The 57671-nt window shown below is 64.0% G+C and carries 36 protein-coding genes (1 of these 36 running past the window's edge); 13 read left to right on the top strand and 23 right to left on the bottom strand.

Features of this window, described 5'->3' with window-relative positions; genetic code table 11:
* The 17 genes from ACQ4WR_RS23500 to ACQ4WR_RS23420 all read right to left on the bottom strand — a co-directional run.
* Window positions 1-3719, bottom strand: the 5' portion of a protein-coding gene (locus ACQ4WR_RS23500) for a glutamate synthase-related protein (protein WP_436490237.1). It extends 982 nt beyond the left edge of the window; 3719 of the gene's 4701 nt are visible here — the first part of the coding sequence; its start codon is at window positions 3717-3719; the stop codon falls past the left edge of the window.
* 177 nt (window positions 3720-3896) lie between these two features.
* The gene (locus ACQ4WR_RS23495; protein ID WP_436490235.1) at window positions 3897-4619 is read right to left on the bottom strand and encodes a transposase; all 723 of its coding nucleotides are present in this window, start codon (window positions 4617-4619) and stop codon (window positions 3897-3899) included.
* A gap of 133 nt (window positions 4620-4752) precedes the next feature.
* Window positions 4753-4899, bottom strand: a complete 147-nt coding sequence (locus tag ACQ4WR_RS23490; protein ID WP_436490233.1) for a hypothetical protein — start codon at window positions 4897-4899, stop codon at window positions 4753-4755.
* Window positions 4900-4917: 18 nt separating this feature from the next.
* Complete coding sequence (locus ACQ4WR_RS23485) at window positions 4918-5598, bottom strand: response regulator transcription factor (RefSeq protein WP_071326049.1); 681 nt, start codon at window positions 5596-5598, stop codon at window positions 4918-4920.
* Between the two features lie 137 nt (window positions 5599-5735).
* Window positions 5736-6863, bottom strand: coding sequence for a PAS domain-containing sensor histidine kinase (locus ACQ4WR_RS23480; RefSeq protein ID WP_436490231.1), 1128 nt, complete (start codon window positions 6861-6863; stop codon window positions 5736-5738).
* Between the two features lie 50 nt (window positions 6864-6913).
* Entirely contained in the window at window positions 6914-10018 is a 3105-nt protein-coding gene (locus ACQ4WR_RS23475; protein WP_102296017.1) for a DEAD/DEAH box helicase, read from the bottom strand.
* A gap of 208 nt (window positions 10019-10226) precedes the next feature.
* Window positions 10227-10715 (bottom strand): YbjN domain-containing protein, encoded by a 489-nt coding sequence (locus ACQ4WR_RS23470; RefSeq protein WP_436490229.1) that lies wholly within the window; start codon window positions 10713-10715, stop codon window positions 10227-10229.
* 28 nt (window positions 10716-10743) lie between these two features.
* Window positions 10744-11442, bottom strand: a complete 699-nt coding sequence (locus ACQ4WR_RS23465; RefSeq protein ID WP_436490227.1) for a hypothetical protein — start codon at window positions 11440-11442, stop codon at window positions 10744-10746.
* A gap of 6 nt (window positions 11443-11448) precedes the next feature.
* Window positions 11449-13191, bottom strand: coding sequence for a putative porin (locus ACQ4WR_RS23460; protein WP_436490225.1), 1743 nt, complete (start codon window positions 13189-13191; stop codon window positions 11449-11451).
* A 37-nt stretch (window positions 13192-13228) separates the two neighbouring features.
* Complete coding sequence (locus ACQ4WR_RS23455; protein WP_436490224.1) at window positions 13229-13945, bottom strand: energy transducer TonB; 717 nt, start codon at window positions 13943-13945, stop codon at window positions 13229-13231.
* 10 nt (window positions 13946-13955) lie between these two features.
* Window positions 13956-14366 (bottom strand): ExbD/TolR family protein, encoded by a 411-nt coding sequence (locus tag ACQ4WR_RS23450; protein ID WP_034753784.1) that lies wholly within the window; start codon window positions 14364-14366, stop codon window positions 13956-13958.
* Window positions 14367-14379: 13 nt separating this feature from the next.
* Complete coding sequence (locus tag ACQ4WR_RS23445) at window positions 14380-16161, bottom strand: DUF2341 domain-containing protein (RefSeq protein ID WP_436490222.1); 1782 nt, start codon at window positions 16159-16161, stop codon at window positions 14380-14382.
* Window positions 16162-16217: 56 nt separating this feature from the next.
* On the bottom strand, window positions 16218-17855 hold the full coding sequence (locus ACQ4WR_RS23440; RefSeq protein ID WP_436490220.1) for a ShlB/FhaC/HecB family hemolysin secretion/activation protein: 1638 nt from the start codon (window positions 17853-17855) through the stop codon (window positions 16218-16220).
* Window positions 17856-17997: 142 nt separating this feature from the next.
* Window positions 17998-31674 carry a filamentous hemagglutinin family protein gene (locus ACQ4WR_RS23435; RefSeq protein WP_436490218.1) on the bottom strand — a complete coding sequence of 4559 codons (13677 nt, stop codon included), beginning with the start codon at window positions 31672-31674 and terminating at the stop codon, window positions 17998-18000.
* Window positions 31675-31879: 205 nt separating this feature from the next.
* Window positions 31880-32827 carry a FecR family protein gene (locus tag ACQ4WR_RS23430; RefSeq protein WP_436490216.1) on the bottom strand — a complete coding sequence of 316 codons (948 nt, stop codon included), beginning with the start codon at window positions 32825-32827 and terminating at the stop codon, window positions 31880-31882.
* Window positions 32820-33377, bottom strand: coding sequence for an RNA polymerase sigma factor (locus ACQ4WR_RS23425; RefSeq protein ID WP_436490214.1), 558 nt, complete (start codon window positions 33375-33377; stop codon window positions 32820-32822). Before ACQ4WR_RS23425 ends, ACQ4WR_RS23430 begins: the two co-directional genes overlap by 8 nt.
* A 2-nt stretch (window positions 33378-33379) precedes the next feature.
* Window positions 33380-34105 (bottom strand): secretin and TonB N-terminal domain-containing protein, encoded by a 726-nt coding sequence (locus ACQ4WR_RS23420; RefSeq protein ID WP_436490213.1) that lies wholly within the window; start codon window positions 34103-34105, stop codon window positions 33380-33382.
* 192 nt (window positions 34106-34297) lie between these two features.
* On the opposite strand from ACQ4WR_RS23420, the gene ACQ4WR_RS23415 reads away from it, so the two are divergent.
* The 5 genes from ACQ4WR_RS23415 to ACQ4WR_RS23395 all read left to right on the top strand — a co-directional run bounded on the left by ACQ4WR_RS23415 (window position 34298) and on the right by ACQ4WR_RS23395 (window position 38609).
* The gene (locus ACQ4WR_RS23415) at window positions 34298-34666 is read left to right on the top strand and encodes a hypothetical protein (protein WP_436490211.1); all 369 of its coding nucleotides are present in this window, start codon (window positions 34298-34300) and stop codon (window positions 34664-34666) included.
* Between the two features lie 94 nt (window positions 34667-34760).
* Window positions 34761-37109, top strand: coding sequence for a Tex family protein (locus ACQ4WR_RS23410; RefSeq protein ID WP_436490209.1), 2349 nt, complete (start codon window positions 34761-34763; stop codon window positions 37107-37109).
* 5 nt (window positions 37110-37114) lie between these two features.
* Window positions 37115-37585: a GNAT family N-acetyltransferase gene (locus ACQ4WR_RS23405; RefSeq protein ID WP_436490207.1), complete on the top strand. Its 471-nt coding sequence runs from the start codon at window positions 37115-37117 to the stop codon at window positions 37583-37585.
* Between the two features lie 105 nt (window positions 37586-37690).
* Window positions 37691-38002: a Grx4 family monothiol glutaredoxin gene (gene grxD / locus ACQ4WR_RS23400; protein WP_010402157.1), complete on the top strand. Its 312-nt coding sequence runs from the start codon at window positions 37691-37693 to the stop codon at window positions 38000-38002.
* Entirely contained in the window at window positions 37995-38609 is a 615-nt protein-coding gene (locus tag ACQ4WR_RS23395; RefSeq protein ID WP_436490205.1) for a UbiX family flavin prenyltransferase, read from the top strand. The genes grxD and ACQ4WR_RS23395 overlap by 8 nt, the downstream gene beginning before the upstream one ends.
* 177 nt (window positions 38610-38786) lie before the next feature.
* Here the strand turns inward: ACQ4WR_RS23395 and ACQ4WR_RS23390 are convergent, their stop codons facing one another.
* Together ACQ4WR_RS23390 and ACQ4WR_RS23385 are read right to left on the bottom strand one after the other, a co-directional pair.
* A complete protein-coding gene (locus ACQ4WR_RS23390) occupies window positions 38787-38957 on the bottom strand; it encodes a hypothetical protein (RefSeq protein ID WP_180979398.1) in 171 nt (56 codons plus the stop codon).
* A 246-nt stretch (window positions 38958-39203) separates the two neighbouring features.
* On the bottom strand, window positions 39204-39611 hold the full coding sequence (locus tag ACQ4WR_RS23385; RefSeq protein WP_076569507.1) for a hypothetical protein: 408 nt from the start codon (window positions 39609-39611) through the stop codon (window positions 39204-39206).
* Window positions 39612-40326: 715 nt separating this feature from the next.
* Between ACQ4WR_RS23385 and ACQ4WR_RS23380 the strand changes: the two genes are divergently transcribed.
* The 6 genes from ACQ4WR_RS23380 to ACQ4WR_RS23355 all read left to right on the top strand — a co-directional run bounded on the left by ACQ4WR_RS23380 (window position 40327) and on the right by ACQ4WR_RS23355 (window position 47006).
* Window positions 40327-40731 (top strand): MerR family transcriptional regulator, encoded by a 405-nt coding sequence (locus ACQ4WR_RS23380; RefSeq protein ID WP_102294391.1) that lies wholly within the window; start codon window positions 40327-40329, stop codon window positions 40729-40731.
* Window positions 40732-40870: 139 nt separating this feature from the next.
* Window positions 40871-42055, top strand: coding sequence for an isovaleryl-CoA dehydrogenase (locus ACQ4WR_RS23375; RefSeq protein WP_077398251.1), 1185 nt, complete (start codon window positions 40871-40873; stop codon window positions 42053-42055).
* A gap of 58 nt (window positions 42056-42113) precedes the next feature.
* Window positions 42114-43910 (top strand): bifunctional isocitrate dehydrogenase kinase/phosphatase, encoded by a 1797-nt coding sequence (gene aceK, locus ACQ4WR_RS23370; protein ID WP_436490202.1) that lies wholly within the window; start codon window positions 42114-42116, stop codon window positions 43908-43910.
* Window positions 43903-45099 (top strand): acetyl-CoA C-acyltransferase, encoded by a 1197-nt coding sequence (locus tag ACQ4WR_RS23365; RefSeq protein WP_436490200.1) that lies wholly within the window; start codon window positions 43903-43905, stop codon window positions 45097-45099. Before aceK ends, ACQ4WR_RS23365 begins: the two co-directional genes overlap by 8 nt.
* Window positions 45100-45172: 73 nt before the next feature.
* Window positions 45173-45841: an SDR family oxidoreductase gene (locus ACQ4WR_RS23360; RefSeq protein WP_436490198.1), complete on the top strand. Its 669-nt coding sequence runs from the start codon at window positions 45173-45175 to the stop codon at window positions 45839-45841.
* A gap of 37 nt (window positions 45842-45878) precedes the next feature.
* Window positions 45879-47006, top strand: coding sequence for an acyl-CoA dehydrogenase family protein (locus tag ACQ4WR_RS23355; protein ID WP_102294387.1), 1128 nt, complete (start codon window positions 45879-45881; stop codon window positions 47004-47006).
* A 431-nt stretch (window positions 47007-47437) separates the two neighbouring features.
* On the opposite strand, the gene ACQ4WR_RS23350 is transcribed toward ACQ4WR_RS23355, so the two are convergent.
* From ACQ4WR_RS23350 to ACQ4WR_RS23335, 4 genes are all read right to left on the bottom strand, one after another.
* Window positions 47438-48331: a YihY/virulence factor BrkB family protein gene (locus ACQ4WR_RS23350; protein ID WP_102294386.1), complete on the bottom strand. Its 894-nt coding sequence runs from the start codon at window positions 48329-48331 to the stop codon at window positions 47438-47440.
* Window positions 48332-48433: 102 nt separating this feature from the next.
* Window positions 48434-49513, bottom strand: a complete 1080-nt coding sequence (locus tag ACQ4WR_RS23345) for a S66 peptidase family protein (protein WP_436490196.1) — start codon at window positions 49511-49513, stop codon at window positions 48434-48436.
* A gap of 87 nt (window positions 49514-49600) precedes the next feature.
* A complete protein-coding gene (locus ACQ4WR_RS23340; RefSeq protein ID WP_436490194.1) occupies window positions 49601-52354 on the bottom strand; it encodes a TonB-dependent receptor in 2754 nt (917 codons plus the stop codon).
* A gap of 218 nt (window positions 52355-52572) precedes the next feature.
* Window positions 52573-54378, bottom strand: coding sequence for an ABC transporter substrate-binding protein (locus ACQ4WR_RS23335; RefSeq protein WP_180979397.1), 1806 nt, complete (start codon window positions 54376-54378; stop codon window positions 52573-52575).
* A 214-nt stretch (window positions 54379-54592) separates the two neighbouring features.
* Between ACQ4WR_RS23335 and ACQ4WR_RS23330 the strand changes: the two genes are divergently transcribed.
* Together ACQ4WR_RS23330 and dacB are read left to right on the top strand one after the other, a co-directional pair.
* Complete coding sequence (locus ACQ4WR_RS23330; RefSeq protein ID WP_034753725.1) at window positions 54593-55831, top strand: nucleoside recognition domain-containing protein; 1239 nt, start codon at window positions 54593-54595, stop codon at window positions 55829-55831.
* Between the two features lie 8 nt (window positions 55832-55839).
* Window positions 55840-57342, top strand: coding sequence for a D-alanyl-D-alanine carboxypeptidase/D-alanyl-D-alanine endopeptidase (gene dacB, locus ACQ4WR_RS23325; RefSeq protein WP_436490192.1), 1503 nt, complete (start codon window positions 55840-55842; stop codon window positions 57340-57342).
* Window positions 57343-57671: the final 329 nt, after the last annotated feature.

The raw sequence follows: 57671 nt of genomic DNA, 5'->3' as shown, positions 1-57671 counted from the left end.
TTCCAGTGCGAAATGGCCTTGGATTTGTCCAGCAGGTCGACGCGACCGATCAGTTCATCATATGTGCGGATGCCCAGTTGCGCCATCAATTGACGGGCTTCCTCGGCAACGAAGAAGAAGTAATTGACGACATACTCGGGCTTGCCCGAGAACTTGGCGCGCAGCACCGGATCTTGCGTGGCCACGCCCACCGGGCACGTATTCAAGTGGCATTTGCGCATCATGATGCAGCCTTCGACCACCAGCGGCGCCGTGGCGAAACCGATCTCGTCGGCGCCCAGCAAGGCGGCGATGACCACGTCGCGGCCCGTCTTCATCTGGCCGTCGGCCTGCACGCGGATGCGGCTGCGCAAGCCGTTGAGCACCAGGGTTTGTTGCGTTTCGGCCAGACCCAGCTCCCACGGCGTGCCCGCATGTTTCACGGACGACAGTGGCGAGGCGCCCGTGCCGCCATCGTGGCCGGCAACGACCACGTGGTCGGCTTTCGCCTTGGTGACGCCGGCGGCGACCGTACCGATGCCCACTTCCGACACCAGTTTGACGGAAATCGAGGCGCGCGGATTGGCATTCTTCAAGTCATGGATCAGCTGCGCCAGATCTTCGATGGAATAAATGTCATGGTGCGGTGGCGGCGAAATCAGGCCCACGCCCGGCACGGAAAAGCGCAGGCTGGCGATGTATTCGGACACCTTATGGCCAGGCAACTGGCCGCCTTCGCCCGGTTTCGCGCCTTGCGCCATCTTGATCTGGATCTGGTCGGCCGAATTCAGGTAGGCGGCCGTGACGCCGAAACGTCCCGATGCCACCTGCTTGATGCGCGAACGCATGGAATCGCCTTCCTGCAGGGGAATATCGACGACGATCTGCTTGCTGCCGACCACCGACGCCATGGTATCGCCCTGGCGGATCGGAATGCCCTTCAATTCCTGCGTGTAGCGGTTCGGATCTTCGCCGCCTTCGCCCGTATTCGACTTGCCGCCGATACGGTTCATGGCGACGGCCAGGGTAGCGTGCGCTTCCGTGCTGATGGAACCGAGCGACATGGCACCCGTGGCAAAACGCTTGACGATTTCCTTGGCCGGTTCCACTTCCTCGAGCGCGATGGCCTTGGTCGGGTCGAGCTTGAACTCGAACAGGCCGCGCAGGGTCAGGTGGCGACGGCTCTGGTCGTTGATGATTTGCGCGTACTCCTTATAGCTGGAGAAATTGTTGCTGCGCGTGGAGTGCTGCAGCTTGGCAATCGCATCCGGCGTCCACATGTGGTCTTCGCCGCGCACGCGGAACGCGTACTCGCCGCCCGCGTCGAGCTTGTCGGACAGCACCGGATCGTTGCCAAAGGCCAGCGCATGCAGGCGCAGCGCTTCTTCCGCCACTTCAAACACGCCGATGCCTTCCACGTTCGACGCCGTGCCCTTGAAGTATTTGTCGACCAGCGACTTGTTCAAGCCGATGGCTTCGAAGATTTGCGCGCCGCAGTAAGACATATATGTCGAAATACCCATCTTCGACATGACCTTCATCAAGCCCTTGCCGACGGCCTTGGTGTAGTTGTAGATGGCTTTATCGCCCGACAGCTCGCCCGGCAAGCCGTGCGCCATGTCGACCAGGGTTTCCATGGCCAGGTAGGGATGGACGGCTTCCGCGCCATAGCCTGCCAGCAGGGCGAAGTGGTGGGTTTCGCGGGCCGAGCCCGTTTCCACGACGAGGCCGGTGGAGGCGCGCAAGCCCTTGCTCACCAGGTGCTGGTGCACGGTGGAGGTGGCCAGCAGCGCGGGGATCGCCACCTGGTCGGCGCAAATGGCGCGGTCCGAGACGATCAAAATGTTGTGGCCGGATTTCACGGCGTCGACGGCTTCCGCGCACAGCGAGGCCAGGCACGCTTCCACGCCTTCCTTGCCCCAGGCCAGCGGGTAGCAGATGTCCAGCTCATACGACTTGAACTTGCCACCCGTGTGTGCGCTGATGTTGCGCAGGCGCTCCATGTCATCAAAGCCCAGCACGGGCTGCGCCACTTCCAGGCGCATCGGCGGGTTGACATTGTTGGTATCGAGAAGGTTCGGTTTCGGGCCGATGAAGGACACCAGCGACATCACCATCGCTTCGCGGATCGGGTCGATCGGCGGGTTCGTCACTTGCGCGAACAGCTGCTTGAAGTAGTTATACAGCGGTTTGAGTTTGTTCGACATGACGGCCAGCGGCGAGTCATTGCCCATCGAACCCGTTGCTTCTTCGCCGGCCACGGCCATCGGCGCCATGAGGAATTTCAAGTCTTCCTGCGTGTAGCCGAACGCCTGCTGGCGGTCCAGCAGCGATGGCTGGGCTTTTTCGCCCTGGGCGCGGTCCAGCTTGACTTGTCCTTCGGCCAGCTTGATCTCGTCGAGCTTGATGCGCACCGAGTTGATCCACGCTTTATACGGCTTGGCGTTGGCGTAGGTGTTTTTCAGTTCCTGGTCGTCGATGATGCGGCCCGCTTCCAGGTCGATCAGGAACATTTTGCCAGGCTGCAAGCGCCATTTCTGGATGATCTTCGATTCGGGGATCGGCAGCACGCCCGATTCCGACGCCATCACCACCAGGTCGTCGTCCGTGACGATGTAGCGCGCCGGACGCAAGCCGTTGCGGTCCAGGGTGCCGCCGATGTGGCGCCCGTCCGTGAACGCCATGGCGGCGGGGCCGTCCCACGGTTCCATCATGGCCGCGTGGTATTCATAGAAGGCGCGGCGGTTGTCATCCATGGTCGTGTGGTTTTCCCACGCTTCCGGAATCATCATCATCATTGCCTGGGCGATCGGATAACCGGCCATCAGCAGCAGTTCCAGCGCATTGTCGAAGCACGCCGTGTCGGACTGGCCTTCATAGATCAGCGGGAAGAGTTTCTGCAGGTCCTCGCCCAGCACGGCCGACTTCATCACGCCTTCGCGCGCGCGCATCCAGTTGAAGTTGCCTTTGACGGTGTTGATCTCGCCGTTGTGCGCAATCAAGCGGTAGGGGTGGGCCAGCGGCCATTCGGGGAAGGTATTCGTCGAGAAACGCTGATGCACGAGAGCCAGGGCCGAGATGCAGCGCGCATCCTGCAAGTCCTTGTAGTACACACCCACCTGGTCGGCCAGCAGCAAGCCCTTGTACACAATGGTGCGTGCCGACATCGACGGCACGAAGAATTCCTTGCCGTGCAACAGCTTCAAGGCCTGGATGGCGTGGCCTGACGACTTGCGGATCACATACAGTTTGCGCTCAAGCGCATCGGTGACCATGATGTCCGGGCCGCGGCCGATGAAAATCTGGCGTATCACGGGTTCCTTGGCGCGCACGGTGGGCGACATCGGCATGTCCGTATCGATGGGCACGTTGCGCCAGCCCAGCACGACCTGGCCTTCGATGCGCACGGCGCGTTCGATTTCCTGTTCGCAAGCGATGCGCGACGCGTGCTCCTTCGGCAGGAAGACCATGCCCACGCCGTATTCGCCAGGTGGCGGCAATTCCACGCCCTGCTTGGCCATTTCCTCGCGGTAGTACTGGTCGGGAATCTGGATCAGGATACCGGCGCCATCACCCATCAGCGCATCGGCGCCCACGGCGCCCCGGTGATCGAGGTTTTTCAGTATCAGCAAACCCTGTTCGACGATCGAATGGGTCTTGTTGCCCTTGATATGGGCGACGAAACCGACGCCGCAGGCATCGTGTTCATTGGCTGGGTCGTACAGGCCTTGCGCTTTCATGGGCTTCTCCGCTGCATATGACTATCGAAAAACTAGAGTAGTGCAACGCAACAAAAAACTCAACCAGAACAATTAGGGTCGGAGTCGAATTAAATCTGATTCTGTCGCCCTGAAAATTTAATAGGGACACAGTCGAGGCGATTTCAATAAAACGTCAGAAAGGAGTCATTTTTTGTTTTAAATGCGAATGGGTTTCACGGCGTCCGCTTCGGCCACGATTTTTCGGGGACGGCCACGCTTGGCGGGCAGCACCTGCCGCTGCATTTTCAGCTCCAGCGCCTGCTTGAAAGCGTCGCTACCCAGCGGCCAGCCCTTCAGCACCGCCTGCTCCACCACCTTCACCTGGCTGCTGCCCAGGCCCTGCTCGAACAGGCGCAGATACGCGGCCTCGCGGTCGAACGGCGTGTTGCCCAGCGCCCAGTACAGCGCGTGGTCGGTAATGACGGGGTCGGGACGCATACCCGCATGGTGCGCATAGCTGGACCAGGCGTGGTCCAGCGCTTGGCCCGCCAGACCGGCCTGCACGGGCACGCATTCCAGGTAGCGGCAACAGGTGAGAAAGAAATTGTCGGGATCGATGACGGAAGTTTTGTAGCGTCCCTGCCACAGCGCTCCTTCGCGGCCATATTTCTGGTTGAAATACGGCACGTAGTAGCGGCCCAGCCACTGCATCAGCTGTCCCAGGCCCGTCGCATCGGCTGGTGTAGCCAGTAAATGTAGTTGATCAGGCAATAAAACATAGGCGTGGATGGCCACCTTGAACATTTTCGCGCCCGTTTTCAGCCAGGAGAGGAACTGCGCGTAATCAAGCGCGTCCTGGAACACGGGCTGGCGGTTGCTGCCGCGCTGGATCACGTAATGGGGCAGTGCTGGAATAATAAGGCGAGGTAAACGGGCCATGGCAGAGTCTGTAAATAAAGGCTAAGGCCTTGATTTTACACACTTGTGAGCGCAAGACGCGACTCTGACCCTGTTTTATTTGACATACTGAAAAAAGCGGTTGACTCTGTCCCTTAATTGCAAAACAGGATGCTCATGCGCCGTCGCAAACGGCAAGTGAATAGTTCCAGCGGCCACCATTGTCGAGACAGCTGTCGATTTTCCATTCCTGACGCAGCCAAAGGACAGCACAGGACAACCCAACGATCAGCAACAGCCCAAGCAGGAAACGCAGTTTCACGTGAACCGCCTCTGGCGGTCAAGACAGATTAAAACTGGCCGACAGGCTGTAGCCTTCGCCATACGCGCTGCGCAGCGGCAAGTCCTGGCCCAGGCCCGTCTTGGCTTTCTTGCGCAGGCGGTACACGAGCATGTCGACCCGGCGGCCCGCGTCGGGATCTTCGCCGCCCATGCCGGCCACGATGACGTCGCGCGGCACGGGGCGGGTATTGATGGTCAGCAGGTGCAGGAAATTGAATTCTTTTTCCGTCAGGGCGATGACAGAACCCATCAGTTCAAGTTGGCGAGCGCTTACTTTCAAGGTCCACTTGCCCGGCTCGGGCAAGGGGTCTTGCGGACCGACGCGGCGGTCGAGCGCCTCGATATGGGCGGCCAGTTCGGGAAACTTGATCGGCTTGGTGAGATAGTGGTCGGCACCCAGACGCAGGCCGAGGATGCGGCTGTCGAAGGCGACGCGGCCCGTGAGCACCAGCACGCCGATTTGCGGATACAGCTGGCGCATGCGGGGGATGACGTTGAAGCCATCCTCATCGGGCAAGCCCAGATCCAGTACCACCACGCCAACATTCCCATGGCTCAACGCGGTCCACATGCCACCAGCGGAGCTGGTGATATGCACTTCGTGTTCGAGCTCAACGAGGAACTCCGCCATGTCTTCGGCGTAGTCCAGATTGTCTTCGACGATCAGTATTTTCGTCATTGCTACGCCATTCTTCCGTTAGTGAGCTTCCGTGGGCAAACCATGCCATTCACTTCGACACCATGATGGACGGCCTAACAGGTTTACGTCAAGGAATTATCACGGTTGACTTCAGCGGAAGCAAGGCTTTTCCTTGTCTAGACAGGAACGGGCAGCCAAATCCGGAAAAGTGCCCCGCCCTCGGGCAGATTATGCCCCTGCAAAGTCCCGCCATGCACCTCGACGACGGCGCGCGCCATGTACAGTCCCAGCCCCGCACCGGGGTGCGTGGCATGGCTTCCACGGCTTCCTTTCTCAAACAGCCGCGCCAGCTCCTCTTCCCGCAGGCCTGGCCCCGCATCGCGCACGCATAGCGCCACGCCGCCTTCGGGCACCAGGCTGGCCGACAAGCCAATCACGCTGCCCGGCGGACTGAACTTGACGGCGTTGTCCAGCAAAATCTTCAGGCACAGGGCCATGCCCGGCACGTCGCAGCGCAGTTTGAGCGGCAAGTCTTCATCGAGTTCCAGCTGCACCGTGTGGCTGGCGGGCACGGTGGCCGCCGCCTGCTGCAGCAGGGCCAGCGGCGCGATGCCGTCCGCGGCCCGCTCGCGGCCGATGGCCGCCATGCGTTCAGGCGACAGATAATCGTCGATCATGCCCAGCAGGCGGTCCACGGCCGTCTGGATTTTCACATAGCGCTTGCGCGTGGCCTCGTCGGCATCCTTCGAGGTCGAAACGAGGCGCTGGATGGCACCATCAATGGTGGCCAGCGGCGTGCGGAATTCATGCGACAGCATCGAAGCGAAGCGTTTTTGCTCTTTTTCCCGCTCAGCTTCCTGTGCCTGAATGGCCGTGACATCGCGCACCGTGCCCACCAAGGTCACGCCACGGCTGCCATGCCCCGGCACGATGGTCGAGCTGATTTCCAGCGCCAGCACCTGCCCATCGGCATGCGGCAATGCCACTTCACGCAGCAGTGTCAAGCGGCTGGCATCGCCAGCGCGCCAGCGCTGCAGGCGGGCCGGAACGTCGGCTGCCAGCTGCGCCGCATGCGCGCGCAGGGCGGGCATGTCGTGGCCCGTCATGCGCTGCGCGGCAGGACTAAGGTACAGCAATTCGAGGGTGCTGGCATCGAGCAAAAAGGCCACATCGCGGCCGTGCTCGGCCAGCAGGCGGAACTGATGTTCGCCGGCGCGCGCACGCAGCAGGGCGCGGCGCAGCTGGACAAAGCGCAGCGCCATGAGGATGACGCCGGCAAGCAGCAAGAGGAGAAAAGGCAGCATGCTTTATACCTGGCAAGAAATAATCGCCAAGTATAGGGCCAGCCGCCCCGTTAATCCTCGAGCGGGGCGAAAATCTGCTGCAAGTCTTCCTGCGTCAGGGCCATCTTTTGCGATTCGCCTTCGGCCAGGATCGATTGCGCCAGTTCCGATTTCTTTTGCTGCAGCAGCTGGATTTTTTCTTCCAGGGTGCCCTTGGCGATCAGTTTATACACGAACACGGGCTTGTCCTGGCCGATGCGCCAGGCGCGGTCCGTGGCCTGGTTTTCCGCCGCTGGATTCCACCACGGATCGTAGTGGATCACCGTGTCGGCCGCCGTCAGGTTCAGGCCCACGCCGCCCGCTTTCAGGCTGATCAGGAAGATCGGCACGGCGCCCTGCTGGAAGGCCGCCACTTGCGCGCCCCGGTCTTTCGTTTCGCCCGTCAGCAGCGCATACGGGATATCGCGCGATTCCAGTTCTTCCTCGATCAATTCCAGCATGCTGGTAAATTGCGAGAAGACGAGGATCTTGCGTCCTTCGTCGAGCAAGTCTTCCACCATCTGCATCAGGTCGAGCAGCTTGGCCGAACCGGCCGACTGCTTCTTCGCCGGCAGGGATTTCACCAGGCGCGGGTCGCAGCACACCTGCCGCAGCTTCAGCAGCGCTTCGAGGATGACGATCTGGCTGCGCGCCACGCCCTTCTTGTCGATTTCCTCGCGCACTTTTTGATCCATCGCCAGGCGCACGGTTTCGTACAGGTCGCGCTGCGGCCCCGTCAGTTCCACCTTGCGCACCATCTCCGTCTTCGGCGGCAGTTCCTTGGCCACGTTATCTTTCGTGCGGCGCAGCAGGAACGGCTTGATGCGGCGGTTCAGCAGCATGCGGCGCAGCGGGTCGTCCTGGCGTTCGATCGGATGGCGGAACTGGGTGTTGAAGGTTTTCTCGTCGCCCAGCAAGCCCGGCAGCAGGAAGTGGAATTGCGACCACAGTTCGCCCAGGTGGTTTTCCAGCGGCGTGCCGGACAAACACAGGCGGTGGCGCGCGCGCAGCAGGCCCGCGCTTTGCGCCGCCTTGCTGCGCGTATTCTTGATGTAGTGCGATTCGTCGAGGATGACCAGGTGGAAATCATGCTCGCGCAGGGTTTCCTCGTCGCGCGGCAGCAAGGCGTAGGTGGTCAGCACCAGGTCGCATTGGTCGATCTGGTCGAATTGCTGCGCGCGGTCCTTGCCTTGCAGCAGCAGCACTTTCAGGCTGGGCGCGAACTTGGCCGCCTCGTCCTGCCAGTTGCCCATCAAACTCGTCGGCGCGATGACGAGCGCCGGATGCGTCAAACGGCCCGCTTCCTTTTCCACCAGGATATGCGCCAGGGTCTGCACCGTCTTGCCGAGACCCATGTCATCAGCCAGGATGCCCGCCAGGTCATGGTCGCGCAGGAATTGCATCCACGCCAGGCCATCGGCCTGGTAGTCGCGCAAGGTGGCTTGCAAACCGGCTGGCGCCGCCACTTTTTGCACGGCACCGAACTGGCTCAGCTTGCGGCCCATGGCGCGCAGCTGCTCGCCGCCCGACCAGCGCAATTCCAGCCCGCGCGCCAGGTCTTCCAGGCGCGCCGCGTCCAGGGTCGACATGCGCACCGCATGTTTGATCTTGTCGCTGAAGTAGAGTTCCCCCAGCGTGTTCAGGATCGGGCGCACGCGGCCCCAAGGCAGGGCCACGCGCGTGCCATCGGGCAAGGTCGCCAGCATCTGGTCATCGTCGGCATGCGCCTCGATGACTTTCGGGTTGAAATCGTTGGGCGCGTTGCGGATCAGCTGCACCAGCACGGGCAGCAGCGGCACGCGCTCGTGGTTGACGACGATGCCCAGTTCCAGTTCGAACCAGGCATTGCCGCTGTCCGGGTCCTGGTCGTCGATCTCTGCATACCAGTCGTCCACGTCGCTCACGTCGTAGCGGTATTTGGCCGTCTTTTCCACGATCCAGCCCTGCTCCAGCAGGGTATCAATGCCGGACTCGGCAAAACGCAGCCAGTCCGCCTGGGACGGCAGCAGCAAGGCGCCCTTCAAGCCGCTCAAGGGGGCGGCGCCCGGCTTCTTGAATTGCAGCTCGGCCAGGGTGGCCAGCGCGCGCGCTTCATCGACCGTGTTTCTCTGGATAATTTCCGTCACCTCGCCCACTTGCCGCACCACCCGCTGCGACGGATCGAACGAGACGCGCTCGCCATCGTAGTCGTAGGATAGTACAGCGAAGTCATGCCAGCGCTGGACGCTGCCGTCGGCCAGCATGGCGCTGTCCATCAGCAACACCGGTTGCGCCGGCACATCCTTGCGCAAGCGCTGCGGCAGGGGCTGCGGCAGCGGCATCAGATGCTGCAAGCCTTGCGCCAGCAGCAGTTGCGACACGCGCACCTTGTCGTTGGCGTTCAGGGGCGGCGCCTGCGCCACCAGCGCCTGCAAGTCGGCCAGGGAAATGTCGGAGCCGCCCTGGTTCAGTTCCAGCACGCCGCACGACAGGTTGTCGATATACCATGGCGGATCGGTGGGCAGCATGTAGTCGATCTGGTCGGCACCATGGTGCTTCGCGCCTTCCGGCGGATCGACTTGCCAGCCCAGGCGCATGGTCTTGCCCTCGTCGCGCCAGAACAGGCGGGCGGGACGCACGGGACCTTCTTTCAGCGGGTACACGAGGCCATTGCCGACGTCGGCCCAGGAATTGGCCCACAGCAGCTTATCCTGCTCGGCCAGCATTTTCAGCAGGGCCGCGCCGACCTTGCCCTTCGGCTCCGTGGCGCTGCCCGTCTGCGAATTCTGCCCGCTGCGCATGGCCACGAAGAAACGCACGAGGTCTTCGTCGGCCGGCGTCAAAAAGCTGGGCGGCGCCGACAGCAGCGAAAAGATTTCGCTGATGGGAGACGCCGCCGCCACGTCGCCATTCGGCCGCAGCCGCGCCTTGTACAGGCACAGGGCCACGTGGCGGCCACCGCTGGTGGGCGCCAGCACGTAGATCAAACGATGCCCGTTGAGCTTGGGATCCGGTTCGGCAATCGTCAGCACGGCCTTCGGATGGGCGGCTGCCTCCACCCGCTGCAGCCAGGTGGCGACGGCATACGGCAAAGGCGCACCCGGCGCGCTGGCCGGGGCAACTGGGGTTTCACTGGTTTCGTCGCGGGTAAAATCCATGGGGCGCATTAGAGTGTAAAGGTCGTATCCAAATCGGCAACAGGCAATATTATCCGCCATACAGGCGTTGCTGGCTTGATTCACACACGCTCTTTGAGCAGTTTTAATGCGCGATGCTTAAAAAATAAGTATTTAATGCGACACTCCTGCCCCGCTGGCGGCAAAAATGGCCCGCCATCGGCCATTCCCGCCGCGCGCAAGGCACTTGTCAGGCTGGCACGCTTGCTTCTTCGGCCACGGCCGGCGCCGCGACAGCCGGCGCGGCGCCGTCATTGGCGGGCGTAAAGTTGCGTAAAAACAAGAAAAACTGGCCCATCATCTGCGTCCACAATTGCAGATTGATATTCAGGTACTCCTTGCTGACGCCGCCGGCCACCAGCACATCCATTTCCAGCACGACAAAATCACCATGCTGGGCCACGCGCGCAAAACGCTTGCTGCGGTGCCACTCAGCCAGTAAGCCGGCCGGCAAGTCGCCGCCCTGCACGCGCAGCGGGCAGCTCAGGGTCAGGTCCGCATACTGGCCAGGCGCCGCTTCATTGCCCCACAGCACCTGGAAACCGATGCCATGGCTGGCGCTGTGCAGGCGGACCACGCCATCGTGTTCGATGCTGGTGACGGCGCAGCCGGCCGCCTTGATGGCGTCGGCCATTTGTTCCGCGTTCAGGGTGGTCAGCAAGGTATTCGTGTGTTCCATGGTCATTCCATTCAGTCAGAAAGTAAAATTATTGGGGAGCGGGCGCGGCCGGCGTGGCGGCCGCTTCCGTTTGACGTGCATCAAAGCGGCCCTGGTACAACTGGTCGCCGTACTGCTGGGCGATTTGCTCCAGCTTGACCCGGCTTTGCGCGGCAAACGGCTGGCGTGCCCGCATGACGTCCAGCACATCGAGTCCTTCGTACGCCTGCAGAATCTCTTGCCCGGTGGCATACAGCTGGGCATTCTTGCTTTCGCAACGGGCCAGCGCGCCGCGCTGCGCCGTCACTTCGCCGTCGAGGCGCGCACGTTCCGCTTCCAGCTGCTTGCCGCTGGCCGTCAGCTGCGCGCTGGCCTGGCGGTATTGCGCCAGGCTGGCCGCCGCCTCTTGCGCGGCAGCTGTGCTGCGCTGCTGCTCCTGCGCCAGTTGCTCCCGCTGCGCGCGCTCCTGCGCCAGCTGCGACTGGCTGCGCGCCAGGTCTTTTTTCAAGGCATCGCTGGCGGGCGCGGCGGCGGGTGCCGCCTTGGCCACGGGCGCGCCCTTGGCTTTCAGCAATTCCAGTTCGCCGCGCGTCTGCTGCAGCTGCGCAGTGACATTGCGCAGCTCGGCCCGCAGGCGCTCTTCCATGCTCTGGCCCTTCTGCCCCTGCGCCTGGGCGGCATTACCCGCCAGCAGCAAGAGCAGCACGGCCGACAGGCGCGCCGTGTTCGCGTTAACAATCGACATCATGGCTCCTTAAAAACGCGCGTTCAATTCGATTTGCAGGGTGTCGATCGACAGTGCCGAGCCGAACACTTCGCGGCTCGACGTCCAGCGGCCGTTGAGCCAGGTATTCTTGTCGAGCGCATACGCGCCGCCCAGGTAGTAGCCGCGCGCATTCGTGCCGCCCAGGTGGAAGGTGGAATCGTTGTAGGCGTCAGGCAAGGCATCCGGTTCGATGCGCTTGTAGCCGAGCAGCACGTTCCAGTCGCCGCGCGCCGCCGGGCTGGCCTTGCCCAGGGTCGCCTGCAGCATGTAGGCATTGCCGCCGCTCTTGAAATCGGCTTGCGTGACGCCGCCCGTGCCGCCGAAATTGTTCATGATGCCGCCCTTCGCGCGCGCCCACATGTCGTTCTTGTCGTAAGCCATGTTGCGCACATAATCGCCTTCGATGCGCAAGTCCGTGCCGCCGGCCACCTTGCTGTCCCAGCGCGCGTTCAGGTTGGCCAGGCGGAACTTCGATGCCAGGCCCACATATTGCGGCTGCGGCGTATTCGCCGGGTCGAGCGGGTTCAGGGCGATATTGCGCAGTAACATCAAGCTATTGCCCTTTTGCATGCTCGACGGACGGGACCAGTCCGTGCCGCAGCCATCGGCGCCCGCGTACAGCGCGCATGGCTGCGAATATTCGCCGCTGATGTTGCGGAAGTTGTAGTAGGCCAGCGCGCCGCGCAGCTGGTTGTCGCTGTTGACCTTCCACGCGGCGCCCACTTGCGCGCCCAGCAGCCATTTGTTTTCGCTGGACATTTTGGCCTGGCTGCGGCTAGGCGCATTGTCGGACGAATACTCGAGCGGAATGATGCCCAGGGTGCCGAAGACCGTCACGTCCTTGCTGTCGCCGACCGGTTGCCGCACCTTGGCGGCGATACCGTCGAAATTGAGTTCGCTGGAAAACAGTTCATCGGCTGACACGAAGGGATTGTCGAAGCGGCCCGCCGTCACCGTCAGCCAGGAAGCGGGCTGGTACGACAGCCAGGCCTGATCCAGCCAGATGTTTTTCTTGCCCAGGCCGCCACCGAGGGTTTGCGTGGTCGACACGGGGCTGTCGTCATTGCCGCTGGCCAGGCGGATGCCTGCTTGCGTGCTGTCGGAAATATCGGCCAGGATGCCCAGGCGGGCGCGCGCGCGCAGCAAGTTCTTGCGGTCCTGGCGCGTGTTCAGCAGCGATGGCAGGGTCAGGTTGGTATTCGGGTTGACGTCATAGCCGCTGCCGCTGTTGAGCGAGCGCCAGTCGATCTCGATATTGCTGTTGGCCATGTCGTAATAGCGCGATTCATAGCGGGCGCGCACATCGCCTTCCATGCGGATGCGCTTGGTCCATGCCGGCGTTTCATTCGGCGCGGCCCAGCCGCCCGCTTTTGCCTCGGCCATGACTTGTCCCTTGATTTCGTCACGGATCTGTTCGCGCACGGTTTGCGAGATGTACGGCACGCGCACGTCGCCCGGCTGCACTTGCGCCAGGGCCACGGGCGCGCCGGCAGGGCGGGCTTGCGCGGCGGCCAGCGCCTCGCTCTGCGCCTGCGCCAGCAAGGCTTCGCCGGCATCCTTGTTCAGTGCGCCGCTCTGGATCAGGCCACGGATCAGCTTGACCATGGTGCTGTCGGCCGGTACGGCCGTGGCTTGCGCTTGCGCCGCGCCCGCCGCCACGCTCAGGGCCAGGGCGGCCAGCGCCAGCGGCAGGCGGTGCGTGCGCTGTGAGGAAGAAAATAAGGAATTCATTGTGTCTTTCGCTAAAAATTAAGATGAATTGGGGACGCTATGGCCGGCGGCCTTTGATCGAAACGCGCGCCGGGAAACGCAGTGCCGCCGGCGGCCGCTCATCGGCGCGGAAGTCGCGCACCATGGCCAGCACCTGCTCGTCGGTCTGCGCATTGCCCGTGCCCTGCACCAGCAGCGCTTTCGTTGCCTTGCCGTCCGCATCGAGCCACAGGTCGACGCGGATATCGTTGAACGCCAGCTGGCGCGTGCGCGGGTCGCGGGCAAAGGCCAGCTGCAGCGCATTGGCCACATAGCGGCCATACGATCCTGCGCCAAGGCCGCCGCCAGCACCGCTGCCGCTCATGCCGCCGCCGCGCCCGGCCTGGATGCCGAACGCGTCGCTGCCAGCCTGCGCCGCACCATCGATGGTGACGGGGTCGCCCTTGTCGGGCGACGGGCTTTCCGGCGCGTCATCCATGGGCTTGTCGGCCGGTACCGGTTCCGCTTCCGACACTTGCGGCACCACCTTGTCGGGTACCGGTTCCGGCAGTTTTTCCGGTTCCGGCGGCGGGGGCGGCGGGGGCGGCAGCATCAGCATCGGCGTGGCCGCCACTTCGCGCTTGGTGGCCGCCGTGTCGGACAGCAAATACCAGACCAGCGCGGCCAATGCCGCCGCCAGCAGCAGGCCGCCGGCCGCGCCGCCCCAGCGGCGCCACCACTGCGCGGCGCCCGACGGTTCCGAGGCCGCCATCCTTGTCATGTCGTCACGCTTCACCTTGCGCTCCTCATGCCGGCTTGCCGGTCACCAGGCCGACCTGGTTCAGGTCGATACGGCGCAGCAAGTCGAGCACTTCGACCACCTTCGCGTATTGCACAGCGGCATCGCCGCGCACGATCACGGGGAAGTCGGGCGTGAGCGCCTTTTCCGTGCGCAGCCGCTCTTCCAGCTCCGGCAGGGTGACGGGATAGGCATCGAGGAAGACCTGGCCCGCGTTGTCGATGGTGATGGCCTTGGTCTTCGGCTTTTCCAGCGCCATGGCCGAGCTGGCCTTGGGCAGGTCAACCTTGATGCCGGGAATGCTGGCGTTGCTGGTCAGAATGAAAATCACCAGCACCACCAGCAGCACGTCGACGAAGGGCGTGATGTTGATGCCGCCGCTACGCTTGCGGGGGGTAAACTTGGCGGAGGTGGCCATGGTTATGCGCCCCTCACGCCTGGTGCAGCGCGGGACGCATCTGGCGTCCGTCGCCCTGCTCTTCCGCCAGGCGCGTGGCGAATTCATCGACAAACACGGCCATGTCGGCAACGATGGCGTCCGAACGCGAGGACAGCCAGTTGTAGCCGAACAGGGCGGGAATCGCCACGCCCAGGCCCGCCGCCGTGCACAGCAGCGCGGCGGCCATGCCCGGCGCCACCGAGTTGATGTCCACGGCACCGGCCATGGCGGCCACGACGAACACCAGCATGATGCCGATCACGGTGCCGAACAGGCCGACATACGGCGCGCCTTCGATGGTGGTCGACAGCCAGATCATGCGTTTGGACATGCGTTCGCTCTCGCGCACCATCACGCCATCCATGGCGGCGCGGATGGCGCCGATGGTCGCGTTCGACACGGCGCTCATGTCGTAGCCGCGGTCGTGGCGGCGGCGCATCTCGTCGATGGCCACGTCATACAAACGCCACAGCGAGGAATCCGTCTTCACGGTTGTGTTCAGTTTGCCGCTGCGTGCCAGCTGGTCCAGCGGCGCGCCCGCGCCTTCGTGGAAGGCTTGCATGAATTGCGCATTGGCGCGCGCGATGGCGCCATAGCTGCGGCCCTTGCCGATCATGATGATCCACGACAGGACCATCATCAGGCCCAGCACGCCAACGACGATCCACGCGTCGAGCGGCATGGCGGCGATGATGAAGCCGAAATGGCTTTTGCCCGCCTGCTGTTCATCGGCGCCAAACACGGCCAGGCGCGATTCGGAACCTTGCGAGACGGCATCGGCCAGCAGCAGCGCGTCGGGACGGGCCGTGCGCGACAGGCGCAGCTCGTCGATGGCACCCGTGAAGTTGCTCAGGGTAGCGGTGCCGGAGGCAACCGGCGGCGCGTCGGCGCCCACCGAGGCGGCCGTGCTGAACGCCGGCAGCGCGGTGGCCAGCGACACGGCAGGACGGCCGCCCACATACAGCGCCACGTTGTTCTTGTCGGCCTTGACGGCCAGGTGCGACCACTGCGCGGCCTGGATAGGCTGGCCCTGCTTGCTGCGCTGGCCATTCACTTGCACGAAGGGCACGCCCTGGTCCACGCCGATCAGCAATTCGCTGGCGCCATCGCGGCGCGCATACAGCACTTGCTGCGCGCCCAGGCTGTCCGGACGCACCCAGGCCGAGAAGGTGAATGGCGCGCCGGCAGCCAGCGCCAGCGATGGCGAGGCAGGCAGCATCAACGGTGCCGTGCCCAGGCGGGCGCCCGCGCCGATGACGGAACCTTCGAGTGCCGGCACGGCCGTCTGCGCATGGTTGCCGTAGGCGGTGCTGTCGCGCGACGGCACGCCAGGTTCGGCGAAGTGGTACACCAGGCTGTAGTCGGGGTCGAACGTGCGCTGGCCATTGCCGGAAGCGGGCGCCTTTGGATTGCCGTAGTACATCCACAGCTGCTGCGGCGTGCCCGCCGCCAGGGCCGGCACGTCGACCCAGATCAGGGCGATGCCCAGCAGCGGGTTGAACTGCTCGATCTGGTGGTTCAGGACGGTCTTGTCGTCGCCCGCCACGAAGCGCAGGTCGGCGCCGCTGTCGCTGACGCCCTCGAAGTTGAAATTACCCGAGTGCAAGCGCAGCAGGACGGGAATGCGGCCCGGATCGCCGCCCACGGCGCCCGCCTTGGGACCGGCATCGACGGTGACGGGTTTGCGGTAAGCCCAGTCGGGCTGCCACCAGGCATGCGCCAGGCCGGGAACAAACGTGCCCAGGATCGTGAGCAGAAAAAGAAAACGTTGCATGACAGTGATTCTCCGAAGAAAAGTCTAGAAAAGTGCAGTGCTGGTGAGCCGGCCCGTCAGTAGCTGGCCGACAGGTTGAAATGGATGCGCCGCACGTGTTTGTGCGTGCGCGGGCCATCGCGCAGCGGGTAGGCAAAATCGATGCGGCCATTCAGGTAGCGCAGGAACTGGAAGCTGCTGCCGACGCCCACCGATGCCAGGCCGAACAGGTCTTTCTGTTCCGGCAGCGGATCGCGCAAGCGCAGGCGCGCGCCATCGGCAAAGGCAAACAGGCGCCAGTTTTCCAGGCGGCTGAAATACGTGAGCTGGGGCGTACGCCATTCGACGCTGCCCGAGATGCCGTAGTCGCCCGTCGCTTCGGCCGACAGGTAGCCGCGCACGGAATTGGCGCCACCGGCGGCCATCTGCTCGCCCGACACCAGCGCCGCGTCGGCCAGCTGGCCCGACAGGCGGCCATGCAGCTGCGCGCCGCTGCCCAGGGTCTGGGTGGTGTTGGCGTCGCCCTTCAGCACGAGGAAGCTGGGCGATGCCTTGTAGCGCTTGTTGTCATAGGCGGCGCCGTCGCTGCCATAGCCGAACGAGGCGCGCGTGCCGGCCACCAGCGACAGGCCCAGGCCGTACGTCGCCGTGTCCGTCTGCGCATAGCCGTTGTAGGCCACGTTGAGCGGCACGTATTTCAAGGGAACGCTGGAGCCGGCACCGTTCAATTTCAGCGCTTCCTGGTTATCCTTGAAATCGATGCCGGCGGCAAAGCTGTGCCACCAGATGCCGCTGTTGGGCACCGTGTAGTTGAGCTTCATGCCCAGCGCATGACCCTTGCCCAGCACGCTGGTGCCGCCCGTGCTGGCCACGTTGCTGTTCGACTTGTAGCCGGTCGCTTCCACGCTCCAGCCCTGCGTGCCGATGGGCGCCACGTACGAGGCGGACCACACTTTGGTCTGATTCAGGTCGCCCGGCGTGCCGAAAAAGCTGATGGTGGCGCTATGCCCCAGCTGCCACAGATTGTCGTGGCCCACCGACATACTGGTGCGCAATTTTTTCGTATCCGCGCTGTAATCGTTGTTCAAGCCCACGCTGGCGCGCCAGGGGCTGCTGTCTTCCACTTTCAAGTCCACGTCCATGGTGCCGGGCAGCGCGCCCTGGCGTACCAGCGGCATCACCTGGCGCTTCGGCCCCCGGTTCAGGGACGTCAGCTCCACTTGCGCCTGGGTAAAGTCGGGGACGCTACCTTCCGTCAGGGCCGGCACCTGCTGGCGCACGTCGAGCGGCGAGTTGTATTGCGCACCGACCACGCGCAAGCGTCCCACCTTGGTTTCGCTCACCTGCAGCACCACCACGCCCTGCTCCACCTGCTGCTCGGGCAAGTCCACGTAGACGGACTGGTAGCCGCGCGCCTGGTAGGCGGCCACCAGGGCGTCGCGCGCCCCTTCCACGTCCTTCAGGGTGCGGCCCGGCCCCAGGAAGGGCGTCACCGCTTCTTCGATGGCGCGGGCGTCGAGCACGGTATTGCCGCGCACTAGGTATTCCTCGATGGTCACCTGGCGTTCCGGCGCGGCAGGTGCCGCCGCAGCGGCTGGCGCATCCTGCGCGCGCGCCATGCCGGGCAGCGCCAGCATGGCCAGGCACAGCATCGTCAGGGCCGTCGCGGGTGCCGCTGGCGGCACGCCCCTGCCCTTGGTTGTCATTTCACGCATCTTCCATTCACCTTAAAATCAAACGGTTGCCCTGTGTTGCGGCGCTGGGCCGGCGTTTTTTTTGTTGCCAATGCTGATCTACTGATGCCTAGACAGCCGCCGCGCGCGGCGACTGCCGAATGTCATCAAATGTTCATAAATCTCATGGCTGCAAGCCGCGCCGCTCGTTCGGCGTGAGCGCCTGCAGCTGCGGCGCCGTCAATGGCCCGGCCCCCAGCACCTGCACCACGCCGGCGGGCTGGTACAGCGACGCCTGCGGATCGCGTCCCTTGCCGGCGGCAGCGTCATCGGCCGACTCGTTGCCAAAGCCCAGCACCTTCACGGTAAACAACGATGGCTGCGCCTGGCGCGTGGCGGCCCGTTCGCGCTGCAGCACGTCCTGCGCCGCCGTCACGGCCTGCGAGGCGGCCGCGCTGGCGTTGGTCAGCGCGCCCACGTTCACGGCGGCGACGGCCGGCATGCCCGTCGACTTGCCCTGCACCTGGATGTTGGCCGCATTCACCAGTTGCAGCGCCGCCAGGTTGACGTTGCCCGAGACGCGGATGCCCGCCTCGCCCGCGTCGATGGTGCCCAGCGGGGCGATCAGGTCGATGTCGCCGGGCGGCACCTCCGGGATCGGGTTCAGGGTGGCGATGCCGGCGCCCGTCGTCGGCGTGGTCGGCGACAGGGTGACCTGGCCGATAGCGTCGTAGACGCGGCGCTGCGGCGTGTAGACCACGGTGGACTTGGAGCCGCGTCCGGCGTTGATGTCGCCCTGCGCCGACCAGGCCAGGATGTTGCCGCCGAAGGTGGTGAAGATGCGGCTTTGCCCCAGCAGGATGCTGTCGCGCGCATACATCTGGATGTCGCCGGCGCCCTGCGTCAGCACGCCCGAGCCTTCGCCCGGCACGAAGCCGCCATCGACCCCGACCAGGGTGCGCCCGCCCGGCGTCAGGATGTCGATGTTGCCGCCGAAGTCAGTGTGGATACCGGCGTCCTGCAGGTCGAACACGGGCGCGTGGTCGTCGCCCCTCAGCACATATTGCTCGCGGCTCAGGTAATTGACGCCCTTGCGCGGCCGCCTGGTGCTGCTGCTATCGGCACCATCGGCATAGTAGGTAGCGCCACTGAACATGGTCAGGTCGCCCGCGTAGGTCACGGGTTTGCCCTGCGCATCCTTGCTCGGGAACAAAGTAGCGATGGCTTCGCGGCCGCGCAGGTAGCTGCCTTCGCGCACGCCGCCCGCCGCCGTGTACTCGCGCCCGCCCGCCTTGAGTTCGGCAAAGTAGACATTGCGCAGGAAGACACGCTGCTGCTCGGCCGGCAAGGCCGCGAAAAACTTGCGCGCATCCATGCTGGCCGCATCGAAGGCCAGCCCGGCGCCATTGCGCTGTGCGGCGCCGTAGCGGGTTTCCAGCCAGTTGACCAGGTGCAGCTGGCTCGACAGGCCGTATTCGCGCTGCAAATCGCGCTTGGCGCCGCCGCTGGCGCTGGCCTGCAGAGTCTTGTCGAGCTCGCCCTGGCGCGCCGCCAGGAAGGCGGGCGCGCCCGCCGCGTCGCCGCCGTAGCCAAATTCCGTGCGCAACCAGTCGGCCAGGCTCAGGCGGCCGCCATACACGGCCACCGCCTTGCCGGGCTGGTCGGCCAGCGACTTGCCTGGTTCGATCAGGTTGGCGGCGTCGAGATAGCGGGCGGCAAAGGCGTCGTAGTTGGGGCCGTTGGCCCCTACCCCTGCCGCCACCGCGATGCTGGCGCCGCTGCTACGCTCGCCTGACGTGATTTGCGTCACTGCACCGATACTCTTCAGCTCGGCCCTGTCGGCCATGTAGACATCGCGCCCGGCCGTCACTTCCAGCGTGCCCGGGCCACCCACGTAGAAGGTGCCGTAGCGAATATCGCGGCCGGCACGCACGACCGACACTTCGTCCGGATTGTTGTGCAGCGCCAGATTGCCGCGCGCCGAACCGACGCGGATTTCCGTCGGCCGCAGCGGCAGCAGGGGATTGGCATACGCTATCTCCGACGTCCAGCCCAGCAAGCCCTGCGGCGTCACTTCGACCAGCCCCAGGGCCGTGCCGGCGTTGACGATGTCGCGTCCGGCGCGGATGTCGACCGGACCGGCGCCCTCGTACCAGGTGCTGTGGCTGGCCGCATTGCCGCCGCCGCGCGTGATGATGGAACCGGTGCGCAGGCCGATGATGTCGCCCGCCAGCGCGTAATAGCGCGCCGGCAGCTGGTCCTGCATCGCATAGCCGGAGGCGGTGGGCGGCGTCAGCGTGAACAGCGGATAGCGCTGCGGTGCGGCGCCCGCTTCGCGCGAGGCGAACAGCACACTGGGCGCCTGTGCATTCTGGTTCACGTTATGCGTGTACATGTCGCCGTATTCGGTGACGCCGGAAACGCCCGCGAAGCCCGGATTGAAAGGGCTCGGCAGCGCGGTCGGATCGGCGCCCGACGCCGTCACCGAATAAGCGCCCGCGTAGATCGAATCGGCGGCCAGCAATTCCAGCTGCCCCGGCGTGCGGCGCGTGAAATGCACATCGACCGGCGACGGCGCCAGCAGCAGGCCGGTGGCCGGCCGCGCCAGCGTGTTGGTGCCGCTGTCCGTCGCGCCCTGGGCGGAGTTGCCCATATACAGGTTGCCGCTGGCGGCTACCGCGCGCAATTGCGACGGCATCACGAAACGCCCGCCGCTGGACGCCTGGTTGCCGCTGGCGCGGTCGTCGCTCCAGGCCGTCGATGGTGTCAGGTTGCCGCCCGCGCTGAACAGGTCGATCGCCGTCGACGGCGTCCACAGCGAGAACCAGCTGTAGCCTTCGCCATCCTGCGCCACGCCCTTCGCCGTGAACGGCGTGCCATTGTTGATCTGGGTGACGCGGCCGGCGTCGCCCACGCCGCCCAGCACCAGGTCGCCGCGCGCATCGATGCGCACGCCGGAGTCGCCCGGCACCACCACCGGCCCGCCGCCGGCGATGGACGAGGTGGCGGTATAGACCTGGTAGGCGCGCGATTCCTGGCTGTCGCCCTTGTCGAAACGCAGCTCGATGCCGCCCACGGATCCCGCCTCCATGCGCAAGGCGCCGCGCAGGTTGACGAAGGTGCTATTGAGGTCGCCACGCGTGCCGCTAAAACGGGTATCCGGCGTGATCTCGCCTGTCGTGTCGGCAAACGAGCGCACTTCGGCCACCGGATTGAGGCCGCCGCCTATGCGCACGTCCAGGTCGCCACCGCCGGTCAGCGTGAGCGCGGCACCGTCGGCCGATACCCGGCCAGTGCTGGCCACCGCCAGGTTCAGGCCCTGGCTGCGCATGACGAATTTGCCGCCCTGGTCGGTACGCGGCGACAGCATGCCGGCGGCCTTGCCCGCCTCGAACACCAGGTTGCCGCCGCCCAGGGTGCCGATGCCGGTAAAGCCGGTCATCACGGGCAGGGTTTCGTACAGGTAGTTGGCGCCCATGCCGCCGGCCACGTAGCTGCCAAAGTTGATCCACCAGGCGGTGGGCACGCCCTCGCCCTGGGCGACGGCGCTGCCGGTGCCCTGGCGCCACAGCCAGGTGCCGACGGCGCTGCTGTCCTGCTGCGGCCGCAAATAGCCCACGTCGTCGGGGCGACGCTCGGTGCTGTAGCCGGCGCCCACCAGGTCGCCGGTGACGTCGCCCTGCGCGCGTACCAGCACGTTGCCGCCATGCTCGGGATACCAGGCCTGGTACAGGCTTTGCGCGCCGCCGTCGACATAGGGCTTGAAGGCGTCGCCATCGGGGCCGAGGATGGAACCGTTGCGATCCGCCGCGCGCGGCAGCTGGTAAGCGGCCGCCACATTGGCCGCCTGGGTACCGGCCGTATACACGCCGTACGGCGAACTCTGGTTGAAGTTGCCGCCGGCCAGGAGGTCGAGGTCGCCCGTGCCCGTGCGCAGCACGCTGAACAGCTGCTGCCGCGCAGGCAGGGACACCGTCGGGAAGCTGCCGCCTTCGGGCAGCCATGTCACCAGATCGCCCAGGTTCATGTTATTGAGTTCCAGCAGGGCCTCGACGCCACCGAAATCGTCGACATTGATCAGGGTGCCGGGCTCGGCGCTGAAATACAGCGCCGAGTCGCCGATCCAGTAGAAATTGCCGGCCACGCCCTCAATCGGCGGCACTGCCACCGTCGGCACGCTGGGCCCCAGGACCACGCCGTAATGGTGGTCGGTCAGCAGCAGACTGCGGTTCTCGCCCACGGGGCGCAGTGTGCGGCTATCGGCCGCCTGCAGATCGGCGCCCGCCACCAGGCGCATCGACCACGACTGCGAACCGCTGGCCAGCATCGGCGCCAGCGCCCAGTTGCGGCCCTGGTTGCCATCGGCATCGGCCGGACGCAGGGCCACGGAGGCGGCGCCGCCAGGCAGCCGCACCCAGGTTTCGCTCGGCACCAGCGCGCCCTTGCGCAGCTGCAATTCGCCGGCCAGCACCACGCCGTTGGCGGGCGTGTCGGGTTCACCGTTGCCATCGTAGTCGGGGCTGGGCGTATCCCTGACGGCGCCCACCGGGTACGGCAGCGGCACGCCGCCGGGCCAGGTCATGGCCGCCACGGACATGCCCACCGGCAAGCGGGTGCCGGCGTCGAGCTGCGTACCGCTGCCCAGCGTGACCGCCTTCGCCAGCACGGTGCCCGCCGCATACACGATATCGCCGGCGGCATTGCGCACGGCGCCGCCCAGCACCGTGCCAGCTGGCAATTCCACCTCGGCCGTCAAGGTGGCCTGCGACGGCAGCGCCGTGCCGGCCCGCAAGCTCATGGCCTTCATCGGCAAGTCGTAGTTCAAGGTGCGGCCGGACTGGAAGAAGGTGTCGTCGGCCAGCGTGACCAGCTGGCCATGCGGCACGATGACGTCGGCGCCGAACGGCACGCGGCCCTTGGCCAGCATCCAGCCCTTGTCGTCCGGCGTGACCGGCACGGCCTTGCCATCGAAGCCGTCATTGATGCTGCCAAAAACGTTCAAATTGCCGCCGGCGCGCAGCACCAGCGCGCCCGCTTCGCCGGAACCGGCCACGCCGGTCTGCTGCGTATGCGGATTGACGCTGGCGTAGCGGTAGCCGGACAGGTCGATGTCGCCATCGACGTGCAGGTCGCCGTCCGGCGTGGCGCTGAGGATGGCCACGCCCGGACGCAGGTGGAAAGCGTCCTTGTCCTTGCGCAAGCCGGACAGGCGGCCATTCATCAGCCCGTCGTTGGCCAGGGCGCCCGTCATGAACGCCACGCTGTCGTCGTGCTTGCGGTCCAGGTAAGCCTGGTCGATGACCTGGTAGGGACGGCCGTCCGCGCCGGCGTCGATGCCAGGCGCGGCGTCGTTATACGACCAGAAACCATTGACCGTGATGGCGCGGGCGCCGTCGATGGCCAGCGGACCGGCGGCATCGATGGCGATGTCATTGCCGGTGGCGCCGCCCACGCGCCGGGCGCTCAGTTCCAGCGTGCCCAGCGAAGCGATTTGATCAGCCTTGCCGGCGGTGCCGGCGCGCAGGTCCATGCGCGCGCCCGTATCGAGCACCAGGCGGCCGCTGCCGGCATCGATGTCGATCACGGCGCGGTTGGGCGCCTCGATCACCTTGCCATAGCTATCCACCCGCAGCACGCTGCCGTGGGCGTCGAGCAGCGCGCCGCCGGCCACGCTGACGCCGTCGCGCGCGGCCAGGCGGATGCTGCCCACCTGTTCGCCGCTGGCGTCGACAGTGCCGTTGACGGCCAGGTGGCCGCCATCCACGGAAACGGTGATTTCGCGCGCCTTCAATTCACTGTCCAGCACCAGGTCGCCCTGCTTGAGCTGGAAGCTGCGGCTGCCGAACACGCCGCCCTTGCTCAGGCGCCCGTTCAGTCCCTTGAAATCGTCGATATGCTGGCCGCGCACGTCCAGGCCGCCCGCCGCGAACGGCACGTCGGTGCCGCCCGCGTCGTATTGGCCGCTGCTGCCGCCGGCGATGCTGCCCAGCAGCGCCACGCTGCCCGCCTGCGTGTCCATCGCGGTGGCCGTCAGCTTGCCGGCGCGGTTCGACACGGCGGAGAAATCGATGCTGGAAGCGGCCGCCTGGCGCACGTCGCCGTGGCGGCTGTCGAGCACCACGTCGCCACCCCAGCTGTACTTGGCCACGCCGTTGAAATCGATCTTGCGGCCAGCCAGGTCGAGCCTGGCGCCATCGCCCAGCACGACGTCCTGTTCGGCGGACACGCTGAGCTTGCCGCTTGGCAGCAGCACGGCCGTGTCGAGCGTCACGCTGCGTCCGTCCAGCGCCACTTCGGCGCCCAGCGCGCCGGCCAGGATGGCCGCGTCCGGCGCGGTGGTGGCGGCACCGGACGGCTTGGCGACACGGATGTCGCCACCCGCCTTGATCTTGTTGACGGAGCCGGCCGCGCCCGTGAGCAGCGCCGTGTTGAGATGCAGGTTGCCGCCGCTGCGCACATAGCCCTTGCTGTCCGCATCCCACGCGCCTTGCGACTGGTACACCGACAGCGATCCCGTGTGATTGGCGGTGATGCGCTCGCTGGCGTTGAAAGACACGTCGCCAAAGCCGAGGATCAAGCGGTCCATGCTGTGGATGGTGTCGGGCCGGCTGTTCGGGCCATAGCCGAACTCGACCTGGCGGGCGTCAACCTGCAGGCGCCCGCTGCCGTTGCCGGCGCCGCCGCTGGCAACCAGGCCCGGCGCCGTGGTGGCGCCGTTCCATACCAGCACGTCGGTCTTGATGCGCGCCACGGCATCGCTGCCGCCGGCGCCATAGATCGCCGGGGTGCCGATCACCAGCCGCTCCAGCGACGATTTTCCCGTGCTCGCGTTAATGGTCGACAATTCGACGTTGTCATAGAAATTGATGGCGTCGCGCGCCGTCAGCGCCAGGCTTTCCAGCGCCGGCGCACCCACGCTGGCATCGCCGCGCAGCAGGCGGTCGAGAATGTCCTGGTTCAGGGTCAGTCCGGCCGGCAGCGCGTCGCGCGCCGCCATCGCGGCCAGCGACGCCGCGCTGCCCACATTGATGCCGCCCACGGCCAGCACCAGGTTGCGGGTGCCATAGGTGGTGGCGTCGCGCAGGTTGAAGCTCTGGTCGGTGGCGGCGGCAATGGTGCCCTCGGAATACAGCGGAGTGCTGCCGCTGCACGCCACGCCTTCCGCGCAGGCGCCGATGTCGATGCGGCCCGGTCCCGATCGCGGATCGGCACTCACGCCGGGCGCCAGCATGTCGAGCCGGCCATTCGAGACTGCCAGCACGCTGGACGTGCCCGGCGCATACACGTAGCCGTCGCCCGAGTCCCAGGCCGCCTTGCCGCGGCCCAGGGTATTGATGCCGCCACCTTGCTCGATGACGATGCCGCCGGCCTTGCTGTTGGTCACCAGGAACACTTCGCCGGCCCTGAGAACGGCGCCATCGCGCACCACGATGTTATCGACGCCGCCCTGGAACTGGGCGATATTGGCTTGCTGGTTGCCGGTAACGCCGCTGTAGTTGACGGTGGGCAAGCCACCGATGCCCAGGCGCGGGGCGCCGATGGCATTCAGGGCATCGGCCCGCACCGTGATCCCCTCGAAGTCGACGGTGGGCGCGGCAGCGCTGCCGATGATTTCATAATTCTTGCCGGAGCCGCCCAGCAGCAGCGCGCTGCCGCCGAAACCGTCCTTGCCTGGCGTGTAGTTGGCGCTGCCGGCAAAGCGCAGCGCGTCCTCGGTGCTGGCCCCGGGCAGCACCAGTTCGATGTGCAGCGCCTTGGCGTCGCGTTCGAGCAGCGGGCGCGGCACGCCGTCGCTCACGGCCTGCGCCAGCGCGAATGCGCTATAGCTCGTTTCATTGTATTGCGAATAGCTGCGCAGCACGTCAGCCGACGTCAGCACCGCCTGCGATGGCAGCGCCGTGCGCAAGTCGGTATTGCTGGTGCCCAGCTGCACGGCGGTGGCGAAGGAACCATTGCGCATGGCCGTGGCCGAGCCGACGGGCAAGCCGCCGGCGGCCAGGCCGTTCAATTCCACGCGGAAGGCGCCGGGCAGCAGCGCAAAGCTCGACGGCAGCAAGGTATACGTGCCGGCGGCCAGGCCGGGCACGCCGGCGCCGATGGTGATCTGGCGCCCCAGCGCGGGATCGCCGGCGCCGTTCTCGGCGACGACGGGCGCATAGCCTGCCTGCGCGCCCGGCACGATGGCGTAGACGGGATTGGTGGCCAGGCCCGGCAGCACGAAGCCGCCCTTGCCGGAGGTCTGCACCAGCGGGTTGAGGCGGGCGTCGGTCGAGCCGCCCCGGCCCGCAAGAAAGGCTGCGCCGGTGAGGCTGCCGCCGCCTGACAGGTCGAGCACGGCGCCGGCGCGCACATCGACGTGTTCGCCGGTAAGCACGACGGCCGGATCATTGCCCACGCCCTTGTAGACGACATCGACGCCGTCCATCATGTAGCTCAGGCCATCGAGCGAGCCGCCGTACGGCATCAGCAAGCCGTTCGCGCTGACCGACGTCACGCTGCCGGGCAGCAGATTGGTGTGGCCCGTCACCGCGCCAAAGGTGTTCTGGCCCAGCGTGATCTTGCCCAGCGGCGCGCGCAGCACGCCACCCTGGTTCACCGTGGCGGCGCCCAGCTCCAGCGAGCCGAACACAGAGTAAGGCAAGGCCGGCAACGGCGCGGCAGGGTCGCCGCTGCGCTCGATGGTCAGCCGGCGGGCAGGGTCGAACTCGGTCGCCAGCTGCCCATATTCGTCGATCACGTTGCGTTTGCCCACTTCCACCTTGCCCGTGGCGCCGCTCACCGGATAGATTTGCGCGCCCGCCAGGGTCAGGTTGCCCGGCGTGTACAGCGCGGCCGCCGTACGCATGCGGATGTCGCCGCTCGAGCGCAGCGCCAGCTCGCCAAAGGCGTCGCGCTTGACCACCAGGTCGTCGGCCACGTTTTGCGCGATCACGCCGTTGCTGCCGACATTGACGGTATTGCTCAGGTCGATCAGCGCGGCATGCAAGGTCAGGCTGGCGTGGTCGTCCACGTTGGGCACGCCCAGCTTGCCGGCACCGACGCCGCCGTTGCCCGAGCCGCGCACGGGATTGGGCATCAGGTGGTCATCGCTCTGGGTGCGGCTGGTGCCGGCCAGGCGGATGTAGGGCGCCGCCAGCTTGACTTGCGCGCTGGTGGCGGTGTCGGCATGGTCGGCCAGGGCCAGGGCGCTGGCCGTCAGGCGCAGGCTCTGCCCCAGCGACAGGTCGAGGTTGCCATCAAAACTGATCAAGCCGTTTGACAGCAAGGCCAGGTGGTCGAAGCCGCCGGCGGCCACGCGGTCCGCGCCCAGCTTTGCCACACCGTAGCGCAGCGCCGGATCGCTGTCGCCCACCTGCAGGTCGGCAGCCAGGCCGCTATCGCCCTGGATGCTGGACACAATCATTTCACGCGGCACGCGCACCGCGTCTTCCACCGCCAGGCCCTTCAAGTCGAGCTTGCCGACGATGCCGTAGTTCGGCGCTTCCAGGTTGAGCGCCAGGGTGCCGCCGGACGCGCCGGCTCCGCCGGCGGCCGCATGCATGCTGCCGTCGAGCAGCAAGCCACGGAAGGAGCTCAGCGCGATGCTGCCGCCGTCGCCAGCCACCAGCACGCTGCCCTGGCCCGGCAGATCGAGCTGGGCGGCGGAGCCGGACGCTTCCAGGCGCGCGCCGGGGCGCACGATGACGAAGGCGTCGGCCGCCTCGACCTGGGTGGCGTCGAGATTGTGTTTGGCACCAATTTCGATGCTGCCGCCAGCGCCCACATGGCCATACACGCCGCCCTGGGCGTCGATGGCGGTGGCCGCGTGGCCGGCCACGTCGAGGACCGCGCGCTCGCCGATCCAGATCGACTGGGCGTTGGCGCTGCCATCCGGACGGTTGATTTCACCACCGGTCACCAGCGTGCCAGGCAACACGGAAATGCGGCCGCCGGCCGCGCTCAGTGTGCCGTCCACGGTGATCTGGCCGTTGCCCGTCAAGCTGATGCTCTTGCCGTCGTCCACGCGCAGCGTGGCGCCCTCGCCCACCACGAGCGGCGCCTTGGCGTTGCGGGTGCCGGCCGACAGTGCGATATCGGCGCCGGCGCGTTGCTTGAGCACGCCTTTCACGGCATTTTCCTGCCACAGCGGCGCCAGCCACGGTTGCAGCACGGCGGCCGGATCGGCGCCGGTCGGCAATTGGTCCGCCAGCGCCAGGTCGGCGCGCAGCAATGGCATGCTGACGTCGATGCTGGCGCCCTGCGCCACCTGCAGGCCCTGCTGGCCGTTGATGTTGTAGTGCGCAAAGCCGCGCTGGAACAGCGTGTTGTCCAGCACCAGCAGCGGCTTGACGGCCAGGTCCTGCGGCGCATGGTTGCCGGCCAGCAGGCGATCGCCCGCATTCAGGGTCACGTCGAACGCGAACGCGGTGCCGGCAGCCACCCTGGCGTTGAAAGCGGCTACCGGCATGCCGTCCGGGAAGGCGTTGGCCGGCACCAGGTAGCCCGAACCGAGCTTGCCACGCACGCCCGTCAGGGTGACGCCGGCCGGCACGGTCATGCCGCTGGTGTAGCCGATGCCATTGCTGCCGGTGACGGTGATGTATTCATAGCTGATCGAGGCGGGCGGCACCACCCAGGCGGCCGGCAGGGTGTACGGACGCGCCGCGCTGAAGTCAGGCAAGTCCAGCAGCGGCTGCCCGGGCTGGACCTGCGTGCTGACATAGCTGAAGTCGCTATCGAGCACGGTGCCGGCCTTGATGGTGAAGGCTTTTGCCAACGTCAGGTGCACGGGTACGGACTGGCCTGCTGGCAACACGCCATTGTCCGCCAGCACGCCGCCGCCCAGCGCCACGCCGGTACCGCTGTCGATGGTCAGGGTGCCGCCGCCGTTGGCGCCGTAGCCGCGCAGTTCGCCATCGAGCACCAGCGTCTCCGACTTGACGCCATTGATATCGTTCTGGTTCGCGCGCAAGGTGATGTCGCCGCCGCGCCCGCCTTTCAGCGTGCCGTCGGCCAGCACGGCCGCGCCCGAGGACGTGTCGATCGCGCTGCCGGCCGCCAGGTTGACGCTGCCGCTGCTGACCAGCGCCACCGCGCCGCCGTTGACATGCGGCAGGCCGGATGTATTGCCCGGATCCAGCTTGAGCTGGCTCCACAGGCCGCGCGTGTCGAGCGTCACGCCGGCGGCCACATCAATGCCCACCTTGGCTCCGGCCGCTGGCGTGGCGACCGTGGTATCGAGCCAGCCGCTGGTGGCGTTGGCCTGCTTGCTGACGATGTCGCCCAGCGCGATGCTGCCGCCGCGCGCCGTCAGCCCGGCGTTGACCGTGACCTGCGGCGCATGCAGCGCGATCTCGCCGCCCGGCGTGACTTGCACGGCGGCATTGACCTCGATGTCGCCGCTGGCATAGGCCTTGATGCCGCCCAGTTTTTGCGCATTGAGCCAGCCCGCGTCCAGGTAGGTCTTGCCGAGCAGATTCTCGGGCAAGGCATCTTCGCGCTGGAGCTCACCGGCGCCGGCGCCGCCGCTGCCGATATGGATGGCTTGCAGCAGCGCCGCGGGATTGTCGCGCAGCTGCGCGCTGGCAGCGTCATACACGGGCGCCAGCTGGCCCAGCACCAGCTGGCCGTTGCGCGCGGCCGCCAGTTGCGACTGGCGATAACTGTCGAGGGTGGCGTCGCGCGCGTCCTGCTGGCGCTCGCCCTGGAACACGCTCGATTCGATCGCGCCTTCGAGCACGGCGGATTGGGTGCCCACCACCACGCGGCCCGCGTCGCGGCCCACGGTATAGCCGTTTTCCAGCCGTTGCTGGGCGCCGACCAGGGGACTGGCGAAATTTTCCGTCACTTCCGCGCCCCAGCGCTGGTGTTGCGCCGCGTAGCCTTGGTAGACGCCCGTGTACAGCATGTCGCCGGGCGCCGTCGACAGCCGGTAGAGCTGGCCATCCTTGCCGTTCAGCCAGCTCTGGCGAACCATGCCCGTCTGGACGTCAAACGTGCCGCCGGATACGTTGAGCAAAGAGCCGGCCTGGGTCACCAGTTCGCCGCCCTGGAACGCCACGGTACCGCCCTGCGCCGCCCATTCGCCGATGCCATGGCCGCTGGTGTTGAGGTAGCCGCTCACTTCGAGCAAGCCGCCGGCCGTGTACCAGCGGTCGGTCGCATAGCCATTCGTGCCGGCCGCCACGCGCACCAGGTCGCGCCGGTCGAGCCACAGGTCGGTGCTGTTGAGGACCTTGCTGTCGCGGTTGCCCGGCGCGTCGCGCTGCTCGTTGCCCTGCGCATTGATCAGCACATTGTTCGAGGCCATCGCCACGTTGACGCCGACGGCGCCGGAGACGTCGATGCTGGCGCCGCGCGCCACCTGCGTGCGGCGCGCGGCCAGCGCATTGACCTGGCCGCCCGTGGCCAGGGTCAGCGAGCCGCTGTCGAAAGCGATATCGCCGCCAGAGGCTATCTGGATCAGCGACAGGTCGCGGCGGTTGTAGGCGCCGTCGCTGAGCAGCGCCGAATCCTTGATGAGCGCATCGCGCTGCACGTCCAGCGCCGTGGTGCCGCTGTCGTCGAGCAGCACCGTCGTCAGGCTGTCGGGCGCCAGGGTGACCAGGCCGTCGCTGCCATCGGCCTTCAGGTGCACGGTGCCGCGCGTGGTGACGCTGGTGCTGCTGAGCAGCACGCCGGCCTGCCGCACGTCGCGGCCCGTCAGGGTGACGTCGCCCGTCAGCGCCTGCACCAGGCCGGCATTTGTCACCTTGCCCGCGTCGCTCTGTGCGTTGAACTTGACGTCCACCTCGTTGCCGCGCGTGCTCGAGGTCTGATTGCTGTCCGTCCCCAGCCCCTTGCGGATGACGAAACTGTCGCCAGCGGCCAGCGTGACCTGGCCGTTCGGCGCCGACACGCTGCCGCCGTTATGCACCTCGCGTCCGGCCAGCAGCACATAGCCGCCGCCTTCCGTCACCGTCTGCGGTTTGCGCGTGCTGAGCTGCGCCCCGGCCTGCACCACCACGTCGGCCGTGGCATTCGCATGCGTGGCCACGTTGCCATTGAGTACCAGGTCGTTGGCCAAGGTGGGCTTGAAGCTGGAACCGAGCGTATCGCTGTAGATCCCCTTCTGGAACTGGCTGTTGCTCATGCCCACGGCGGCGGCCACCAGGCTGCGCGTATCGACCTGGCTGCTGCCGGAAAAGACGATGCCGTTGCGGTTGACCAGCATCACCGTGCCGTCGGCCTTGATCTGGCCCTGAATCTGGCTGGGACGGGCCAGCGGATCATTGATGCGGTTGAGCACAGACCAGTTCGCCGCCTGGTCGAATTGCAGTGTCGTGTGCTGGCCGATATTGAAGCTTTCCCAGTTCAGGATCGCCTTGTCGGCCGTCTGTTTCACGGTAACCACGGTCTTGCCGCCGGCCTGTGCCTGCGTGGGGCCGTTCGCGTTGAGCCAGCCGGCCGTCAGGCTGTTGGTGTCGACTTGCAAACCGCCTGCCGCCAGGCCTTCCGGCACGCTCGAGCCGGCGGCGATGGCCGCCTGGCGCGCCGCCTGCTGGGCCGCCTGCTGCACGGCGATGGCGCGCGCGGCCAGCTGCAGATTGTTCAGCGACGTTTGCAGCTGGGCATTGGCTTTTTGCTGCTGCGCCTGGGTATTGTCCGGCGCGATGATGGCCTGGCCATTCGGCAAGCGTCCCGTGGTGGCGGCCGTGCCCTGCTGCGCGCCCTTGCCGGCGAACCAGGCGCCGCTGAACGGCTGCTGCGCCTGCGTGCCGCCCGCCTGCAGCAGCATGGCGATGGCCAGCGCCAGCGGTTTCAGGCGCACCGGGCGCCCGGTCCGGTTGCCCGCCATGGCGGAGGAGGATGCGTGTTTCGTGACCGACTTGCTTCGCTGCATGGCGACATTCCCTTTTCATGTTCCGTTGCTGACCGATATCGCGAGGCGGCGCGCGGCACGCACGGGGCGGGCGGCAGGCACGGAATCGCGGCTTCCAGCAGCATTGACAGGGAACAAGGGGCGGGACTGCAAAAGGTCATGAAAATGTCATAAATGGCGCTCCGCCTTGGCGCCCCGCCTTGGCGCTGGGCGCCATTGGCGTGCGCTAACCGAACAGCACGATGCCGCCCGGCAAGCGCGTCACGCGCGCGCCGTACGCATCCTGGATCAGGGCAATCACATCGTCGAGGCGGTCCAGCGAAAAACTGGCTTGCACGCGGGCCTTGCCCAGCACGTCATTGTTCAAGATGAGCTTGCCGGGACGGTAGCGGTTCACCTCATCGACCACCTCGGCCAGGGTGCTTTGCTTGAACACCAGCAGACGCTGGCGCCAGGCGCTGACCTCGCCCGCCCGCACGGCGCGCGCGATGCCGAAATGCGCGGGACGGTAGCGCAGCTGTTCGCCGGCGGCCAGTTCCGCATCGTTACCGTTCTGCACCACGCGCAGGCGACCCGCCAGGCACGTCACGCACACTTCCTGGCCGAACAGGCGGATATTGAAGCGCGCGCTGCCGGCCGAGACGCTGCCGTCGCCCGCCTGCACGCGCAGGCGCGCCGCGCCGCGCAAGCCGGCCTGGAATTCCGCCTCGCCGGCCAGCAGCACCAGCGCCGCCGTGCCATCCTGCGCAGGCGCCGCGTCAAGGCGCGTCTGCGTATTCATCTGCACCAGCACGCCGCCGTCGAGGGCCACTTCGCGCTGCTCGCCCGTGCCGGTGGCGTAATCGGCGCCCAGGCCCGCCACGGCCGGCCACAGGTCCGTGGGCGGACGCAGCACCAGCAGCCCCAGCGAAGCGGCCACGGCGCCGCCTAGCCAGGCACGCCGCGCCGTGTTCACTGGCTGCTGCGCCCGCTTGACGGCGCGCGCGGCCGGCGCCATGGCGCCCCACACGGCGCGCGCCTCGGCAAACGCCGTCGCATGCGCGCGGCTGCGCCCGCACCAGTGGCGAAATACTTGCGCGTCGCGTTCGCTGACCTGGCCCGAGGCCAGGCGCACGACCCACGCCTGCGCTTCCTTCTGGATGACACCCATATCGTCTTCCGCTTGTTCAGTCATGATGTCTAGACGTTTTTCCCGCGCCGGGACCGAAGCGCTGGATGAAATCGCGTCCCATGCGTTCACAGCAGTGTTCGAGTCCGGCGCGCAATTCCTTCTCCACCGTGCGGGCGGAAATGCCGAAGCGCTCGGCGATGTCGCGGTGCGGCAGTTGATCCACGCGGGCGGCGATGACGATGGCGCGCCGGCGCTTCGGCAGCTCCTGCAGCGCCCGTTCCAGTTCTTCAATTTCGGCGCGCGCGCTGAAGGTGCGGGCCGGGTCGGCCAGCTCGTCGGCCATCTCGTACAGCTCGTCGATATCCGGCAGGCTGACCAGGCGCGCATTGTCGCGCCTTTGATCTTCCGCAATGTTGATGGCGATACGCATCAGGTAGGCGGAGGGATAGCTGATGGCCTCGGGCGCGTTCATTTTTTCCACTCTTAAATACGTTTCATGCAGCGCGTCATTCGCCAGGTCTTCCGAACCCAGGCGGCGCTGCAGGTGGCGGCGAAACTGTCCATAGCGTTCCAGGAACAGTTTGCGCAAGGTAGCTTTCAGCAATTCCGGCATGCTCAGCCTGCCCCGGCCAGGCGCAGATACGGTGCGCAATCGGCGGCCGGATCGGGCCGCGGCGTCAAGAGTATCGTCAGCGGCTGCGGCAGGCCGACGGGTGGCGCGCCATCCATCAGCAGGCTGCGCAGGCGCTGCAGCACGGCGCTGTCGCGCTGCGCCACGCCGCTCGGTTCAAGCACATGCACCTCGCGCACCTTGCCCCGTTCATCGAGCCACAGCTGGAAGGCCAGGCGGTAGCGGCCGAACGCATCCGGGTGCAAGCGGCACAGGGCGCGCGTGAGGGAGCGCTGCAGCACAGCCGCATACGCTTGCAGTCCCGGCGTGGCGGCGACGGGTTCGCCCGGCGCCGCCAGTGCCGGTGCTGTACCGGCCAGCGCCAGCAAGGTAAACGCATTGCTGCCGCTGAAACGCGCGCCCAGTTGCGTGCCAGCCAGCAAGCGCTGCAACGCCTCGGCCGGCGTGTAGTCGCCGCGCACGGGCGCGGCCATGCGTCCCGCCGCCAGCTGGCTGCTGACCAGCACGGAATAACCGGTCACTTCGCCAAACGCCACCAGGGCAGCGTCAAGCGGCTGGGCGGCCAGGTCAAAACGCAAGGTCGCGGCCGGCTGGCCATCCTCATCGGCGGCGCCCGCTGCCGGACACACGAAGGTCATCCATGTCATCAGCAAACAGGCGGACAGGGCCAGGGCGTTGCCCGTTGCGGTGCGGCGGTGGGTTCGTGTCATTTTCCAGGGAAACCAACGAGAGCCTGCAGTTAAGATGTCTTGTCTGCAATGTTGCCGGCAGAATGGCAAGATAGTAGCTTCACAAAATGACCACTGCATGACATGAAGTCATCGTCCTGGCCCGCGTGTGTCATCGCCGCGACACATGGGATTGCTATGCTGGCGACTTATTCCACTGCTGCGGGAGCCAGCATGGCGCGCCTGTTTCTGCCTGTTCTTATCCTTGCTTGCGTCCTCCCGCCCGCGCAGGCGGACGAGCACACCGTCGTTGTCACGCCCGGCAAAACGGATGGCGCTTGCGTCAGCGTCGACAGCGCGGGCCGGCGCGTGCAATCGATGGCTTGCCTGAATGAAAAATTGCTGCCGGCGGGCGAGGTCGCCAGCCGGCAAGCGCCCAGCCTGTCGACGGCGGAGACGAACTTGCAGCGGCCATCGAACCAGCTCGGCCTGTACAACCGCGCCGCGCTGGAACACCGCATGGGCAACGCCTTTGGCAAATCCGTCACGCCGCAGCGCCCGCCGCCGCCAGCGCCCGCCAGCCCGCTGCTGCCGCCGCGCTGACGCTGTTGTCAACGCACAGTCCATTTGCGCTGTCAAGATTGCGCAATCGCGCCGATTGCGTATCATTCCAGGCTTGATCGCTCTGGAAACAACCATGCTGCCCACTATCGAACAACGCCTTGCCCTTGAACTTGCCGCCAAACCCGTGCAAGTTGCCGCCGCCATCGAACTGCTCGACGAAGGCGCCACCGTGCCCTTCATCGCCCGTTACCGCAAGGAAGCGACCGGCGGCCTCGACGATATCCAGCTGCGCCTGCTCGAAGAGCGCTTGCGCTACCTGCGCGAGCTGGAAGAGCGGCGCGCCGCCATCGTGGCCTCGATCACGGAACAGAACAAGATGACGCCCGAGCTGCTCGACGCCGTCATGCACGCGGAAGACAAGACGCGCCTGGAAGACCTGTATCTGCCCTACAAGCAGAAGCGCCGCACGAAGGCGCAGATCGCCATCGAAGCGGGCCTGATACCGCTGGCCGACGGCTTGCTGGGCAATCCCGAGCTGACGCCGGAAATGGAAGCGGGCAAATTCCTGCGCGACGCGTTTACTAGTGCCGACGGCAACAACCCAGGCGTGGCGGATACCAAGGCAGCCCTCGACGGCGCGCGCCAGATTTTGATGGAGCGTTTCGCCGAAGACGCGACCTTGCTGCAAACCTTGCGCGAATATGTGCAGGAACATGGCATCGTCGAATCGAAAGTGGTGGAAGGCAAGCAGGACGAAGGCGAAAAATTCGCCGATTATTTCGATTACTCGGAAACCATCTCGACCGTGCCATCGCACCGCGCGCTGGCCCTGCTGCGCGGCCGCCGCGAAGGCATCCTCGACGTCACCCTGCGCCTGGATACGGAAGCGGAAAAACCGAAGTGGGATGCGCCGCACAACCCGTGCGAAGGCCGCATCGCCGCCCGCTTCGGCATCAAGCAACAAGGCCGTCCGGCCGACAAATGGCTGGCCGACACAGCGCGCTGGACCTGGCGCGTAAAAAGCTTCATGCACCTGGAAACGGAACTGATGGGCGCGCTGCGCGAACGTTCGGAACTGGACGCCATCAACGTGTTTGCCACCAATTTGAAGGCGCTGCTGCTGGCCGCGCCTGCCGGCCAGCGCGCCACCATGGGCCTCGACCCTGGCTTGCGCACGGGCGTCAAGGTTGCTGTCGTTGATGCCACCGGTAAAGTCGTCGACACGGCCGTGATCTACCCGCACCAGCCGAAGAACGACTGGGATGGCTCGCTGCACACCCTGGGCCGCCTGGCCGCCAAGCACAATGTGTCATTGATTTCCATCGGCAACGGCACCGCGTCGCGCGAAACGGACAAATTGGCGCAGGACTTGATCAAGCAGCATCCGGAAGCGAAGATGACGAAGATCGTCGTCTCGGAAGCGGGCGCGTCGGTGTATTCGGCGTCCGAGTTCGCCTCGAAGGAATTGCCGGACATGGACGTGTCCCTGCGCGGCGCCGTCTCGATCGCGCGCCGCCTGCAAGACCCGCTGGCCGAACTGGTGAAAATTGATCCGAAATCGATCGGCGTGGGCCAGTACCAGCACGACGTGAGCCAAAGCCAGCTGGCTCGCTCGCTCGATGCAGTGGTGGAAGATTGCGTGAACGCCGTCGGCGTGGATGTGAACACGGCGTCGGCCCCCCTGCTGGCGCGCGTCTCCGGCCTGTCGGCCAGCGTGGCGCAAAGCATCGTCACCTACCGCGACATGAAGGGTGCGTTCACCTCGCGCGCGGCATTGAAGGCCGTGCCGCGCCTGGGCGACAAGACCTACGAGCAGGCAGCCGGCTTTTTGCGCGTGATGGGCGGAGAAAACCCGCTGGACGCCTCGGCCGTCCACCCGGAATCGTACCCGCTGGTGGAAAAGATCCTGGCTGACATCAAGAAAGATATCAAGGCTGTCATCGGTGAAACGGCCCTGCTGAAAACCTTGAGCCCGGCAAAATATGCGGATGAAACGTTTGGCGTGCCGACCATTTCCGACATTTTGAAGGAACTGGAAAAGCCGGGCCGCGATCCGCGTCCGGAGTTCACCACCGCCACCTTCAAGGAAGGCGTCGAGGAAATCCGCGACTTGCGCCCGGACATGATTTTAGAGGGCGTGGTCACCAATGTGGCCGCCTTTGGCGCCTTTGTCGACATCGGCGTACACCAGGATGGCCTGGTGCATATCTCGGCTCTGTCGAGCACCTTTGTGAAAGATCCGCACACGGTGGTGAAAGCTGGGCAAGTCGTGCGCGTGAAAGTGCTGGAAGTCGATGAGAAGCGCAAGCGCATCGCCCTGACCATGCGCCTGACGGACAGCGCGCCGCAGGCGGGCAGCAAGCCGGAGCAGCGCGGCGACCGCAACGACCGCCGCAGCATGGCGCAGCACCAGTCGCAGTCGCGCAATGCGCCGGAACCGGCGGGCAGCATGGCCGCCGCGTTCGCCAAACTGCGCGGTTAAGCGGCATGGCCGCCGGGCATGACCTTGTCATTCTGGCGGTGGACGCGGGCAGTGCCGAAGCGCAGCTGCTGCTCGATGAATTATCGGCAGCATTGCTGCGCATCAATGGCGACAGCGGCCGTTCCTCGTTCGACGTGGAAGCGGCCACGCCGCGCGGCGGCTTTTATATCGCCCGCGATACGGCTGGAGAACTGCAGGGCTGCGCCGCCCTGCGCCCGCTGGGTGATCCGCACAGCGCCATAGGCGAACTCAAGCGCATGTATGCGCGCCCCGGCGCCACCGGCACGGGCGCGGCGCTGCTGGCGCATGTGGAGGCGCAGGCGCGCTTGCATGGCTACCAGGCCCTGCACCTGTCCACCCGCGTGGCGAATACCCGCGCCCTGGCGTTCTATGCCAGGCACGGCTATGCACCCGTTATTGCCTGGGGCAAATACGTGGGCGCCGCGCAATCGGCCTGTCTGGGCAAGAAGTTATAAGGCTCGGCGTGGCTGACTTGCCCGATTTATGACTTGAGCGCATACCCGTGCCGGCGTTTTCTTATAAAATGACGCCATCTATTTATTTACCCATCAGAGGCAGCTATGAGCGACGTACAAACCTGGATCAAAGAAACCGTGACGAGCACGCCAGTCGTGCTGTTCATGAAGGGCACGGCCCAATTCCCGCAGTGCGGCTTTTCCGGCCGCGCCATCCAGATCCTGAAAGCCTGCGGCGTGGAAAACATCGCTACCGTCAACGTGCTGGATGATCCGGAAGTGCGTCAAGGCATCAAGGATTACTCGAACTGGCCGACCATTCCCCAGCTGTATGTCAAAGGCGAGTTCATCGGCGGCTCCGACATCATGAATGAAATGTTTGAATCGGGCGAACTGAAGTCCCTACTGGATGCCTGATCACCCAGCGCAGCGGCCACGGCGTATCGTCGTGGCCATCACGGGCGCCACGGGCGCCGTGTATGGCTTGCGGCTGCTGCAATTGCTCGGCGCCATCCCCGGCGTCGAGACGCATCTGGTCTTGTCCGATGCGGCCGTACTGACCCTGCACCAGGAAACGGGCGTGGGGCGCAAGGAAATCGAAGCGCAGGCGCACGTGGTGCACAAGCTGCGCGATATCGGCGCGAGTATCGCCAGCGGCTCGTTCCAGTCCGATGGCATGGTCGTGGCGCCGTGCTCGATGAAGACCCTGGCTGCCGTGGCCCATGGCTTGTCGGATAATTTGATCACGCGGGCCGCCGATGTCGTGCTCAAGGAGCGCCGGCGCCTGATTTTGATGGTGCGCGAAACGCCGTTCAACCTGGCGCACCTGCGCAATATGACGGCCGTGACGGAAATGGGCGGCATCATCTTCCCGCCATTACCCAGCTTTTATCACCACCCGCACAGCATTGCGGAGATGGTCGACCATACGGTGGCGCGCGTCATCGACCTGCTCGGCATCGAACACGCCCTGGCGCCGCGGTGGAATGGTTTGAAAACTCCAGACCAGCCAGCAACAAATTAACAGACTACATCAGCAACTACGCACGTCACGATGCGTGACAAAAGCGTAGCGAGCGGCAGGAGGCTCGGCGCCCCCTTGCGGCCAAGAAGCGCAACCGTGCTCCAGCACGGGGGCGCCGAGCTGGTGAGCATCGCCGGCCGCAAAGCGCGACGCGCAGCAGCTTTGCTCAGGCATCCCTCATCTCTTGTCGAATTGCAGGGCACTGGCCTGCTTCAAATCCCTGGCTTCTTCAACCATCCTGCGGTGGGCGATCCGTTTGCGCATCACTTCCGCATGTTGCGCGGCAGTCATGGGAGGCACGGTCATCAAGTCCTTCAGCTGCGCGGTATTGCTGTAGTTACTTTTCATAAGACGGCTCAAATGCTCGGCTCCGTAGTGGATGAACTGGCTGTTTCTGATAGTGATTATGCGCTGGTATTGGCCGCTGCGCCGCCGCAGGCAGGATTATTGTCAAATAATTCCGCTGCAGCGCAACATACGAGGTCTTATTGTGCGGCAAAATCATGTCTCCAGTATGACTCTGCGCAAATAAAAGATCAGAAGATGCGCCGCCAGCGAAAAGCGGACGGCGCCGGCCTGAACAGGCCTGGATGCTTACTTTTGGTAGTTGACGCGCACCAGCATGCGAATAAATTCACGCGCGATTTGACGATGATGTTCATCTAATCTTTGCAAATCGGCAATTAATTTCACATCGGCGGACTCAAAACGCGACAAGGCGCTGCCCGCATCGCCATTCGGAGTGGCGCTTTCCGGACCGCCAAACCGCAACCATTCCGCCGGCACGCCCAACCATTGGGCAATCATGCGCAATTTCTCTTGCGTCGGAATTGCTTCACCTACCAACCATTTCCTAGCTGCATGCACGGTAATCGGGCGCCCGTCGAAACGGATATTGAATTCCCGGGCCAGTCTGGTCGGGCTGTCTGGAGAATAATGGGCGTTTTTGAGAGCCAACTGAAGTCGCTGGCTGAAGCTTTCGCGTTCGTTAGAAGAATTCATAGGTGTACTATTTCATGTTGTAACATGAAAGTCAGTTTCTTGAATGACCATACAGATTGTTACATTTGAAAATGGCATTAATTGACAATTAACACTCTGGCCGGCCTTTTCAGGGCAAAAACGGGGCCGAATTTTCTCTTGTTATCCTGCGTGGCTTCGGGTCAAATTCGCGGCTGGCCTTGAGTTTCGCACTGCAGCACGATTCAAAGCCTCGGTTTGGCATTACAACGTACGGTATAGGATAATGCCCGCCTCTACCGGTAAGTGCAATGCCCATGTCATACAATTTCTTATAGACAAAGTTTTCAGAAGCGCCATTGTGTTTTCAATATGGAAACAAACAAGCCGACGTTTTCATTGTGAAACGTTGTTTTTCGAGCGTGCTGCCTGGCAAAACTCAGGCTTCAAAAAATGTTACTGCCATCGTAGCGAAAACATTGTCGCCGTTACGCCAGGAAAGCTCTTTTTGGTGTCATGTTGGCCACCAACTCTCGATCTTAAGCCCGTTTGTACGAGAAGAATCAATTTATTTTCAGTAACTGTTGTCTGATTCACCAAATTGCCACAGCGGCGCCGCATTTTTCCTTGTTGCAGCATGGGGCAGGCACGCTACAATAGTATTGACGTTGACGTAAACGGCACTTTGCCACGTTGCCTGCCTTGCAGCGCCCCATCTTTCTACCGACCGCCCATGCAACCAACACCGCCCGCCTCCATGACGACCTATACCATCACCGAACTGGCGCGGGAATTCGACATCACGGCCCGCGCCATCCGTTTCTATGAAGACCAGGGCTTGCTCAGCCCGAAACGCGAAGGCGCAGGTGGGCGCAACCGTGTCTACACGCCGCGCGACCGCACGCGCCTGAAGCTGACCCTGCGCGGCAAACGGCTGGGCCTGGCCCTGTCGGAAATCAAGAGCCTGGTCGACATGTATGAATCGCCGAAGGACACGCGGGCACAGATGGACCGCTTCCTGGGCGTGCTGGCACAGCACCGCCAGACCCTGGAACAGCAGCGCATCGATATTGAAATGGCCCTGGCGGAAATCAGCTCGCATGAAGCAGCGTGCGCGCGCATGCTGGCGGACTTGAATATGGAGAAGGCCCAGACAGACTAGGCGGGCAGGCGGCAAACACTTGCCGCGCGCGCTGCCTTGCGCACACTACTTAACGTTTACGTAAACGTCACAACTGAGTATCATAGCTTCACTGACCCGGCATCCATGACCGCCACACTATAACGACGACGAGGACGACATGCTCCATCTCCCAGGCTTGACCTTTGACCACGGCGAAGACATCGCCTCGCTGCGCGAAGCGATCCAGCAATTTGCCGCCGCCGAAATCGCGCCGCGCGCGGCCGAAATCGACCGCACCGACCAGTTCCCCATGGATTTGTGGCGCAAGATGGGCGACATGGGCCTGCTCGGCATCACCGTCAGCGAGGAATACGGCGGCGCCGGCATGGGCTATCTGGCGCACATCATCGCCATGGAAGAGATCTCGCGCGCCTCGGCCTCCGTCGGCCTGTCCTACGGCGCCCATTCGAACCTGTGCGTGAACCAGATCAAGCGCAACGGCACGGCCGAGCAAAAAGCCAAATACCTGCCAAAACTCATCACGGGCGAACACATTGGCGCCCTGGCCATGTCGGAGCCGAACGCCGGTTCCGACGTCGTCAGCATGAAACTGCGCGCCGACTTCAAGGGCGACCGCTGGGTCTTGAACGGCACCAAGATGTGGATCACCAACGGCCCCGACGCGGACGTGCTGGTGGTGTACGCGAAAAACGACCTGGAAGCGGGTCCGCGCGGCATGACGGCGTTCCTGATCGAAAAGAATTTCAAAGGTTTTTCCATCGCGCAAAAACTCGACAAGCTGGGCATGCGTGGCTCGCACACGGGCGAACTGGTGTTCCAGGATTGCGAAGTGCCGGCCGAAAACGTGCTGGGCGGCCTGGGCAAGGGCGTCAATGTGCTGATGTCGGGCCTGGACTTCGAGCGCACCGTGCTGTCCGGCGGTCCGCTGGGCATCATGCAGGCTTGCATGGACCTGGTCGTGCCCTACGTGCACGACCGCAAGCAGTTCGGCCAGCCCATCGGCGAATTCCAATTGATGCAGGGCAAACTGGCCGACATGTATTCGACCATGATGGCCTGCAAGGCCTATGTGTACGCCGTCGGCCAGGCCTGCGACCGCGCCACCACGCCGGAAGCCGTGCGCCAGTTGCGCAAGGACGCGGCCGGCGCCATTCTGTATAGTGCGGAGAAAGCCACCTGGATGGCGGGCGAGGCGATCCAGGCACTGGGCGGCAACGGCTACATCAACGAGTTTCCTGCCGGCCGCCTGTGGCGCGATGCCAAGCTATATGAAATCGGTGCCGGCACCAGCGAAATCCGCCGCATGCTGATCGGCCGTGAATTGTTTGCTGAAACCAAATAAGCACGCACCGGGTGCGCGGATGTCGACTGGGTGATGCGCCAACCATGCGAGCAGACACATGACGCAAATCGCCTTCCCCAAATTGCTTTCTTCGCAGATTGCATTCGATATCGCGCGCACCATCCGCGACGGCTTCGACAAGCATTACCGCCTGTTCCGCGCCACCAGCCAGCAGGCCAAGCAGTATTTCGAGCAGGGCGCCTGGGCCGCGGCGCAGCAGGCGGCCCGCGACCGCATCGACTTTTATGACAAGCGGGTGCAGGAATGCGTGCAGATGCTTGAAGATGAGTACGAGGAGGCGGAGTTGACGGACGAAGTGTGGCGTGAACTCAAGCTGCACTACATCGGCATGCTGACCGACCACAAGCAGCCGGAACTGGCGGAAACCTTCTTTAACTCCGTCTGCTGCAACATCTTGCACCGTACCTATTTCCACAACGATTTCATTTTCGTGCGCCCCGTCGTCTCGACCGAATACATCGAAACGGCCGGGCAGTCGCCCACTTACCGCGTGTATTACCCCGGCAAGGATGGCTTGCGCGCCACCTTGCGGCGCAGCGTGACGCATTTCCAGCTGGACTGCGCATTTGCCGACCTGGAACGCGACGTGATCCAGGTGGAAAGCCGGCTGCACCAGTTGTTTGGCGGCGACAGGCTGGAACCGAACCACCAGATCCAGGTCCTGACGAGCTTGTTTTACCGCAACAAGGGCGCCTACCTGGTGGGCAAGGGCATCAACGGCAACCGTGAATATCCGTTTGTCGTGCCCATCCTGCACAACCGTCACGGCAAGCTGGTGCTGGACACGGTACTGTGCGAGCATGAGCAGATCGCCATCCTGTTTTCCTTTACGCGCGCGTATTTTCTGGTCGACATGGAAGTACCGTCGGGCTATGTGCAATTCCTGCGCAGCTTGTTGCCGCGCAAACCGCGCAGCGAAATCTATACGATACTGGGCCTGCAAAAACAGGGCAAGACGCTGTTTTACCGCGATTACCTGCAGCATCTGAAACACTCATCGGACAATTTCGAGATCGCCCCCGGCATCCGCGGCCTGGTGATGCTGGTGTTTGCCCTGCCCTCGTTTCCGTATGTCTTCAAGGTCATCAAGGATTTTTTCCCGCCGCCCAAGGAAACCACGCGCGCGCAGATCAAGGAAAAATATCTGCTGGTGAAACACCACGACAGGGTGGGCCGCCTGGCCGACACGCTCGAATATTCCAACGTGGCCTTCCCCCGCGCGCGCTTCAGCGCTGAACTGCTGGCCGAGCTGCATCATTTCGCCCCCTCCCTGGTCGAGGAAGACGACGAGCAGATCATCATCCATCACCTGTACATCGAGCGGCGCATGGTGCCGCTGAACATGTGGCTGAGCAATGCCGAGAAGGAAGGCCGCGAGGACCTGGTCGAACATGGCATCGTCGAGTACGGCAACGCCATCAAGGAACTGGTGGCGGCAAATATTTTTCCTGGCGACATGCTGTATAAAAACTTCGGCGTGACCCGTCATCAGCGCGTCGTCTTTTACGATTACGATGAGATCGAGTACATCACCGATTGCCAGTTCCGCGTCATCCCCGAGGCGCGCACGGAGGAAGAGGAAATGTCGGCCGAAGCGTGGTATCCCATCGGCAAGCACGATGTGTTTCCCGAACAATTCGGTACCTTCCTGCTGGGCAATCCCCGCATCCGCCGCTACTTCCTGCAGCACCATGCCGACCTGCTGACGGCCGCCTACTGGCAGGCGCGCAAACAGCGCATCCTCGACGGCCATATCGAGGACGTTTTCCCGTATCCGCAACACATCCGTTTCTGTCATTCATCCCCACACTTACCGGAGATCCACCATGCATGATCCAGTCGTAATCGTCGGTGCCGCGCGCACCCCTATGGGCGCCTTCCAGGGCGACTTTGCCAACGTCACCGCCAGCGACCTGGGCGCCGTCGCCATCCGCGCCGCCGTCGAGCGCGCCGGTGTCGCCCCCGAGGCCGTTGAACACGTGTACTTCGGCAATTGCCTGATGGCTGGCCAAGGCCAGGCGCCCGCGCGCCAGGCCCTGCGCAAGGCTGGCTTGCCGGACTCCACCGGCGCCGTGACCCTGTCGAAAATGTGCGGCTCGGCCATGCAGACGACCATGTTCGCGCACGACACCTTGCTCGCCGGCAGCGCCGACGTGGTGGTGGCGGGCGGCATGGAATCGATGACCAACGCGCCCTACCTGGTGCCGAAGGCGCGCGGCGGCTACCGCATCGGCCACGGCATGATCTACGACCACATGATGATGGATGGCCTGGAAGACGCCTACAGCCGCGACGAAAAAGGCAACGCCCGCTCGATGGGCACGTTTGCCGAAGAGTGCGCCAGCCAGTACAGCTTCACGCGCGAAGCGCAGGATGCGTTTGCCATCGAATCCGTGAAACGCGCGCAAGCGGCCACCAAGGATGGCAGTTTCAAGTGGGAAATCGCGCCAGTCACCGTGTCCGGCCGTGGCGGCGACACCATCGTCAGCATCGATGAAGGCCCGCAAAAAGCCCGCCTGGAAAAAATCCCGACCTTAAAAGCCGCTTTCAAGAAAGACGGCACCATCACCGCCGCCTCGTCCTCGTCCATCAACGATGGCGCGGCGGCCCTGGTGCTGATGCGCGAATCGACGGCGAAAAAGCTCGGCTGCACTGTCATCGCCAAAATCCACGGCCATGCCACGCATGCGCAGGCGCCGAACGAATTCACCACGGCCCCCATCGGCGCCGTCAAAAAACTGTATGCCAAGACGGGCTGGAGCAGCAGCAACGTCGACTTGTTCGAGATCAATGAAGCGTTCGCCGCCGTACCGATGGCCGCCATGCACGACCTCGATATTCCACACAGCAAGATCAACATCCACGGCGGTGCGTGCGCGCTGGGCCACCCGATCGGCGCCTCGGGCGCGCGCATCATCGTTACCCTGCTGGGCGCCTTGAAAAAAACCGGCGGCAAGCGCGGCGTGGCGGCCCTGTGCATCGGCGGCGGCGAAGCGACGGCAATGGCAATCGAACTGGTATAAGCTAGCCCTGAACACGGGCGCGCACCACGGTTCACGGTGCGCGCCTTTCATTTTATTTTCAGGGAGAAAACATATGCCAACCGCATTGATCATCGGCGCCTCGCGCGGCATCGGCCACGAAATGGTGCGTCAATACCGCCATGATGGCTGGCGCGTTATCGCCACGGCCCGCACGCCGGACGCTTGCGAAGCGCTCAGGCAACTGGGTGCCGAAGCGCACCAGCTGGACGTGACGGACGTGGAAGGCTGCGCCGGCCTGGGCTGGAAGCTCGACGATGAAAAACTCGACGTGGCCATCCTCAACGCGGGCGTGTATGGCCCGCGCCATGACGGTTTTCCCGCGCAAGAAGATTTCGATGCCGTCATGCACACCAACGTGCTGGCCGCCATGCGCCTGCTGCCGATACTGGCGCCGCCGGTCGCCAATGCCAAAGGCAAGCTGGCCGTGCTGTCCTCGCACATGGGCTCGCTCAGCGAGCGGGGCAATCCCAGCGGTTCGCTGTACCGCGCCAGCAAGGCGGCCTTGAATTCCGTGCTGATCGACACGTCGCTCGTGTACGGCCCGCAAGGCGTCAGCTGCGTGGCCTTCCATCCGGGCTGGGTACGCACGGACATGGGCGGCGCCGGCGCCGATATTTCGCCCGAGGAAAGCGCTGCCGGCATGCGTGCCACCCTGGCCAGCCTGCCAGCCACGGACAAGGCCGTGTTCCGCAACTACGATGGCAAACCCATCGGCTGGTAATTCCGCCAGACACTATAAAAATACGAGACGACGTCCCATGATACTCAATGAAGAACAATCGATGATCCAGGAAGCGCTGCGCAGTTTTTCGCGCGAGCGCCTGGCGCCCAATGCGGCCCGCTGGGACAAGGAACATCATTTCCCGAAGGAAGAATTGCAGGAACTGGCCGCGCTGGGCGCCTTTGGCGTGGCCGTGCCGGAAGCGCTGGGCGGCGCCGGCCTCGACTACGTGTCGCTGGCCCTGGTGCTGGAAGAAATCGCCGCTGGCGATGGCGGCACGTCGACCATCATCTCCGTCAACAATTGCCCCGTGTGCAGCATCGCCATGATGTACGCCAACGATGCGCAAAAGGAACAATGGCTGCGCCCGCTGGCGCAAGGCGCCATGCTCGGTGCTTTTTGCCTGACGGAACCGCACACGGGCAGCGACGCCTCGGCCCTGCGCACCACGGCCACGCGCGACAGCAACGAGTATGTAATCAACGGCACGAAGCAATTCATTACCAGCGGCAAGTATGCCGACGTGGCCATCGTCATGGCCGTCACCGACAAGGCGGCCGGCAAGCGCGGCATCAGCGCCTTCTGGGTGCCGACCAATTCATCGGGCTACATCGTCGCGGGCCTGGAGCAGAAGATGGGCCAGCATTCGTCGGACACGGCGCAAATCCTCTTCGACAATTGCCGCATCCCGGCGGAAAATTTAATCGGCGAAGAAGGACAAGGCTACAAGATCGCCCTGTCCGGCCTGGAAGGCGGACGCATCGGCATCGCCTCGCAAGCCGTGGGCATGGCGCGCGCCGCGTATGAAGCGGCGCTCAGCTATGCGCGCGAGCGCGAAAGTTTCGGTAAACCCATCTATGAACACCAGGCCGTGCAATTCCGCCTGGCCGACATGGCGACGCAGATCGAAGCGGCGCGGCAATTGATACGCCACGCGGCATCGATGAAGGATGCGGGCTTGCCGTGTTTGAAAGAAGCGGCGATGGCCAAGCTGTTTGCCTCGGAAATGGCGGAAAAAGTATGCTCGGACGCCATCCAGGTGCACGGCGGCTACGGCTATGTGTCCGACTTCCCCGTCGAACGCATCTACCGCGACGTGCGCGTGTGCCAGATTTACGAGGGGACCAGCGATATTCAGAAAATATTGATCGCCAGAGCTTTATAAAAAGTAGTAAAAGCCTCGGCGCTTTTAGAAACCGTAGCGAGCAAGCTCGATATCGGATTGAGTAACGCAGCCGTACTTTGGTACGGCGAGTAACGCCGATTCGATAGCGGGCTGCGCAGTAGGTTTATAAACGCGCCCACCAGACGAAAAAAAAGCCCGCTAGCGCGGGCTTCGTTCCAATGTATTACCAATGCTTTAATCGTGTCATGGACGCCAGTGCTATCTGCATGGTGACTCCAAGTGTAAATCGACCATCGTATCCGGAATTACAAAATCCATTTCTTCGCACTGTCACGCCATCGACATTACACCTGTCGGTCGCCGCGCTGAAACTGGATAGTGAGACTATTTGCAAGCAAATCTCAATCACTGAACGGAGTATAGCACAGCTTTTTGTGCGATGCAACAACGAATTGAAGCCATACTTTAAATCAAGTCCGTAGCGCCAGTGGCTTGTCTTCTTCGCCGCCACGGGCCACTCTTTCGTACTCGGAAATGACTTGCGCCCCCAGCAGCAGCAAGGTGGCGCCGATTTCCAGGCTGAACATGACGACGATGGCCGTCGTCATCGAGCCATACACCACGTTCACCTGCGACAAGGTGGAAAAATACCAGACCAGCACGTGGCGGGCGATTTCCCACAGCAGGGCCGCCGTCACGCCGCCGATCAGCGCATGCGTGATCGACAGCCGTCCCACGGGCATGACCAGGTAAATCGAGCTGAGCACGAGGATTTCGCCCGTCAGCCCCAGCAGATACAGCAGCACGCCCGACACCCCTTCCAGGCCCCAGTCGTGGCGCAGGAAGCGCACGCTTTCCTCGCCCATCACTTGCAAGCTGCCCGCCACCAGGGTAATCAGCAGGATGCCCACGCCCAGGCACAGGATATAGCAGTACGGCAAGATAGCGGAAATCAGGAAATGGCGGCGGCGGATGGCCACGCGGTGAACGAATATCACGCTCATGGCGTTTTCCAGCACGGTAAACGCCAGCGAGCTGAAGAAAAGCATGGTCAGCAGCAGCAGCCAGCCGATCACGCCCCGATTGTTGAGAAAATGCGCGACTTCCGCCACGATGGCCTTTGACTGGCCCGGCACCAGCCATTCCAGATAGTGGCCTATGGTTTGCAGCAATTCGTCCTGCGCGATCACGTGCGACAGGGCCACCACTACCAGCATCAGCAGGGGCACGATGGAGAGCAGCGAGTAATACGCGACGGCCCCCGCCAGCAGCAAGCCCTGGTTGGCGCGAAAGCCCTTCAGTACCTGCAGCACGAAGGCCAGCGGATGGCTGAGAATGTATGCGCTGGCGCGGCGGTTGATCATGGTAAAACCGTTCAAGGATGCCGGCCTGGCCCGATGCCTTGCCGCACAGGTTCCCAGCATACTGACAATCGCCGCGCCGCGCCGTGCGCGAGCGAACACAGACTAGGTGACGGCCGCTTCCAGCAGGGTCAAGGTTTGCCTGTCCGCATCCAGGGTGGCCAGGATGCCCATCGGAATGGTGAACTGGTGGCGGATGTGGCCGAACGAGTAGCCGCTGACGGCCGGCACGCTCAAGGGCTGCAAGTGCTGGTCCAGGGTGGTGTTCAGGGTCAGCGAGGTGTCGCCCTCGGCCGCCTCGCAATGCTCGAAGATGCCCAGCATCAACGCCGCCGCCTGCTGGAAGCCGACGGACAGGTCCAGCTGGCACAGCATGCGGTCGATGCGGTACGGCACTTCGTTGATTTCTTCGAGGAACAGGATGCGCTCGTGGAAATCGGCCGCATACGGCGTGCCGGCCAGGGCGCTGACCATGCACAGGTTGCCGCCCGTCAGCCGTCCCGTGGCCTGGCCGCCATGCACGGTGCGGATGGCAAAGTTCGGCTGCGTCTGCGCGCGGCGGTGATTCTCCAGCGCCATCGGGATCGTGTAGTTGTCTTGCGGCGCCATCAGCACGTTTTGCAGCTGCGTCACCGTGTAGTCGGAAAACGTCGACGAGGCCACGGGACCGTGGAAAGTCACCAGCCCCGTCTGCCTACCGATAGCCAGGTGCAGGGCCGTGATATCGGAATAGCCGATCAGCACTTTCGGGTTGCGGCGGATCAAGGCGTAATCGAGCAGCGCCAGCAGCGAAATGCAGCCGGAGCCGCCACGAATAGCCCAGATCGCCTTGACCTCGGGGTCGGCGAAGGCCGCGTGCAGATCGTCAAGCCGCTGCTGTACCGTGCCCGCATAGTTGCCGTGCACGGCACAAATATTGGCGCCCAGGCTGGCGCGCAGGCCCAGCGATTCGATATTGCGCACAGCCTTGGCGATGGCGTCCTCGTCCGTAAAACCGCCCGGTGCGAGAATGGCGACCAGGTCGCCCTGGCGCAGGCGCGCCGGTTTGATCAAAGAATGTTGCGCTTGCATGCGTTTGTCCTTCCCTTGCGCGGCCGCCGCCAGAGCCGGTGTGCCTGCCGCCCCCAGGGTGGCGGCCAGCAAGCCGCCAAAGCGGCGTCGGCTGAGATTGGTCTGACTGCTCATGCGGCCCTTTCCTGGAATAAAAACGGCGGCGCCAGGCGCCGCCGCTGAGAGTAGCACGCCGGCGGGATCGCCGCCGGCATGGCCGCCTTACATGAACTTGTACTTCAGCTGAAACGACAGCGAACGGCCACGCGGGTCGGCCACACGCGGGTCCCAGCCGGCACCCACCACTTCATCCACGTTGTGCGCGGTGAACGGTGGATCGCGGTCGAACAGGTTCTGGATGCCCACGGTGATGGTGGTGTTCTTGAAGCCCGTGTAAGTGCCCGACAGGTTATACGTCGTATAGCTGGAGACGTCAGGCTTGAAGCCCGGCGGCGGCGTACCCTTGCCGCCATTCGGCACCTGGTCCTTGTAGCCGGAGGCAAAACTCTGGATCAGCAAGCCGCTCCAGTCGCCGCGCGACACGCCAAAGCTGGCATTGTGTTTCCAGCGCAGGTACAGGTCACGCGTGTAAAACTTGCCGACCAGTTCCTGGTATTCCTGTCCCTGGTATTCCGCGAACTTGAAGCTGTCCATATACGTGCCGTCCAGGGTCGCCGTCCACTTCGCGTCCTTGATCTTGCCTTCGCCACGCAAGCCCACATCCAGGCCACGCACGCGGCTGCCTGCCGCATTGATCCAGCCGGCCTGCACATAGTCGATGGTACCGTCCGGCTTGCGGATGATGTACTGGTTCAGCGCCTGGTAGTTGGCCAGCACGATTTGCGGCGTGCGGTTCAGGATGCGGTCCTTGGTGTTGATGGCCCAGTAATCGAACGAGGCCGAGTATCCCTTGAATGGCTCGATGACAAAACCGACGCTGCCCTGCTTCGACGTTTCCGGCTTCAGGTTGACATTGCCGCCCGTTTTATAGTCGAGGCGGTCGATGGCACAGTATTCGGGCACGCCCGGATGCTGGGCACAACCTTGCTGGTCGATCACGCCGTTCGGCAATTCCTGGCTCAGCGAACCGGAATACAGCTGCTGGAAGCTGGGTGCGAGGAAGCCCTTGCTAGCCGAACCGCGGAACAGCAGGAAGTCGGCCGGCTGGTACCGGAATGCCACTTTCGGGTTCGTCGTCGCGCCCACCAGACTGTAATCGTCGCGGCGGATGGCCAGCTGCATTTCCAGGTCTTTCAGCACCGGCACCAGCAGCTCGGCATACACCGCTTTCACGGTGCGGCTGGCATCTTTCAATGATGCATTGCCTGGCGCCAGCAGGATCTGGATGGCGTCAACGTCTTGCGCAAAGCTGTAGCCTTCGCGGCGCAAATCAAAGCCGGCGGCCATGGCCAGCGCCCCGGCCGGCAGCTGCAACAGCTCGCCGGAAACAGAGCCATCGATCTGCGTCAGGGTCGTCTTGCCGTGCTGGAAGTCGCCACGGAACTTGGTCGACTCGATCAATTGCTTGGCCGCTTCCGTCTGGCTCTGGCCCGGCCCCACCCATGGATTGATGATGCCCGTCGCCAGCGCCGCATACAGCTTGTCCGTGTAGGAATAGCCGTCCGTCAGCTTGGTCTTGGTGGAACTTTCGGCGCGTGAAATGCCGGCCTTGTAATCCCACTTGCCGAAGTTGCCTTCGAAACCGACCAGCACGCGGGCATTGTCGGTGGTGTTTTCCTGCGTGCGGTTGCCCACGTCATTGGCGCGCCATTTATACGAAATCGGCTTGGTGTTGTCGAAAGAAGGGATGTAGGCCGACAGATCCTGGTAATACGCGCCGCCGACAGGATACAGATTCTTGTTGGCAACGGTGGCCTGCACCTGCATCGGCGTCAAAATGGCCGTGGCCTTGGTGCGCGAGCCGAGTACCTCGACAAACATGCGGTGGTCGGGCGCCAGCTGGAAGGTGCCGCGCGACAGCAGATTGGCCCGTTCGACAGGGAATTGCAGCACATAGTCGGCGCCATAGTCGTAGGCGCACGAGTACGTGGTGCGCAGTGGCGAGGTGACATCCTTCCACAGTGCCGTCTGGTATTGCGACATGCCGGGGATGCTGTCGCACTTGCCCTGGAAGCTCAGCGGATTGGCTTGCAGGTATTTATTCGGATCGCCAGGCAGCTGGAACGAGGTGCCCAGCGCCGTGCCTGTGCCCGCCATCTGGTTGGCAAACGGCGTGCCCGTGGTATCGGGCGACAGGCCACGTTCCGGCTGGAAGCCGTTGACGAAGGAACGGTCGCTGCCGTTCAGGCGCAGGGCCTTGTCAACGGTCAGGCTGGCCATGATGTTGTAGCGGTCGCTTTCCAGCGAACCCGTGCCCGCCAACAAGGAGGCGCGGCGCGTGGCGCCACCGCCGGCTTGCGTGTCGTTGGTGGCAACGGACGCTTCCACGCCGCTGTAATTAGTTTTCAGAATGAAATTGATCACGCCGCCGATGGCGTCCGTGCCATAAATGGCCGAAGCGCCGTCCTTGAGGATTTCCACGCGCGAAATCGCGCCCAGTGGTATCGAATTCAAGTCGACCGACTTGCCGCTGGCACCATGCGTGGCGATGCGGCGGCCGTTCAACAGCACCAGGGTGCTCGACGGTCCCAGGCCGCGCAGCGAGGCGAACGACGCGCCGCCGCTGACCCTGTCGGCGTCGGCGCCAAAGACGTTATTGCCCGAAGTCATGTTATCGGCGCCCGTGCCATTCGCCGACAAGGTACGCACCAGTTGCTCGGTTGTCGTGATGCCCTGCTTTTCGATCTGGTCAAAGGTGATGACCTGCACCGGCAGTGCGCCTTCCTTAGCCACGCGCTTGATGCTGCTGCCCGTCACTTCGACCCGTTGCATCGCTGGCGGCGCCGCTTCCTGTGCCGCGACCGGCCCCACTACCCCCATCAATGCCACCAACTGCGCTAGCTTTTTCAATTTCACAGGTCTTCTCCTTGTTGGGCAATCGAAACTTGAGTTATCAAGTCAGGCTGTTTTTCTCACGTCGCTTTGTCTGTCTCGCGGTACATTTTTTTATGACATTTGCGCATGACTTTATTTGTTTTCATTTTCAGAGTAGCGCGATGCCCGAGCCGCCAGCCAATGAAAAATGCTTTCCTAACCATAACCTTTAGGAATGAATGCCCTTTTCAACTGCATGGTCACTTGCCTGCGGGGCTACCCTTGGCGGTATCGACGTCCAGGTAGCGCCAGGACGTGAATTCCACGGGGTGGCGCCTGTAGTTTTTTAGCCACGGTTGCTGCAGGTCGGCGGAGATGGGATGTGTCAGCAGTACCCACGGCGTGTAGGCGTGGATCAGCTGAAACAGGTCGAAGTACAGACTGCGTCGGCGCGGCGTATCGGATAGCAGGCGCGCCTCCTCATAGCGTTTATTGTAATCGGGCAAATTGAAGCGGGCATAGTTAGCGCGGCCAACGTTGCCGCCATACAACAATTGCATAAAGTTATCGCCATCGGGGAAGTCGGCGATCCAGTTGGTCTCGAACATCTGCACCTTGCCCAGGCGCGACGCCTTGATGATTTCCGTCTTCTTGTCGCTTTTAAACTCCACGCGCAGGCCGATGGCGTTCAGGTTGCGACGCCACAGTTCATCGCGCAGCCGTCCTACCGTGCTCGGCTCCGTGTGCATGGTCAGGATCAGGGGCGTGCCATCGGGCTGCGTGCGGAAACCGTCTGCACCCGCCTTGTAGCCGAAGCGCTCCAGCAAGGCACGCGCCAGCGCCGGATCGTAGGCGACGGGGCTGCGGTAATCCTTGTCATGGCCCAGGACGTTGGGCGGCAGCGGCGATTGCGCCGGCAAGGCCAGGCCTTTTTTCAGCAGCGCGATATCTTCGCGGCTGTTGTAGCTGAGGGCAATGGCGCGCCGCAGGGCCAGCTTGTCCTTGGTGGTGCCGCCCAGCACCGGGTCATCCATATTCATCCACATGTAATACGTCTGCAGCACGGGAAAGCGCGTCAGCTGCAAGCCCTTGGCGGCCAACGCCGGCTTCAGCGCACCATTGAGCAGCACCATGTCCGTCATCGATTCGGGCACTTGCTCCAGGTAATCGAACTCGCCTTTCAGGAAGCCCAGCATGCGCGACTGGTATTCCTCGACGATGCGCACCTCGATGCGCTCGACCAGGGGCAAGCGCTTGCCTTCGAGCGCGGTGGCGATGACGCGCGCGTCAGGTGGCAGGGCCGCCAGCGCCTTGGCTTGGGTATGGAACACGGTGGGGCGGAAAGTCGGGTTGGCCTGCAGCACGATCTTGTCGCTGCGCTTCCACTCCTGCACCATGAACGGTCCCGTGCCCACGGGATGATTGCCGATCTGCCCCGCCGCAGGATACGCTTCGGCCACTTCGCGCGCCACCACGCCGGTGGCCGGCATGGCCAGGTAAAACAGGAAATTCGGGTCGACGCCGTTCAGGCGGATGCGCAGGGTGTATTTGTCCAGCGCCTGCAGGCCGGCGATCGGCGTGTCATAGCTGAATTTGCTTTTCAGGGCCGCATCGCCCACCAGCTTGTCTTCCAGCAAGAACAGCCACGGCGACTTCAGGGAAGGGTCATACAGCCGCGTCAGGCTGTACACATAATCCTGCGCCGTCACTTCGCGCGGCTTGCCCTTGAAGGCGGGATCGGGGGTGAAGAAGATACCGGGCTGCAAGTGAAAGATATACGTGCGCCCGCCATCTTCCACGGTGGGCATGGCACGCGCCGTATTGCCCTGCAGCTGTACCGGACGGGCCAGGTAGTCATAACGCAAGAGCGGATCGAAGATGTTTTCCATCAGGTTCAGGCTGGCCAGGTCGGAGGCCACGGCCGGGTCCAGCCCCGTCTCGCTGGTGCTCAAGAACAAGTGCAAGGTCTTGTTCGCGCGGGCATCGGCGGCGGCGTGGGCCGCTACAGTGAACAGCGTCAACAGGGCAAGGCCGGCGGCGCAGGCGGTTTTGCGTAAAAACATCATCAGTGATCCAGTGCAGACAAGGGTAACGAACGGCAATAAGCGACAGGCATCCCCCACACTACGCGGGCAAGCGACGGGGCGCCAATGAAAACAGGCTGCCAGCTTATAACTTTTTGGCATGCGATTGCTGCATTCTTTCATCAACTCGTATCAGGCTGCCCCTATACTTTGTTTGCAGACATTTTTCACTCCCGACACACAGAACTGATCGCATATGGCACTTAATTACATCTGGTCCGGCTTTTTCCTCGTTGGCTTCCTGGCCGCAGTGCTGCAGTGGCTGTTTCTCGGCGATACCGATATCTTCAAGCGCATCATCGATGGCACCTTCGAGACGGCGCGCATGGGCGTGATGGATATCGCCCTGCCGCTGGCCGGCGTGATGACCTTGTGGCTGGGCATCATGAACATCGGTGAAAAGGCGGGGATTGTCGGCTGGCTGGCGAAAGTGATCGCACCGTTCTTCTCGCGCATCTTCCCGGAAATTCCAAAAGACCATCCGGCCACGGGCCACATGGTGATGAACTTCTCGGCCAACCTGCTGGGCCTGGATAATGCGGCCACGCCGTTCGGCTTGAAAGCCATGGAAAGCCTGCAGACCTTGAACCCGAACAAGGAAGAGGCGACGAATGCCCAGATCATGTTCCTGGTGCTGCACACCTCGGGCCTGACCCTGATTCCGCTGGCCATCATGGCGCAGCGCTCGATCCTCGGCGCAGCCGATCCGTCCGACATCTTTATTCCCTGCATGATCGCCACGTATGTGGCCACCATGGTCGGCATCATCACGGTGTCCATCAAGCAGCGCATCAACCTGCTCAACCGTGTCGTACTGGGCTGGATGGGCGGCATGACGAGCGCCATCGTCGCCATGATCTGGTACTTCACGCAATACCTGACGAAACAGGAAATCGAGCTGGTCTCGAAGGTGGTCAGCAACCTGGTGTTGATCAGCGTCATCGCCATTTTCATCATCGGCGCCCTGCGCAAGAAAGTGAACGTGTACGACGCCTTCATCGAGGGCGCGAAAGGCGGCATCCAGACTTCCATCACCGTCATTCCCTACCTGGTCGGCATGCTGGTGGCCATCAGCGTCATCCGCAACGCGGGCGTGTTCAATTTCCTGATGAGCGGCATGAACTGGTTCTTCGCCAACCTGGGCATCAATACGGATTTCGTGCCGGCCCTGCCGACGGCCATGATGAAGCCGCTCAGCGGCTCCGGCTCGAAAGCCATGATGATCGATGCCATGAACACTTATGGTGTCGACTCGTTTGTCGGCCGCCTGGCCTGCGTGTTCCAGGGCTCGGCTGATACCACCTTCTATATCGTGGCCCTGTATTTCGGTTCCGTCGGCATCCGCAAGACGCGCTATGCCATCACGGCCGGCCTGATCGCCGATCTGGCTGGCGTGATCACGGCCGTCTTCGTGGCCTACGTCTTTTTCCACTAAGGAGCACCATGCTACGTCCTGTTCTGCTGGCTGCGCTGTTGGCCGGTCTTGGCCTGTCTACTGCCCAGGCGCAATTGCCCGAATCCGTCAGCCTGCTGCTGCGCGGCGCGAATATTCCAGAGGACGCCATGGGTGCCGTCGTCTTGCGCGGCAACACCACCGTACTGTCGCATGGAGCCGAGCGCAGCATGCAGCCCGCCTCCACCATGAAGCTGGTGACGACGGCCGTGGGCCTGGAGCAATTGGGCCCCATCTTCCGCGGCCGCACGGAGCTGCGCACCAGCGCCGATGTCATCAATGGCGTGCTGAAGGGCGACCTGATCCTGCGCGGCGGCGCCGATACGGATTTCAATGCGGACGTGCTGACGCACATGCTGCAAACCTTGCGTACCCAGGGCATCGTCAAGATCAAGGGCGACCTGATTCTCGACCGCCAGCTGTTCCAGCCGGCCCGGCCCGATATCGGCGCGCCGCCATTCGATGAGTCGGCCGAGTTCCGCTACAACGTCATCCCCGACGCTTTATTACTGAACACCAATCTGATCGACATCGACATCAGCGCGACAGATCGCAAATTGACCTTCCAGATGCAGCCGGCGCTGGAGAATGTCAGCATCACCAGTGACATGAAGCTGATCAAGGGCAATTGCGCCAGGTGGGAAGATGGCTGGCGCCCGCCCGAATACCGGCGCGATGCCGGCGGCAAGCTACAAGTGATACTGCACGGCACCTTCCCGCAGAATTGCAGCAAGTCCACCAGCGTCAATGTGCTCGACCGCAATGACTATGCGGAGCGCTTGTTCCGTGCCACCTGGAAACGCCTGGGCGGCACCATCACGGGCACGGTGCGCGAAGCGCCGGCGACGGGTTTGCCGCCCACGGCCGAACCGGTCGGCACGCGTCTGCTGGCCGACCATGTGGCACGGGCCTTGCCGGAAGTGCTGCGTGACATCAACAAAACGTCCGACAACACCCTGGCCCGTACTTTATTTCTGAGCCTGGGCAGCCTGCAAAGCGATGGCTGGCTGGGCAGCCGTCCCATCGCCATGACGGCGCCGGAAGACACGGCCAATCGGGCGCGGCAAGTCATCGATGCATGGTTCCAGCGGCACCATATCGCTACCCAGGGCATGCTGGTCGACAACGGTTCCGGCTTGTCGCGCACGGGACGCATTGCACCGGCGCAGCTGGCCGGTGTCCTGCAAGCGATGCAGTACAGTCCGTGGGCGCCCGAGTTCCAGTCCAGCCTGCCCATCGCCGCCCTCGACGGCACCATGCGCAAGCGCCTGCTGAACACCCCGGCCGCCGCGCGGGCGCGCATCAAGACGGGAACCTTGAAGAATGTGGTGGCCATCGCTGGCTATGTACCCGACGCAAACAACCAGCTGTGCGTGGTGGTGGCCATGATCAATAGCGACCTGGTGGGCAACGGCAACGGCCGCGCCGCCGTCGATGCCTTGATCGAGTGGGTCGCCAGGAGTGGCGCCGCGCCGGTAGTGGCCGGTCAATAAAAGGCAGCAGTGATACAAAGGCAGCGCGCAGCGCTGCTTTTTTTCGTCTTTTGTATGGTTTGGCTACCCTGATCGGCTGGCGTTGCTGTCGGATGACGCGCGGCCTTGCCGCGCTAATCCGACCTACCCGACCCGGCCAGCGGTAAATCGACGTAGGTCGGCTTAGCGCGCAGCGCGTAAGCCGACACCACCTGCGGCGTATCACGCAAACAAAACCACCAGACGAAAAAAAACCCGCCAATTGCTTGACGGGTTTTTCTCTACTGCGAATAACAAGCCTGACGATAACCTACTTTCACACTGGTTGCAGCACTATCATCGGCGCAAAG

Origin of the sequence: Janthinobacterium amylolyticum, assembly GCF_051380655.1 — a bacterium.
Taxonomy (GTDB): Bacteria; Pseudomonadota; Gammaproteobacteria; order Burkholderiales; family Burkholderiaceae_D; genus Janthinobacterium.
Note: the sequence above shows the minus strand (reverse complement) of the source record. Positions and strands in the feature narration are given on the sequence as shown.

Bases quoted from the DNA above. Each gene is read 5' to 3' on its own strand.
- ACQ4WR_RS23360 (WP_436490198.1), top strand. From the start codon at position 45,173: ATGCCAACCGCATTGATCATCGGCGCCTCGCGCGGCATCGGCCACGAA.
- ACQ4WR_RS23450 (WP_034753784.1), bottom strand. From the start codon at position 14,366: ATGGCCACCTCCGCCAAGTTTACCCCCCGCAAGCGTAGCGGCGGCATC.
- ACQ4WR_RS23375 (WP_077398251.1), top strand. From the start codon at position 40,871: ATGCTCCATCTCCCAGGCTTGACCTTTGACCACGGCGAAGACATCGCC.
- ACQ4WR_RS23380 (WP_102294391.1), top strand. From the start codon at position 40,327: ATGACGACCTATACCATCACCGAACTGGCGCGGGAATTCGACATCACG.
- ACQ4WR_RS23470 (WP_436490229.1), bottom strand. From the start codon at position 10,715: ATGGAACACACGAATACCTTGCTGACCACCCTGAACGCGGAACAAATG.
- grxD (WP_010402157.1), top strand. From the start codon at position 37,691: ATGAGCGACGTACAAACCTGGATCAAAGAAACCGTGACGAGCACGCCA.
- ACQ4WR_RS23390 (WP_180979398.1), bottom strand. From the start codon at position 38,957: ATGAAAAGTAACTACAGCAATACCGCGCAGCTGAAGGACTTGATGACC.
- ACQ4WR_RS23445 (WP_436490222.1), bottom strand. From the start codon at position 16,161: ATGCAACGTTTTCTTTTTCTGCTCACGATCCTGGGCACGTTTGTTCCC.
- ACQ4WR_RS23440 (WP_436490220.1), bottom strand. From the start codon at position 17,855: ATGCGTGAAATGACAACCAAGGGCAGGGGCGTGCCGCCAGCGGCACCC.
- ACQ4WR_RS23495 (WP_436490235.1), bottom strand. From the start codon at position 4,619: ATGGCCCGTTTACCTCGCCTTATTATTCCAGCACTGCCCCATTACGTG.
- ACQ4WR_RS23435 (WP_436490218.1), bottom strand. From the start codon at position 31,674: ATGCAGCGAAGCAAGTCGGTCACGAAACACGCATCCTCCTCCGCCATG.
- ACQ4WR_RS23465 (WP_436490227.1), bottom strand. From the start codon at position 11,442: ATGATGTCGATTGTTAACGCGAACACGGCGCGCCTGTCGGCCGTGCTG.
- dacB (WP_436490192.1), top strand. From the start codon at position 55,840: ATGCTACGTCCTGTTCTGCTGGCTGCGCTGTTGGCCGGTCTTGGCCTG.
- ACQ4WR_RS23350 (WP_102294386.1), bottom strand. From the start codon at position 48,331: ATGATCAACCGCCGCGCCAGCGCATACATTCTCAGCCATCCGCTGGCC.
- ACQ4WR_RS23425 (WP_436490214.1), bottom strand. From the start codon at position 33,377: ATGCCGGAATTGCTGAAAGCTACCTTGCGCAAACTGTTCCTGGAACGC.
- ACQ4WR_RS23405 (WP_436490207.1), top strand. From the start codon at position 37,115: ATGGCCGCCGGGCATGACCTTGTCATTCTGGCGGTGGACGCGGGCAGT.
- ACQ4WR_RS23395 (WP_436490205.1), top strand. From the start codon at position 37,995: ATGCCTGATCACCCAGCGCAGCGGCCACGGCGTATCGTCGTGGCCATC.
- ACQ4WR_RS23420 (WP_436490213.1), bottom strand. From the start codon at position 34,105: ATGACACGAACCCACCGCCGCACCGCAACGGGCAACGCCCTGGCCCTG.
- aceK (WP_436490202.1), top strand. From the start codon at position 42,114: ATGACGCAAATCGCCTTCCCCAAATTGCTTTCTTCGCAGATTGCATTC.
- ACQ4WR_RS23475 (WP_102296017.1), bottom strand. From the start codon at position 10,018: ATGGATTTTACCCGCGACGAAACCAGTGAAACCCCAGTTGCCCCGGCC.
- ACQ4WR_RS23330 (WP_034753725.1), top strand. From the start codon at position 54,593: ATGGCACTTAATTACATCTGGTCCGGCTTTTTCCTCGTTGGCTTCCTG.
- ACQ4WR_RS23355 (WP_102294387.1), top strand. From the start codon at position 45,879: ATGATACTCAATGAAGAACAATCGATGATCCAGGAAGCGCTGCGCAGT.
- ACQ4WR_RS23430 (WP_436490216.1), bottom strand. From the start codon at position 32,827: ATGACTGAACAAGCGGAAGACGATATGGGTGTCATCCAGAAGGAAGCG.
- ACQ4WR_RS23485 (WP_071326049.1), bottom strand. From the start codon at position 5,598: ATGACGAAAATACTGATCGTCGAAGACAATCTGGACTACGCCGAAGAC.
- ACQ4WR_RS23385 (WP_076569507.1), bottom strand. From the start codon at position 39,611: ATGAATTCTTCTAACGAACGCGAAAGCTTCAGCCAGCGACTTCAGTTG.
- ACQ4WR_RS23460 (WP_436490225.1), bottom strand. From the start codon at position 13,191: ATGAATTCCTTATTTTCTTCCTCACAGCGCACGCACCGCCTGCCGCTG.
- ACQ4WR_RS23365 (WP_436490200.1), top strand. From the start codon at position 43,903: ATGCATGATCCAGTCGTAATCGTCGGTGCCGCGCGCACCCCTATGGGC.
- ACQ4WR_RS23335 (WP_180979397.1), bottom strand. From the start codon at position 54,378: ATGATGTTTTTACGCAAAACCGCCTGCGCCGCCGGCCTTGCCCTGTTG.
- ACQ4WR_RS23480 (WP_436490231.1), bottom strand. From the start codon at position 6,863: ATGCTGCCTTTTCTCCTCTTGCTGCTTGCCGGCGTCATCCTCATGGCG.
- ACQ4WR_RS23415 (WP_436490211.1), top strand. From the start codon at position 34,298: ATGGCGCGCCTGTTTCTGCCTGTTCTTATCCTTGCTTGCGTCCTCCCG.
- ACQ4WR_RS23410 (WP_436490209.1), top strand. From the start codon at position 34,761: ATGCTGCCCACTATCGAACAACGCCTTGCCCTTGAACTTGCCGCCAAA.
- ACQ4WR_RS23345 (WP_436490196.1), bottom strand. From the start codon at position 49,513: ATGAGCAGTCAGACCAATCTCAGCCGACGCCGCTTTGGCGGCTTGCTG.